Origin of the sequence: Arthrobacter sp. MYb224, from assembly GCF_002975455.1 — a bacterium.
GTDB lineage: Bacteria > Actinomycetota > Actinomycetes > Actinomycetales > Micrococcaceae > Glutamicibacter.
The window spans coordinates 54,286-111,956 of sequence record NZ_PCPU01000002.1; the positions used below are offsets into that span (position 1 = coordinate 54,286).

The 57,671-nt window shown below is 62.2% G+C and carries 50 protein-coding genes and 1 pseudogene (1 of these 51 running past the window's edge); 24 read left to right on the top strand and 27 right to left on the bottom strand.

All coding sequences use genetic code 11. The features are described 5' to 3' along the window. Positions 1–368, bottom strand: a pseudogene (locus CQ017_RS18220) (hypothetical protein); the annotation flags it as partial. A gap of 760 nt (positions 369–1,128) precedes the next feature. On the opposite strand from CQ017_RS18220, the gene CQ017_RS03530 reads away from it, so the two are divergent. Beyond that, positions 1,129–1,752: a cyclodeaminase/cyclohydrolase family protein gene (locus CQ017_RS03530; RefSeq protein WP_105552556.1), complete on the top strand. Its 624-nt coding sequence runs from the start codon at positions 1,129–1,131 to the stop codon at positions 1,750–1,752. Further along, on the top strand, positions 1,749–2,636 hold the full coding sequence (locus tag CQ017_RS03535) for a bifunctional 5,10-methylenetetrahydrofolate dehydrogenase/5,10-methenyltetrahydrofolate cyclohydrolase (protein ID WP_105552557.1): 888 nt from the start codon (positions 1,749–1,751) through the stop codon (positions 2,634–2,636). Before CQ017_RS03530 ends, CQ017_RS03535 begins: the two co-directional genes overlap by 4 nt. 437 nt (positions 2,637–3,073) lie before the next feature. Here CQ017_RS03535 and CQ017_RS03540 read toward each other — a convergent pair whose 3' ends face one another. The 5 genes from CQ017_RS03540 to CQ017_RS03560 all read right to left on the bottom strand — a co-directional run bounded on the left by CQ017_RS03540 (position 3,074) and on the right by CQ017_RS03560 (position 10,183). Beyond that, positions 3,074–3,946 (bottom strand): nucleotidyl transferase AbiEii/AbiGii toxin family protein, encoded by an 873-nt coding sequence (locus CQ017_RS03540; RefSeq protein WP_105552558.1) that lies wholly within the window; start codon positions 3,944–3,946, stop codon positions 3,074–3,076. Continuing rightward, the gene (locus tag CQ017_RS03545; protein ID WP_105552559.1) at positions 3,943–4,479 is read right to left on the bottom strand and encodes a hypothetical protein; all 537 of its coding nucleotides are present in this window, start codon (positions 4,477–4,479) and stop codon (positions 3,943–3,945) included. Before CQ017_RS03545 ends, CQ017_RS03540 begins: the two co-directional genes overlap by 4 nt. Positions 4,480–4,899: 420 nt before the next feature. After that, complete coding sequence (locus tag CQ017_RS03550; protein ID WP_105552560.1) at positions 4,900–7,419, bottom strand: FAD-dependent oxidoreductase; 2,520 nt, start codon at positions 7,417–7,419, stop codon at positions 4,900–4,902. Between the two features lie 71 nt (positions 7,420–7,490). After that, positions 7,491–8,882, bottom strand: coding sequence for a flavin reductase family protein (locus CQ017_RS03555; RefSeq protein ID WP_105552561.1), 1,392 nt, complete (start codon positions 8,880–8,882; stop codon positions 7,491–7,493). After that, complete coding sequence (locus tag CQ017_RS03560) at positions 8,879–10,183, bottom strand: SRPBCC family protein (protein WP_105552562.1); 1,305 nt, start codon at positions 10,181–10,183, stop codon at positions 8,879–8,881. Before CQ017_RS03560 ends, CQ017_RS03555 begins: the two co-directional genes overlap by 4 nt. Before the next feature lie 155 nt (positions 10,184–10,338). On the opposite strand from CQ017_RS03560, the gene CQ017_RS03565 reads away from it, so the two are divergent. The 3 genes from CQ017_RS03565 (at position 10,339) to CQ017_RS03575 (ending at position 14,753) form a co-directional block, all read left to right on the top strand. Further along, positions 10,339–11,277 (top strand): LysR family transcriptional regulator, encoded by a 939-nt coding sequence (locus CQ017_RS03565; RefSeq protein WP_105552959.1) that lies wholly within the window; start codon positions 10,339–10,341, stop codon positions 11,275–11,277. A gap of 129 nt (positions 11,278–11,406) precedes the next feature. Next, a complete protein-coding gene (fdhA, locus tag CQ017_RS03570; RefSeq protein WP_105552563.1) occupies positions 11,407–12,621 on the top strand; it encodes a formaldehyde dehydrogenase, glutathione-independent in 1,215 nt (404 codons plus the stop codon). Positions 12,622–12,854: 233 nt separating this feature from the next. Next, positions 12,855–14,753 carry a BCCT family transporter gene (locus CQ017_RS03575; protein WP_105552564.1) on the top strand — a complete coding sequence of 633 codons (1,899 nt, stop codon included), beginning with the start codon at positions 12,855–12,857 and terminating at the stop codon, positions 14,751–14,753. Positions 14,754–14,812: 59 nt separating this feature from the next. Here CQ017_RS03575 and CQ017_RS03580 read toward each other — a convergent pair whose 3' ends face one another. Continuing rightward, positions 14,813–15,475, bottom strand: a complete 663-nt coding sequence (locus CQ017_RS03580; RefSeq protein ID WP_105552960.1) for a GntR family transcriptional regulator — start codon at positions 15,473–15,475, stop codon at positions 14,813–14,815. 656 nt (positions 15,476–16,131) lie between these two features. Here CQ017_RS03580 and purU point away from each other — a divergent pair. After that, positions 16,132–17,004 (top strand): formyltetrahydrofolate deformylase, encoded by an 873-nt coding sequence (purU, locus tag CQ017_RS03585; protein ID WP_105552565.1) that lies wholly within the window; start codon positions 16,132–16,134, stop codon positions 17,002–17,004. A gap of 132 nt (positions 17,005–17,136) precedes the next feature. Here purU and CQ017_RS03590 read toward each other — a convergent pair whose 3' ends face one another. Then, a complete protein-coding gene (locus tag CQ017_RS03590; RefSeq protein WP_146112420.1) occupies positions 17,137–18,738 on the bottom strand; it encodes a PucR family transcriptional regulator in 1,602 nt (533 codons plus the stop codon). A 227-nt stretch (positions 18,739–18,965) separates the two neighbouring features. Here CQ017_RS03590 and CQ017_RS03595 point away from each other — a divergent pair, with 227 nt between their 5' ends. The 5 genes from CQ017_RS03595 (at position 18,966) to CQ017_RS03620 (ending at position 25,855) form a co-directional block, all read left to right on the top strand. Beyond that, positions 18,966–20,513 (top strand): sodium/proline symporter, encoded by a 1,548-nt coding sequence (locus CQ017_RS03595; protein WP_105552567.1) that lies wholly within the window; start codon positions 18,966–18,968, stop codon positions 20,511–20,513. Continuing rightward, positions 20,506–21,000: a hypothetical protein gene (locus CQ017_RS03600; protein WP_105552568.1), complete on the top strand. Its 495-nt coding sequence runs from the start codon at positions 20,506–20,508 to the stop codon at positions 20,998–21,000. Before CQ017_RS03595 ends, CQ017_RS03600 begins: the two co-directional genes overlap by 8 nt. A gap of 902 nt (positions 21,001–21,902) precedes the next feature. Continuing rightward, positions 21,903–22,970: a sugar phosphate isomerase/epimerase gene (locus CQ017_RS03610; RefSeq protein ID WP_219843904.1), complete on the top strand. Its 1,068-nt coding sequence runs from the start codon at positions 21,903–21,905 to the stop codon at positions 22,968–22,970. Then, positions 22,970–24,247: an MFS transporter gene (locus CQ017_RS03615; RefSeq protein ID WP_105552570.1), complete on the top strand. Its 1,278-nt coding sequence runs from the start codon at positions 22,970–22,972 to the stop codon at positions 24,245–24,247. The genes CQ017_RS03610 and CQ017_RS03615 overlap by 1 nt, the downstream gene beginning before the upstream one ends. A gap of 114 nt (positions 24,248–24,361) precedes the next feature. After that, positions 24,362–25,855 (top strand): PLP-dependent aminotransferase family protein, encoded by a 1,494-nt coding sequence (locus CQ017_RS03620; protein ID WP_096254346.1) that lies wholly within the window; start codon positions 24,362–24,364, stop codon positions 25,853–25,855. 75 nt (positions 25,856–25,930) lie between these two features. Here CQ017_RS03620 and speB read toward each other — a convergent pair whose 3' ends face one another. Genes speB through CQ017_RS17810 form a run of 5 tightly spaced genes read right to left on the bottom strand, consistent with a single transcriptional unit; the run spans position 25,931 to position 31,191 of the window. Next, positions 25,931–26,881, bottom strand: a complete 951-nt coding sequence (gene speB, locus CQ017_RS03625; protein ID WP_096254347.1) for an agmatinase — start codon at positions 26,879–26,881, stop codon at positions 25,931–25,933. A 30-nt stretch (positions 26,882–26,911) separates the two neighbouring features. Then, entirely contained in the window at positions 26,912–28,456 is a 1,545-nt protein-coding gene (locus CQ017_RS03630; RefSeq protein ID WP_219843905.1) for an aldehyde dehydrogenase, read from the bottom strand. Positions 28,457–28,489: 33 nt separating this feature from the next. Next, a complete protein-coding gene (locus tag CQ017_RS03635; RefSeq protein ID WP_096254348.1) occupies positions 28,490–29,503 on the bottom strand; it encodes an alcohol dehydrogenase catalytic domain-containing protein in 1,014 nt (337 codons plus the stop codon). A gap of 13 nt (positions 29,504–29,516) precedes the next feature. Beyond that, a complete protein-coding gene (locus tag CQ017_RS03640; protein ID WP_096254349.1) occupies positions 29,517–30,950 on the bottom strand; it encodes a cytosine permease in 1,434 nt (477 codons plus the stop codon). 52 nt (positions 30,951–31,002) lie between these two features. Next, on the bottom strand, positions 31,003–31,191 hold the full coding sequence (locus CQ017_RS17810; protein WP_146112421.1) for a hypothetical protein: 189 nt from the start codon (positions 31,189–31,191) through the stop codon (positions 31,003–31,005). A 244-nt stretch (positions 31,192–31,435) separates the two neighbouring features. On the opposite strand from CQ017_RS17810, the gene CQ017_RS03645 reads away from it, so the two are divergent. After that, on the top strand, positions 31,436–33,010 hold the full coding sequence (locus CQ017_RS03645) for a PucR family transcriptional regulator (RefSeq protein ID WP_096254351.1): 1,575 nt from the start codon (positions 31,436–31,438) through the stop codon (positions 33,008–33,010). A 197-nt stretch (positions 33,011–33,207) separates the two neighbouring features. Here the strand turns inward: CQ017_RS03645 and CQ017_RS18025 are convergent, their stop codons facing one another. Continuing rightward, entirely contained in the window at positions 33,208–33,690 is a 483-nt protein-coding gene (locus CQ017_RS18025) for a hypothetical protein (protein ID WP_170947719.1), read from the bottom strand. On the opposite strand from CQ017_RS18025, the gene CQ017_RS18030 reads away from it, so the two are divergent. The 7 genes from CQ017_RS18030 to CQ017_RS03680 all read left to right on the top strand — a co-directional run bounded on the left by CQ017_RS18030 (position 33,649) and on the right by CQ017_RS03680 (position 39,756). After that, the gene (locus tag CQ017_RS18030) at positions 33,649–34,158 is read left to right on the top strand and encodes a transposase (protein ID WP_181150486.1); all 510 of its coding nucleotides are present in this window, start codon (positions 33,649–33,651) and stop codon (positions 34,156–34,158) included. The two genes, CQ017_RS18025 and CQ017_RS18030, sit on opposite strands and share 42 nt — an antisense overlap. Next, positions 34,155–34,586 carry a hypothetical protein gene (locus CQ017_RS18315; protein ID WP_240520446.1) on the top strand — a complete coding sequence of 144 codons (432 nt, stop codon included), beginning with the start codon at positions 34,155–34,157 and terminating at the stop codon, positions 34,584–34,586. Before CQ017_RS18030 ends, CQ017_RS18315 begins: the two co-directional genes overlap by 4 nt. After that, positions 34,526–35,284: an amidohydrolase family protein gene (locus CQ017_RS03660; RefSeq protein WP_105552572.1), complete on the top strand. Its 759-nt coding sequence runs from the start codon at positions 34,526–34,528 to the stop codon at positions 35,282–35,284. Before CQ017_RS18315 ends, CQ017_RS03660 begins: the two co-directional genes overlap by 61 nt. 187 nt (positions 35,285–35,471) lie before the next feature. Next, on the top strand, positions 35,472–36,095 hold the full coding sequence (locus tag CQ017_RS03665) for a hypothetical protein (protein ID WP_096254355.1): 624 nt from the start codon (positions 35,472–35,474) through the stop codon (positions 36,093–36,095). 398 nt (positions 36,096–36,493) lie between these two features. After that, entirely contained in the window at positions 36,494–37,066 is a 573-nt protein-coding gene (locus CQ017_RS03670) for a copper chaperone PCu(A)C (RefSeq protein ID WP_096254356.1), read from the top strand. Further along, complete coding sequence (locus CQ017_RS03675; protein ID WP_096254357.1) at positions 37,066–38,268, top strand: Dyp-type peroxidase; 1,203 nt, start codon at positions 37,066–37,068, stop codon at positions 38,266–38,268. Before CQ017_RS03670 ends, CQ017_RS03675 begins: the two co-directional genes overlap by 1 nt. 39 nt (positions 38,269–38,307) lie before the next feature. Further along, positions 38,308–39,756: a PepSY domain-containing protein gene (locus tag CQ017_RS03680; protein ID WP_170947721.1), complete on the top strand. Its 1,449-nt coding sequence runs from the start codon at positions 38,308–38,310 to the stop codon at positions 39,754–39,756. A 10-nt stretch (positions 39,757–39,766) separates the two neighbouring features. Here CQ017_RS03680 and CQ017_RS18535 read toward each other — a convergent pair whose 3' ends face one another. The 7 genes from CQ017_RS18535 to CQ017_RS03715 all read right to left on the bottom strand — a co-directional run bounded on the left by CQ017_RS18535 (position 39,767) and on the right by CQ017_RS03715 (position 47,528). After that, positions 39,767–40,336: an Lrp/AsnC family transcriptional regulator gene (locus CQ017_RS18535; protein WP_219843906.1), complete on the bottom strand. Its 570-nt coding sequence runs from the start codon at positions 40,334–40,336 to the stop codon at positions 39,767–39,769. 304 nt (positions 40,337–40,640) lie between these two features. After that, on the bottom strand, positions 40,641–41,657 hold the full coding sequence (locus CQ017_RS03690; protein ID WP_105552573.1) for an FUSC family protein: 1,017 nt from the start codon (positions 41,655–41,657) through the stop codon (positions 40,641–40,643). A gap of 131 nt (positions 41,658–41,788) precedes the next feature. Beyond that, complete coding sequence (locus tag CQ017_RS03695; RefSeq protein WP_096254359.1) at positions 41,789–42,703, bottom strand: LysR family transcriptional regulator; 915 nt, start codon at positions 42,701–42,703, stop codon at positions 41,789–41,791. 175 nt (positions 42,704–42,878) lie between these two features. Continuing rightward, positions 42,879–43,718: a class II fructose-bisphosphate aldolase gene (locus CQ017_RS03700; protein WP_105552574.1), complete on the bottom strand. Its 840-nt coding sequence runs from the start codon at positions 43,716–43,718 to the stop codon at positions 42,879–42,881. A gap of 3 nt (positions 43,719–43,721) precedes the next feature. Next, positions 43,722–45,104, bottom strand: a complete 1,383-nt coding sequence (locus tag CQ017_RS03705; protein ID WP_105552575.1) for a GntP family transporter — start codon at positions 45,102–45,104, stop codon at positions 43,722–43,724. Between the two features lie 55 nt (positions 45,105–45,159). Then, entirely contained in the window at positions 45,160–46,053 is an 894-nt protein-coding gene (locus tag CQ017_RS03710; protein WP_105552576.1) for an NAD(P)-dependent oxidoreductase, read from the bottom strand. A gap of 26 nt (positions 46,054–46,079) precedes the next feature. After that, positions 46,080–47,528: a four-carbon acid sugar kinase family protein gene (locus CQ017_RS03715; RefSeq protein ID WP_096254363.1), complete on the bottom strand. Its 1,449-nt coding sequence runs from the start codon at positions 47,526–47,528 to the stop codon at positions 46,080–46,082. A 168-nt stretch (positions 47,529–47,696) separates the two neighbouring features. Between CQ017_RS03715 and CQ017_RS03720 the strand changes: the two genes are divergently transcribed. Continuing rightward, a complete protein-coding gene (locus CQ017_RS03720) occupies positions 47,697–48,413 on the top strand; it encodes a FadR/GntR family transcriptional regulator (protein WP_096254364.1) in 717 nt (238 codons plus the stop codon). 125 nt (positions 48,414–48,538) lie between these two features. Here the strand turns inward: CQ017_RS03720 and arfB are convergent, their stop codons facing one another. Then, positions 48,539–48,961: an alternative ribosome rescue aminoacyl-tRNA hydrolase ArfB gene (arfB, locus tag CQ017_RS03725; protein WP_105552577.1), complete on the bottom strand. Its 423-nt coding sequence runs from the start codon at positions 48,959–48,961 to the stop codon at positions 48,539–48,541. A 117-nt stretch (positions 48,962–49,078) separates the two neighbouring features. On the opposite strand from arfB, the gene CQ017_RS03730 reads away from it, so the two are divergent. Together CQ017_RS03730 and CQ017_RS03735 are read left to right on the top strand one after the other, a co-directional pair. Continuing rightward, the gene (locus tag CQ017_RS03730) at positions 49,079–49,534 is read left to right on the top strand and encodes a DUF6069 family protein (RefSeq protein ID WP_096254366.1); all 456 of its coding nucleotides are present in this window, start codon (positions 49,079–49,081) and stop codon (positions 49,532–49,534) included. Positions 49,535–49,603: 69 nt separating this feature from the next. Then, entirely contained in the window at positions 49,604–49,897 is a 294-nt protein-coding gene (locus CQ017_RS03735) for an antibiotic biosynthesis monooxygenase (RefSeq protein ID WP_096254367.1), read from the top strand. 60 nt (positions 49,898–49,957) lie between these two features. On the opposite strand, the gene CQ017_RS03740 is transcribed toward CQ017_RS03735, so the two are convergent. The 5 genes from CQ017_RS03740 to CQ017_RS03760 all read right to left on the bottom strand — a co-directional run bounded on the left by CQ017_RS03740 (position 49,958) and on the right by CQ017_RS03760 (position 55,311). Further along, on the bottom strand, positions 49,958–51,523 hold the full coding sequence (locus CQ017_RS03740; protein WP_105552578.1) for a molybdopterin-dependent oxidoreductase: 1,566 nt from the start codon (positions 51,521–51,523) through the stop codon (positions 49,958–49,960). Positions 51,524–51,637: 114 nt separating this feature from the next. Further along, positions 51,638–53,026: a deoxyribodipyrimidine photo-lyase gene (locus CQ017_RS03745; RefSeq protein WP_105552579.1), complete on the bottom strand. Its 1,389-nt coding sequence runs from the start codon at positions 53,024–53,026 to the stop codon at positions 51,638–51,640. A gap of 85 nt (positions 53,027–53,111) precedes the next feature. Next, positions 53,112–53,855 (bottom strand): anti-sigma factor domain-containing protein, encoded by a 744-nt coding sequence (locus CQ017_RS03750; RefSeq protein WP_096288379.1) that lies wholly within the window; start codon positions 53,853–53,855, stop codon positions 53,112–53,114. Further along, the gene (locus CQ017_RS03755) at positions 53,856–54,446 is read right to left on the bottom strand and encodes a sigma-70 family RNA polymerase sigma factor (RefSeq protein ID WP_096288381.1); all 591 of its coding nucleotides are present in this window, start codon (positions 54,444–54,446) and stop codon (positions 53,856–53,858) included. It lies immediately after the preceding gene. A 181-nt stretch (positions 54,447–54,627) separates the two neighbouring features. Further along, entirely contained in the window at positions 54,628–55,311 is a 684-nt protein-coding gene (locus CQ017_RS03760) for a fasciclin domain-containing protein (RefSeq protein ID WP_096288383.1), read from the bottom strand. A gap of 425 nt (positions 55,312–55,736) precedes the next feature. Here CQ017_RS03760 and CQ017_RS03765 point away from each other — a divergent pair, with 425 nt between their 5' ends. Both CQ017_RS03765 and CQ017_RS03770 read left to right on the top strand, forming a co-directional pair. Then, positions 55,737–56,213, top strand: coding sequence for a hypothetical protein (locus CQ017_RS03765; protein ID WP_105552580.1), 477 nt, complete (start codon positions 55,737–55,739; stop codon positions 56,211–56,213). 174 nt (positions 56,214–56,387) lie between these two features. Continuing rightward, positions 56,388–57,671, top strand: partial view of a glycerophosphoryl diester phosphodiesterase membrane domain-containing protein gene (locus CQ017_RS03770; protein ID WP_105552581.1) — the 5' portion only. 618 nt of this gene lie beyond the right edge of the window; the window shows 1,284 of its 1,902 coding nt (coding positions 1–1,284); its start codon is at positions 56,388–56,390; the stop codon falls past the right edge of the window.

The window sequence follows — 57,671 nt, forward strand, 5'->3', positions numbered from 1 at the left end:
CCTTCGGTCGAGCCTTCGCTGGAACCTACATCGGAGCCAACGCCAGTGCCTACGGTTGAGCCGACGGTGGAGCCTTCGGTCGAGCCTTCGCTTGTACCAACGCTTGATCCGACTGTGGGGCCTTCGCTGGAACCTACATCGGAACCAACGCTTGATCCGACTGTGGAGCCTTCGCTGGAACCTACATCGGAACCAACGCCAGTGCCGACGGTTGAGCCTTCGCTGGAACCTACGGCGGACCCAACGGTCGAGCCGACACCGGATCCATCCGAAGAACCGGTTGATCCAGAAGAGCCCGAATCGACATCGAGTTTTGACGTGTCGGTGGAACGAGTTAGCGACCGCTTCTTACCGCAGTATGTTTTCACAGTCGTCCCCGGAGCTGTAGCGCCCGGAGGGACCTTTGAGTTCAGCATGAAGATGGACCGCCGCTACTGGGGTTGGGCTAGCTTCGGACAGAACTGCTCGTCGAGTTCACGGTACTCGCAGCAGATGAACGTTGAATGCGTGGTCTCCGAGGACAGCCCTGTAAAACTGACGATCACGGTTCTACATGGACGCGGCAAGCTGGGTGTCCTTTTCGCGCAACCCGGAGCACCTGGATCAGGGGTCGAATTCGCTGTCCCTCGGCAGTAGCACCGGGCGGACGGGTAGGAAGCGCGCATCCGCCGTAAGCGGGTGCGCGCTAACGAAATCCCCGACGAGCAGATATCGCTTTGCGCCCGGCTATTGATTGGCTGATGGGCTCACCGATTACCGGTACGACATCATAAATATCGACCAGACAGTTCACTGCTGCTCTCATATGTTCAGGGTTTGCGGATGGCTCAACGTATCCTTGCTAACTTTTCTTTTCCAGAGAGGATCAAAAACTCTTGACCTGCATTCGGAATGTGTTTTAGGCTTCAAGGTAACCTGATATACCAATTGGATACTAAATGAAGATTTTGTGCTGGGCCCCAAGGAGGCACTTGATTCGCGCGAAATCCAACGGTCTTGAGGCCATACGAATAACCGTCACAAATGGCCGGCGCTGCACTTGCTTGCGGCTCCGACCCAGACGCAAAATCTTCTCTCCGGTTGGCCTAGGGATCCACAGCCAAGCATTCTGAGCGAGGGTAAAACCCAATGATCTCCAATGAAACAATCACCAGCTACCTTGAACGGCTCGCTTCTAAGGCGCCTACTCCGGGGGGAGGTGCTGCCGCGGCCTTGCACGCCGCCCAGGGCGCCGCGCTGGTGTCCATGGTTGCCGAGTTTACCTCCGGACCGCGATTCCGAGAGGTCGAGGACAAAGCTCAGCCGATCGCCAAACACGCACGCGTACTGATGCGTTCGGCGCTGTTCGAGGCGCAGGAAGACGAACGATTGTTCGGGGCCTTAGGCGATGCATACAGGATGCCCAAGGAGGATGAAGAGCAGCAGGCAGCGCGCACCGCGGCCATACAAAGCGCCACCATTGCCGCGGCCGCACCGTTGGTCTCAACCGTTGAATCCTCCGCGGTGGTCATTGAGCTCGCCCAGCGTTTGGTCGAGATCGGAAACCGATCGGTGATCAGCGATGTGGCTGCAGCCGCCGAAGCGGCGCGAGCCGCCCTGGGTACCGCGCTGGTGACGCTGGAAATGAATATTGCGGCAATACAGGAAGCCGAACAGCGCGAACGCTTGAGCCTCGTGGCCAGCCAAGCCGCCGACGCGATCGTGGCGGCAGAAGCACTCAGCGCGCAGGTCCGCTTGGTGGTGGCTGCATGACCGCGCAACGCCTCGCCGGACAGCCGGTGGCCGCAGCCATCCGTGAACGCACCGGCCAACTCGTTTCGCGGCTGGCGAGCGAAGGGATCACCGCCCGGGTGGCGGTGGTGCTCGCAACCGACAACGAGGCAACGTCCTGGTATGTGCGCTCCATTGAACGCGCCGCCGAACGGCTCGGAGTTCACTGCCAGGTGCTCGACTTGGCCACCGGCACCCAGTCGGAGATTGCCCAAGCGATCCGGGCCTTGAACGCAGACGAGACGGTGCACGGCATCATTCTGCAGACGCCGCTGCCCGAATCGGTTGACCCGGCCTCCCTGGTGCAGCTGATTGACCCGGCCAAGGATATTGATGGAGCCAACCCGCTGAGCCTGGGCAGGCTCAGCGTGGGCCAGCCGGCCTTTGCGCCGGCTACGGCACGTTCGGTCATCGAAATCCTTGAACACTATCAAGTCCCACTCGCCGGAGAGCACGTTGCGGTGGTGGGCCGTTCCGCGGTGGTGGGCAAACCGCTCGCCCAGCTCTTGCTGCAGCGCGACGCAACGGTGAGCATCTGCCATTCTCGAACCACCAATCTCGCCGAGATTACCAGGGGCGCGGCGGTGACCGTTGTGGCGGTTGGCCGGGCGAACCTGCTTACCGGCAACGAGGTCAGCGATTCGTCGGTAGTCATCGATGTGGGCACCAATGTCACCGAGGATGGCCAGCTGGTAGGCGATGTTCACGCGGAGTCGGTGCAGCCACTGGTCCGGGCGATGAGCCCGGTGCCCGGGGGAGTAGGCACGGTAACCACCGCCCTGTTGATCCTGCACGCAACGCAGGCGGCGCTAGCCGCCCTTGAAAATGCCGCATCGAAAGGAGCTCCCATGGCCGGACGCCGGTAGCTGTTCGCCAGCGTTTAGGGCACAAGTGCAAGGCAAGCCAGCCCGCATGGTTGCTTAGGACGTTGAACCGGCAGGTACAAGGCAACAATAGTATCTTCACGGTGCGCGTTGGCCTGGATCCGGAGTGGGATCTGGCGCCGGCGCCGCGCTGGAAAAAATAGCCGCTGCATCATCGCTTGGAAGGCCGATGATGCAGCGGCTTTCTTTGTGTTCCAGAGATATTTGCCGTTCGAGCGTTGGCGTGGCCTGCCCACCGCAAACGGCCCATGCCGTGTTGCGGGTGGTTCAGATCAACGGGCAGTGCAATTCGAAGTGCCGCCACCTTGTAAATGAGCCAGGTGTATGCGGTTGAATGAGCTCCACGTAGAACTGGGACAAATTGGACACCAAGTCTCGAAGTCTACTGCGGTAGTGAGAGAGCTTCGCATCATCACGGCTCAATGGTTGGGCCCAGTTGATGAAGAATGGGGGTTAGAAGTGGTAGATGGGGCGTGATCGATCTGGGCGATGAATTCGTTGACCCATTGAACGGCGGAGATGACATCAGCGGCTACGTTGAGTCCATTTGCTGCTTCGGCATAGAGGGATTCCCAGTCGGTTTCTTCAACCGCTACAGGTGGCCAAGGGTGCGCTTTGCGGTAAGTGAAGAGTCGGACGCAGGTTGATCGTACTTGCGTGAGATCTAGTTGCTCTTGGGTGCCCAGCAGCTGAAGGTCTACGAGGTCCCGGGCTCGGTCACTTCCAGGAGCGGTAGATGCATGGATTTTCTGGGCGATTTGATGATCTGCTGGCATTACCGGCACAGGAGCTGGGGATGGTAAGCCGAGAGAAGTGAACATGTCGATAAGGTTCTCAGCAAGAACCAGTACGGGGTGTTCCGCGTCGCCGATTTCATTGTGGCCCAGTTCAAAGGGGGCGGTGCACCATGCTTTACCCTTGTAGTCGAGCTTGACGTCGAAGGGTTTCATTACATAGGAAGCCGGGACTCCTGCGGGTTTCAGTTGTTTCTTTTCAACAAGACGTCCGGTGAAGCCCTCCCATCCTTCTAGGAGGCGATCTGCGAAATCATCGCGGAACTTTGCCAGTCCACTGGCCCGTGCGGCGTCGAGGTCACGCGTGAATCGTGTTCCAGTGCCATATCGCAATGCCATAGCACTTCCACCTTTTACGGATCCTCCGGGGAGCATTTGCCCGACAATGACCAGTGCCATGGAGGTGCGTCGCCGGGTGACTAAGCTTTCCTCACCTTCTAAGTTTCTAATGCGCTGGTTGAGCGCTGTGAGATTTGCGGGTGGGGTTGGATACTTCATACGGAAAGTTCCTTACGTACCTGGCGCCATTCTGCAGAGGTGAGAAGTCCTTCGGCGCGGGCCCTGGTCGCGGCGTCTCGTAGTCGTGATGCGGGTACTTGTCCGCGGCATTCAATGAGGGCTTCGGCAACCCGTTGCGCCGGAATCCCCTGATAGTGAGTCACTTTTGTGTCTACGGAAGCTCGAACGAGATTTATATAGCTAGGCATGGCTCGACGTACGCGATGGGTTGTACCAACTGTAATCTTTCGAGGGTTCACATCCGCCAGGCCCAGGAGGGCAAGGACAGTTTCTCCTCGCAGGTGGGAATCGGCGCCCGCCCGCAAGGTGGCTTCCGCGAACTGATCGTGGTCAGTTGGTGGAATGTCGGTGACCCGGTAAAGGCGGTACCCGGTGTGTTCCAAACCGCCTCGGGCGGCAAGTTTTGGCAGCTCCACCGCCGGCACACCAGCGTCGGTGGCGCCGGTGACAGTGACGTAGCCATAGTTGTCGTAGGCGATCTCTCGCAAGATGTCTCTATAGCTTTGCTTCATGTCAATATTATACCGTTAACAGTATAAAATTGACACCACTATCAGCGGGCAAAATCCCTGTGCTGTATTGCCGAAGGCCGTGACGACAGGACTCCTCAACCCAGCGAATCCTGCAGTATGCGCTCAATGATGCTCGCCCTAGGTCTATTCGCGAATGGCATGTTCAGGTAATGCCGCTGTTTCGTCGCCGGCGGAGTGAAGTTATTTGCTGAACGCCCTAACGTGCTCGGTAGCCCAACCCGCAGGATGCCAACGACGAAGCCCGGTCTTGAGGAACCCCGGGTAGTTCCACTGCTGATCAAACGACGCGGAAACCAGAACGCAGCGCGCGTCTCGTACCTATATATGCGTATATACGGCAAAAGGCCGGGCAGCTGTTCGTTATGAACGGCTACCCGGCCCCTCGGAGGCCGGATGTGGCTAGCTGGCCGAGGTGGCCAGCGAAACTCCGCGCAGCCGGTCCATCTGCGGATCGTACAGCGGATCATCGACCACGGTGGCGGCGATCGGCTTGCCGAAGTACTCGATCGCCACCGCGTCTCCGGTCTGCACCGTCTTGGGCAGCCAGGCGTAGGCGATGGGCTTGCGCACCGTGTAGCCAAAGGTGGCGCTGGTGACATAGCCTGCCGGTTCCCCGTCCACGTAGACCGGTTCCTTGCCCAGGACCACGGACACGCCATCATCGATGGTCAGGCAGCGAAGCCGCTTGGTGGCCGCGGCGGCGCGGTCCGCCAGGGCGGCCTTGCCCACGAAGTCCACGGTCTTGGTGGCCTTGACCGCGAAGCCCAGCCCGGCCTGTTCCGGCTCGTGCTCGCTGGTCATATCGGTGCCGAAGGAGCGGAAGCCCTTCTCCAGTCGCATGGAGTTGAACGCTTCGCGTCCACCGGCGATGATGCCGTGCTCCTGGCCGGCTTCGAAAAGCACATCCCAGAGCTTGGCGCTGACATCCGCCGAGGCGTAGAGCTCCCAGCCGAATTCGCCCACATAGGACAGGCGCATCGCGGTCACCGGAATGCCGGCGATGGAGATCTGCTTGGTGCGGAAGTACTTGAGCCCCTCATTGCTCATATCGTCTTCGCTGACCTTGGCCATCACCTCTGGGGCCAGCGGACCCCAGAGCCCGATGCAGGAAGTTCCGGCGGTAATATCGCGGACGGACACCCACTGGCCCGGGTTCGCCTCGTTGAACTTGCGGGCCTCGCGGTCCAGATAGGCGACATCCACATTCGAGTTGATGCCGGCCTGGTAGAGCTCTTCGGAGATGCGGGCCACGGTGATATCGCTGGTGATGCCGCCGGCGACGTCCAGCAACAGGGTGTAGCTGACCATGCCAGGTGCACGCAGCATATTCGCTGTGGTCAGGCCCTGGAGCATCTGCCCGGCGCCCGGGCCGGTGACCTCCACGCGCTTGAGCGGGGTCATGTCGAACATCGCGACGGCGGTGCGCGTCTTCCAGGCTTCCACCGCGGCAATCGGCGAGTGGAACATGTCCGACCAGTCATCGCGCGCCGGGGCGGCCCATTCGGCGGGCAGCTGCTCGAGCAGGGAGGCATTGGCCTCGTACCAATGCGGGCGCTCCCAGCCGGTGCCTTCCAGGAAGAAGGCTCCCAGTTCCTGCTGCCGGGAGAAGAACGGGCTGGTGCGCACATTGCGCGGCTTCAGCCGCGGCTCCAGCGGGTGGCGGATATCGTAGATCTCCACGAAGTTCTGCTGCGAGGTTTCGCTGACGTACTCCTTGGTGGTTTGCATGTCCTCGAAGCGGTTCAGGTCGCAGTCGCTCAGATCGGTCTTCGAGGTGCCGGTGGTGATCAGTTCGGCCACGGCCTTGGCGATGCCCGGCGCGTGGGTGACCCACACGGCCTCGGCCACGAAGAAGCCGTCGACCTCCTTGGACTGGCCCACCAGCGAACCGCCGTCCGGGGTGAAGGAGAAGATCCCGTTGAAGCCGCGCTGGATCTGGGTATTGCGCAGATCCGGCAGCAGTTCCTTGGTCGCTTCCCATTCGGCGGCGAAGTCCTCGGGGGTGAAGTCCAGCGAGGAGGGCATCCGCTCGGAGGTGATTTCCTCGGGCTTGTAGGTCCGCAGGGTGTCCAGGTCCACGGGCATCGGGCGGTGCGCGTAGGAGCCGATGCCGATGCTCTCTCCCCACTCGCGGTAGTAGAGGTCGCGATCCTGGTAGCGCAGGATCGGCCGGCTGGCGCCGGCCGGCAGTTCGTTGATGCCCGCGAGGGATGGCGCAGGGGTGGTCCAGGCGAACTGGTGTCCCAAAGGCAGCAGCGGGATCTCGGTGCCCACCATCTTTCCGATATTCGGGCCCCAGAAACCCGCGCAGGAGACCACGATATCTGCCTCGAAGCGGTCCTCGCCGCAGATGACCGCGGTGACCTTGCCGCCGGATTGCTCGATATCGGTGACCACGGTGCGGTCGCGGAATTCCACGCCCGCGGCCTTGGCGCGTTCCATCACCAATTGGGTTCCCTTGGCGGCCAGAGCCAATCCGTCGTTCGGCGTGTAGAGGCCGCCGAGGACCAGCTCGGGGTTGAGCATCGGGAACTTCTTCAGGCAATCCTCCGCGTCGACCACGTGGGCCTCCACCTCATAGGAGCGGTTCCACCCGGCGCGGCGATGCAGATCTGCCAAGCGCGCTTCGGTGGTGGCGATCTCCAGCCCGCCCACGCGCAGGTAGGAGCCGCGACCGTCGGCGCCCACCAGAGAGTCGAGCTTCTCGATGGTGTACTGCGCGAATTCGGTCATGGATTTCGAGCCGTTGGACGAGAAGACCAGGCCCGGGGCGTGCGAGGTGGAGCCGCCGGGGATATCCAGCGGGCCCTGTTCGATAACCAAGGTATTGGTGTGGCCCAGTTGGACAAGTTCGTCCGCCAGGTTAGCGCCGACGATTCCGGCTCCGATGATGACGACCCGAGGTGAAGTTTGAGACATGGGGGACTCCTTATGTACTGATGGTGTGGTGGAGCAACTGCTGGCGGTACTGGGGGATCGGGCCGCGACGGCTAGGCATCGATGACCAGATCGGTTTGCGCGGTGGAGCAGCAGGGCAAGAACTTGCCGGCGGTGATCTCCCGGGCGCGAATTCCGCCCTGGTGGTTCATCTCCACGTCCCCTTCGAGCTTGACGACCTTGCAGGAGCCGCACATGCCTTCCTGGCAGTTGGCCCCGATGCGCACTCCGGCGCGTTGGGCTACCCCGAGGATGCGCTCATCCGAGTTGATCTTGACGTTGATCGCGGTCCGCAGGAAGGTCATGGTCAGCTCGCCTTCGCCCACGGTGGGGAAGGAGGAGGCGGCAGGCGGCTCTTCTTCGCTGACCAGCGGTTCGGCCGGCGGCAGCGGAACGTCGGAGTCGACCACGACCAGCTTTTGGCCGACGGCCTCGAGGGTGCCCGTTTCGTCATAGTCCGGCTCGTACATGCTCAGTTCCGGGGGCTGGCTCTCGTAGAACTCCTCCACCGATTCGGCGACTTCTTCCGCGATGCCCTCTGCCAGTGCGATTTCTGCCTGGTATTCGAGCAGCGTCTTGCGGTCGCCGGAGAAGAATTCCATGAACACCGAGGTGTCATCCACGCCGACTTCGCGTAGCAGCTTGGTGGCCGAGTTCAGATATCCTTCCGGACCGCAGGCGAACACCTTGCGGCCGTTGGCATCCGGGGCTACCGCCTCGATCATTTCAGCGGTGAGCCGTCCGGAGTATCCGTCCCAGTCTGCGGGTTTTTCGCGGTTGCCCAGCGAGTAGGAGACCCTGATGCGCGGATCGACCTGCTTGATGTATTCCAGCTCGCGCCAGAACGGGAAGTCTCCGGGCACGGTGCCATGGCAGAGCACCACCACATCGGCCTGGCCGGGCAGTGAGTGGATGGTGCGCACCATCGACATGATCGGGGTGACCCCGGCCCCGGCCCCCAGGAACAGGAAGCGGGCGCGGCGGTCGGAATCGCCTAGGTGGAAGGCCCCGACCGGGCCGAGCATGTCCAGCACCATGCCCGGACGCAGGTTCTCGTGCGCCCAGGTGGAGACCAGTCCCTTGGGGTCGCGCTTGATGCTGACATTGAAGGTCCAGGGCACGGTGGGCGCGCTGGAAATCGAATAGCTGCGATCCACCGTCTCCTGGTCTTCGCCATGTACGGGAAAGGCGATGTTCAGGTACTGGCCTGCGCGGAATGCCAGCGGGGCGCCATCGAGGCGGCGGAAGACGAAAGTCATCAGCCCGCCGGCTTCCTCGATGGTCTGCACGCATTCGGCCAGGAATTCCTGGGGGTGCCAGGGGCCCAGTGCGCGGGCTGCGCTCGCCGGGCCTTCTTGGCTGCTGAGTACGCGGTTCCAGGGCATTTCCAGCCCGCGCAGGCGCTGGGCGCTGGCGGTGCTCAGGAGCTTGGCGGTACCGGTCATGCCAGGTGCTCCAAAACGCGCTGCGTGTACCAGTTGATGAATGCTTCGACCTGGTATTCGCTCTTCATGTACGGGCCGGGTTCGTAGGCGGGGCTGTTGGCTCCGGACTGGCAGAGCTCGACAAAGGCCTTGTCCTGCAGATTCGTCTGCTTCCAGGTGTGGGTGAGCGTCTCCAGATCGTAGTCGTCGCCCTCCACGGCGTCGTCGGCCACGAGCCAGGTGGTGCGGACCAGGGTCTGGTGCTCGTTAATAGGGAAGGCCGCGAAGGTGATCACGTGGTCGGACTGGAAATGGAACCAGCTATTGGGCTGCAGGTGCATGGAGCAGCGGCCCAAGCGGAAGTCGCGCAGCTCACCCAGCAGCTTCTTCGAGAGCCGGTGCCCGTCGGCGGAGAAGGACTCTCCGTCGCCATCCAGGGATTCGCGGGAAATGCGGATCCCCGCGACGCGGGTGTCCAGCTCCTCGACGACTTCGTAGGGGATCCCGTAGCGGCGGCAGCGCTCTTCCAGCCCGGCTTGGGCTTTCTGATTGCGTTCCCAGACTTCTTCGAGATGCGTGGGCACGGTCTCGTCGGTCAGGCCCCAGGTGGGGAACAGCGAACAGGCTAGTTCCGGGTGGCCATCGCAGTGGTAGCACTCGCGGTTGTTCTCCATCACCAGCTTCCAGTTGCCCTCTTCGATGATGTTCTGCTGGTAGGCGACCTTGGCGCGGGAAATATCATGCGGCGCCAGGTAGGGTTCGAAAATTTCGGCGACCTGGTCAAAATCGGCAGGTGGTTCCTTGGCCAGGGACACGAAGATCAGCCCGGCGTGGATCCGGCCGTGGGCGCGTTTGAGCGCAAAGCAATTCTTGTCAAAGGTTCCCTCGCCCGGAGCCGAGGCGTGGATCAAGTTGCCCTCCGGGGAATAGGTCCACGAGTGATAGCCGCACACCAGGTTGCCGGTGCTGCCCGAAGCTTCGGTCAGCACGCGGGCTCCGCGGTGCCGGCACACGTTGTGCAGCACATTGACGCCACCGTCATCGGTGCGCAAAACGATCAGCGAATGCGGACCGTAGTCGAGGGTGACGTAGTCTCCGCCCTCCGGGATTTCGGCAACGCTGGCGGCAAAGAGCCAGTGGGTTCCGAAGATTGCCTGCATTTCGACCTTGAATACCGCAGGATCCGTGTACAACGGAGCCTCAAGCGAGTAGCCCTTGCGCCGATTCTGAAAGAGTTCGGTAATCTCGGCGAGTTGTTCATCGCTCACCGTTGAGGCGAGCTTGCCACGCGTCGAGTGCGGAGTGCTTACCGAAGCGGTCATGTTTTACTCCTAGAAGCCGGACGCCAGCGGGCGTCCACGAAGGGGGAAATTGGGGAAGATCCTTGTGAGTCGAATCACCATATGAGTCGAGACTAGAAACAATTTGCCAACAAGAAAAGCGCAAGAAAGTGAACGAAATCGTGCAGAATGGGTGCATGATCGATCCTCGCCTCATCACCCTTCGAGTCTTCTCCTCGGCGGGCACCATTGCACGCACCGCCGAACTCACCGGATACTCGCCTTCGGCGGTCTCCGCGCAGCTTCGTGAGCTGCAGCGTTCCCTGGGAATCAAGCTGATGATCAAGGACGGGCGCGGGGTGCGGTTGACCGTCGCCGGCCGGCACTTTGTGGCGGGACTCGACGACATTGTGACGCAATGGGAGCTGCTCAGGTCCTCGGCGCTGTCGACTGAAGGGCAGGTTCAGGGCGATTTCGGGTTGGGCGGTTTTTCGACGGCGGCCGCGCAGCTGCTGGCTCCGCTGGCTTCGACCCTGCGCAGAACGCGGCCGCATGTCGAGGTGCGGCTCATGGAGGCCCAGCCGCAGCGCTGCCTGGATCTATTGCTCGCCGAGCGGATCGACCTCGCCGTCATTGTGGCGTCGCAAACGCCTGGGTCAAGTGGCGGCAGCACAAAGTTTGAGCAGACCGTGTTGCTCGATGACCCGCTCGATGTGGTGCTGCCCGCGGAGCATCGGCTGGCGATGAATAAATCGGTGTCGCTCTCAGAGCTCGCCGAGGATCCGTGGATCTCGGACTCGGAGCAATCGGTCTATCGAGCCCTGTTCGTTGCCGCCTTCACCTCGCTGGGGGTCACCCCGCATATTGCCCACGAGGCGGTCGAGTGGGAAACGATGATCGCCTTCATCGGGGCGGGACTGGGAGTGGGGTTGATGCCGCGCTTGGCGACCTTGGGCAGTGCGGAGAATGTGGTGCGCCGCCGAATCTCCGGAGCAATCAAGCCATCGCGGCGAATCGTCGCGGTGACGCGCAAGGGCAGCAAGGGGGCGCCGCTCATCGAGGAATCTTTGACGGTTCTGCAGAGCACCGCAAAGAGCATTATTTCCCAGCGATTGACCGAGGAATTGGACGGGTAGCCCCTCCCTCTGGCATCGGCGGGAGCGCGAGTCAAGTTTCGGTTTCCTATTGACATAGATCACACTCATGAGGAGACTTGGCCTAATTCCAATTAGTATCCAACTGATATTTCAAGGGAAAGGTCCACCATGGGCAACTTGGCAGTAAGCTACGCCGGCGCAGGCAAGGTCGAACTCATCGATTCGCCGTATCCGGAATTCGAATTGAAGGACGGCCCGGGAGTCCACCCGGCAAACATTGGCCGCCAGGTCCACCACGGCGTCATCCTGCGCACCATCGCCACCAACATCTGCGGCTCCGACCAGCATATGGTCCGTGGCCGCACCACTGCCCCGGAGGGCCTTGTGCTGGGCCACGAGATCACCGGAGAAGTGATCGAAGTCGGCCGCGACGTGGAATTCCTCAAGGTGGGGGACATCGTTTCGGTGCCCTTCAACATCTCCTGCGGCCGCTGCCGCAACTGCAAGGTCGGACAGACCGGCATCTGCTTGAACGTCAACCCGGACCGTCCGGGTTCCGCCTACGGCTACGTGGACATGGGCGGATGGGTCGGCGGGCAAGCCGAATACGTGCTGGTTCCATACGCAGACTGGAACGCGCTGAAATTCCCGGACCGAGACCAGGCCATGGAGAAGATCCTTGACCTGACAATGCTTTCGGACATCTTCCCCACCGGCTACCACGGAGCCATTGGCGCCGGGGTAACCGTCGGATCGACCGTATATGTCGCCGGCGCCGGTCCCGTGGGCCTGGCGGCGGCCACCTCGGCACAATTGCTCGGCGCGGCAACCGTCATCGTCGCGGATCTCAACGCAGACCGGCTAGCGCAAGCGCGCAGCTTCGGATGCGAGACGGTGGACGTCTCGCTCGGTGATCCGGGCGAGCAGATCGCACAGATCCTGGGCACGCCCGAGGTCGACTGCGGCATCGACGCCGTCGGCTTCGAGGCGCGCGGACACGGGCACGACGCCGGCAAGGAGCAGCCGGCCACCGTGCTGAACTCGCTCATGGAGATCACCCGGGCCGGCGGCAGCCTCGGCATCCCCGGGTTGTATGTCACGGGAGATCCCGGAGCCAGCGACGAAGCGGCCAAGCGGGGCTCGCTTTCCATGCGCTTTGGGCTAGGTTTTGCCAAGTCCCATACCTTCGTCACCGGCCAGTGCCCGGCGATGAAGTACAACCGAGGGTTGATGCAGGCGATTCTCTCGGACAAGGTTTCGATCGCCAAAAACGTCAATGCGACCGCCATCCCGTTGACCGACGCGCCCAAGGGATACGCGGCCTTCGACGAGGGCGCGGCGCAGAAGTTCGTGCTCGACCCGCACGGCCTGATCGGCGCTTAGCCGGCGGAGCGCAGCGCGGGGAGGCAAGGTTTTTGCCTTCGGCCCCGCGTTTCCGGCGCAGCCGGTGCATCATTCGGCGACCGCCGTGCCCCTGCCAGTACATTGAGCACGGCGGTCGCCGCCTTTAATATAACCGAGCAACGACTTTGTTGCGCCCGTTTTCCGGTTGCGGGCAGGCCAAGCCGAGGAACCATCGCGGTAGGCCGTCATGTTCCACCATCAAAGGAAAATCTATGAATCGCAATGATCAACCAGTTCAAGATCTAGTCAGCGAGCTGCATTCGGCTCGCCGGCGCAGGCCGCGGAAATATCCGTCGGGCGGGACCGACTATTGGGTTTTTGGAATTGCCGGCGCCCTGGCGCTGGCGTTCATCGCTTGGGGATTTGCCTCGCCGACCGGTCTGGGAAACACCGCGGGTAAGGCCTTGGACTGGGTGATCACGAATACCGGATGGATGTTCGTGATTGCGGCTACCGTCTTCACCATATTCGTGCTGGTTGTGGCGGCCAAGAACTTTGGGCGCATCCCGCTGGGCAAAGATGGCGAAAAGCCGCAATTCAGCACCATTTCCTGGATTTCCATGATGTTTGCCACCGGCATGGGCATCGGCCTGGTGTTCTACGGTGTAGGCGAACCATTGTTCTTCTACATGTCTCCTCCGCCGGGAACGGTGGAGGGCCAAAGCGCCGCGGCCGTCGGCACCGCCATGGGCACCACGCTGTTCCACTGGACGCTCTTCCCCTGGGCCATGTATGCGATTGTCGGCTTGGGCATGGCCTATGGAAGCTTCCGCTTGGGGCGGCCGCAGCTGTTCTCTGCGATGTTCAGCTCAATCTTTGGCGAGCGGGTGGTCAACGGCTGGGGTGGCAAGACGATTAACATCTTGGCCATCCTGGCGACGCTTTTCGGGTCGGCTTGCTCGTTGGGACTCGGTGCGCTGCAAATCGGCGGCGGAATACAGTCGGCCGGACTCCTGCCGACCGTGGGCTCCGGAGTTCTGGTTCTGATCATCGCGGTTCTCACCGCCTTGTTCGTCGGTTCGGCGGTTTCCGGCATTGAGCGCGGAATTCAATGGCTTTCGAATATCAACATGATTCTTGCGGTCATCCTCGCGCTTATCGTATTCATCGGTGGGCCAACGTTGTTCATCTTGAACGTGATTCCAAACGCGGTGGGATCCTTTATCAGCGATCTGCCTGAAATGGCTTCGCGCACGGCCTCTTCCGGCGACGGAACCATGGCCACCTGGCTGTCGTCCTGGACCATCTTCTACTGGGCCTGGTGGGTTTCATGGACCCCGTTCGTCGGTCTCTTCATTGCCCGCATCTCGCGCGGCCGCAGCATCCGGCAATTTGTCACCGGCGTGCTGCTGGTGCCGTCCACGGTGACGTTGATCTGGTTCGCCATCTTCGGCGGCGGAGCGATCGGCCTGCAGGAGCGGGCGGAACGTTCCGGAGACATGGGCCAAGCCATGGCGCAGATGGTGGATGGGGTGCCGAATATCAACTTCAATTCGGTACTTTTCGATCTGCTTGGAAGCTTGCCCTTCCCCGCATGGTTTGGCACGGCGCTCATAGCGTTGACCGTGGTGCTGATCGCGATCTTCTTCGTCACCGGAGCCGACTCGGCCTCCATCGTCATGGGTGCGCTGAGCGAACGCGGTGCCGAGGAGCCGTCCAAGAAGTCGGTGATTTTCTGGGGTGTTTCGGTTGGTGCGGTGGCCGCGGTCATGCTGCTTGCCGGCGGGGACCACCCGGCTGCGGCCTTGAACGGGTTGAAGAACATCACCATCGTCTCGGCGCTGCCGTTCGTGCTGGTGATGCTGCTACTCTGCGTGGCGATTTGGAAGGATCTGAGCAAGGATCCCCTGGTGCTGCGGGGCAGGGTTGCGCTCGAAGTCCTCGAACAGGCCGTAGACGATGGGATTGATCGGCACGATGGAGAGCAGTTCTGCCTGATGACCACCGAGCAGGCAATCGTGACGGTGCAGAATGCGCCCTTGAACGGTGAAGCGAAGGACGCTTTTGTAGATTTGGACGAGGAGTACGTTGCGGAGTTGGGCTCCCCGAATGGCATGCCCGATTCCCTTGGCTCCGACGGGGATCTGGAAACCGAAAAGGCAACCAAATAAGCCAAGTGCCTCCGCACTAGGCCTGACGGGCCGAGCGACCCATCTGGTAGCTCGGTCTGTCAGGGTGCGCGGCGCAAGGCCTGTTCAAAGTGCGTGACGTGTGCCGACACCAACTGCGCCGCCAGCTCATCTTCGCCTTCGAGGATTGCGCGGAGCAAAGCCGTATGTTCGGTGATGTGCTCGGCGATCGGTGGCATTTGGTCAATCACCAGGCACCAGATCCGCGTCACCAGATTATCCAAGCGGACGAGGGTTTCCTCAAGGTGCTTATTGGCGCTGGCTTTGTAGATGAGCCGGTGGATTTGCACGTCTAGCAGCAGCAGCGAACGCTGATCGACGCTCCCATCCAGGGCATCGATCGTGTCCAGGTAGTTGGTGATCTCGGCTCTGATTCCGGCATCTTTGTTAGCCGCCGCATTTCGGGCAGCCAGGGGTTCGAGGGTCTGGCGAATTTCGGAAATATGGTTCAGCTCGTGGAAGTCAACGGCCGTGGCAAAGGTGCCGCGGCGCGGGTAGGAGACCACCAAGTGATCCGTTTCCAGCCGTTTCAACGCTTCCCGAATCGGAGTGCGTCCCACGCCGAGTTCTTCGGCTAGCTGCGGCTCATGAATTGGGTGGGTGGGAGCAATTTCGAGCAACACCAGACGATCGCGAAGTACGCCGTAGGCATGATCGGCCATCGATTGGGTACCCATATCGGTGCCTGCGGTCTTAGGGGGCATCAAGTTTTCGCTCTCTTCACTGGTCATATATCAGTTGCCAATAATCAAAGGGTATCGCTCGAGTGCCAATCGGTCACTTCCTCAGAGCTGCGGAAGAGTCGTTGTGGGCTAGGTGCGAGCAGCTCGCTCACCGAAGCGGCGCCAGTTGGAAGGTGAGGCCGATCCGCGCTTCCGCCACAGGCGGCCCTGCAAGCCAAGCAGATACGCTCGTTTGCCTAGGGGTTCTAGGATTCTCGGGGTTTCAGAATCGGTTGATTCAGCGGTTTTCGGGACAATAAAAAATCCCCTTAGATTCTTATTGACGCTGTGATGCAGCGAACATAGACTTGTGATCAGCTATTGATATATCAGGGATGGGGGTCCGGGATTGAGCTGTCGATTGCCGAAGTTGAAACGCAGAATACAACCTCCGCATTCGGAACGGGTCTTGGGCCCGTGCGGGATGCAGGCATTGGCTAAACCCCTAATCTAAATCTTTGCCCACAGCAGCGATACCCTGTTTGGGAGGGGTGCGGAACTTCTGGCATTGGTGAGCTAATGCTAGAAGAGGGGCGTGGTTGATCAACACAGCGCAGGCGTAGACCACATCGATTCCCCACGAAATGTACGAGGCATGACGGGACACTGTCATCTCGGTGAACCAAAGGAGCGGCAAAATGACCGAACTGAACAATAAATATGTCTTGACCCTCACCTGCGCAGAGCGCCCGGGGATTGTCCATGCCGTGACCGGTCTGCTGTTGAAGCACCACGGGGACATCCGGGAACTGAAGCAGCATGATGACCAGCGTTCTGGAACGTTGTTCATGCGCATTGAGTTCGAAGTGTCCCAAACTTCCAACGTTTCTGCCGAAATTGCCGAATTGGAGTCAAGTCTGACCGATCTGGCGACAGAGCACGACGCTACTTGGGGCCTGCGGGCCTCGGGCAAGAAGAAGCGCGTGGTGATCATGGTGTCAAAGTTCGGTCACTGCCTGCATGACCTGTTGTTCCGCGCACGCATGGGGGAACTGCCGGTCGAGATCGCAGCGGTCGTCTCCAACCACCCGGATCACCGGCAGCAGGTGGAATGGAACGGAATACCGTTCTTCCACGTACCGGTCACCGCCGAGACCAAGCCGGAGGCAGAGGCCCGGCTCATGGAGCTCGTTGACCGTTTCGACGTGGATTTGGTGGTGCTCGCCAGGTACATGCAGGTCCTCTCCGATGATCTCACCCGGCAGCTCACCGGGCGCGCGATCAACATCCACCATTCATTCCTCCCGTCCTTCAAGGGGGCCAAGCCGTATCACCAGGCCTTTGAGCGTGGCGTAAAGACCGTGGGCGCGACGGCGCACTACGTGAACAGCGAATTGGATGAGGGGCCGATCATTGCCCAGCAGGTCCAAAACGTTGATCACAGCTACGGGCCCGAGGATCTTGTTGCTGCAGGTCGGGATACCGAATGCAAGGCGCTATCGGACGCGGTGCGATGGCACTGTGAAGACCGGATTTTCCTCAACGGTTCACGGACCGTGGTGCTGCGCTAGGTTTTCCCGTACGCTAGCCTCTCGATGCCGAGAGCTCCGCGTGAAGGACCGTGCACTGTATGGCATTGAAGAATGCTCGTGGACCGTTAGTGGTAATTGGTCCACGAGCATTCTGCTGTCTATCGGGTCCCGTCAGTGGCGTTGGCTCTGCCGGTAAACGCTCAGGCTCAGCGTCAGAACCGTCAGCGTGCGCGCATCATTCAGATCCGCTTCAAGCAGTGATTCCAGCAGCGCGAGGCGCTGGTAGAACACCGAACGCGACAGCCGGCAGCGGGTTGCTGCCTGGGAGCGGTTGGTTGGCGAGGCCAGATAGGCTTCGAGCACGCGAAGGCACTCATCGCGCCGGTTGGCTTCCAAGGCCAAAATCGGCGCCAGCACTTGCTGTGGCAGGCGTTGCACGGCTGGTTCGTGGCGCAATTCATGGGTGAGTAGAGCCAGCGGGTAGTCGGCGGCCAAGACTACCGAAGTGCTTGGTTCCAAGCGCAGTTCACAGCCCTCGGTAGCCTGCTCGATCGAGGTCCGGATCTGCCCGAGCCCCGCAACTATTTCGCCCAGATAGAGGGGTCCTTCGAGGGCATGGGATTCCACTGCTAGACGCATCGCTTGCTGGAAGGCGTCTTGCAGCTGGATGCTCGCGGTCGAAACGATGCCAAAGAGTTTGGGCGTTGGTGAATGAAGTGCACCAATAACTAGATTCATCCCATTTCCGGCATGCTGCTCAAATTCTTTCACTGCGGCTTTCGGGTCTTGCCCCGAAGCAAGCCGCACAGCGAAGCCACGCAGGGCCCGTTGCCTGACCGGGAATCCGGCAGCCTCAAATTTTCCGGTCAGCAGCTTCAAACTGGTTTCCCGGCTATTGAGCAGATCGTCGAGCAGCTCGCAGGCCGTATCGAACTTCCACAGTGCCGGACCTCTTGTGCGCAATAGCTCGGTACCCAAGGCGATGGCAGCCATGGTCAGCACATGCAGCGAGCCGGCCGGGTGGGCGGCGGAGCCCGGTGCGATCAAGGAGCCAAAATTCTTGCCATGGATTTGCACCGGAATCACCTGGCGCTCGGTATTTCCCATGAGGTGCAAGGCTCGTGATCGATCCTGCCAGTGGTCAAAGAAATCCGTTGGCAGTTCCACCGTGCTGGCGTAGCGCCGCAGGTTGTATCCGGAATCTTCGAAGACCACCGGACAGCCAAGAAGCCTGGCGCAGTCGTTCAAGACCGTTGCGGCCGGGGCGCCTAATTGCATCAGGCCGGTGAAATGCTCGGTCACTTCACCGCCTGCTTCGATTCTCCGCGTTTGCGCGGAGAACAGCAGCTGATGCAAGGTCTCGGTGATCTCGACGAATGCCACCGGCTCGTGCAGCAGAATCAATGGCAGGCGCTGCTCTTTGCAGGCGCGGACAAGACCCGCGGGGGCTTCGGGGCAATGGGCCCCGAGCTCCACTACCAAGGCCGCTGCTCGAAGCTCAACTAATTCGGCAACAAACGGTTCAAACTCCGCCTGTGCACTCCAACCGATGCCGGTGGTCAAGACCAGCTCCTGGCCGCGCAGGTAGGCGGCGGGGTTGAGGTTCTCCAAGACATGCGCCCAGCCAATGTGACGCTTCAATGACGGGGCATCGGCGATTACCTGCGGACTGCCGATCAGCATGCAGGGCAGTTGCAGCAGCTGTTCGACGGTGAGAATCGCATTGCCCGGACAGTCTGTCCGATTGGCCGGCATTTTTCCGACAAGTGTCACTGTTGGTAAGCCTCTCGCTGTGTAAAACTGTCAACGACATGGATCTTTGGTGATTCAGTTCACACGATACAGAATGTTTGGCTTTGGAAGGGGAATGCGTCGATGTTTGGTCTACCAACGTTCACGACCGTTGTCATCCTTGGGGTCCCGGCCCTCTGGGTAATCTATACGGCGGTATTTATGTGGCTCAGCCGCGGATGGAAGCGTGAAGACGTGGAGGACAACCGGTGAGCCTCGAAATCATCTTTCTCATCATCTACTTCATTGCCATGGCAGGTATTGGCTTCTGGGCGATGAAAAAGGGCCAGCAGGACTCCGAGGGATTCCTGCTCGGAGGGCGCAGCATCGGCCCGGGCGTGACGGCCCTGCGGCTGCAAAGTTCCTCGATGTCCGGCTACATGTTCATGGGCGCCGGATCCCTGGGCTACACACAGGGCTACTTTGGCATGTGGTACGCATTGGGCGATCTCGGCGGCGGCATCCTGAACCTTTCGGTCCTGGGCCGTCGCATGCGCAAGCTGTCCCAAATTCTGGGTTCCATTACCTCCATTGAATATCTGGAACACCGCTACCCGTCGAAATGGATCCGGCTGATCGCCGCCCCGGTGGCGCTGTTCTGCATGTTCTTCTATGTCCTGGCGCAGTTCATTGCCGGGGGACGCGGGCTGGAGATGGTCACCGGGGTGTCCTTCCCCGTGGCGCTGGCTATCGCCATCGGGGTGATCGTGCTGTACACCTTCCTCGGCGGCTACCTCGCGGTGGCCTACACCGACTTCGTCCAGGCCATCATCATGGTGGTGGGCATGGTCTGGATCCTCATTGCCACCCTGATCGCCATTGGCGGCTTCACCAAGGGCAACGAAGCCATTGGCGCCATCAACCCGAATATGCTGACCATGTGGGGCGCCGACCTCGGGTTCCAAGGACAGTGGGGCGTCATCATCGGTGCGCTGCTGGTCTTCTCGATTGGCTATATGGGGTGGCCGCATGTGGTGGTCAGCCACATGGCCATGAAGAAGCCGTCGGTAGCCCGCACCGCCGGTGCCTACTCGCTGATCTTCAACCTGCTATTCATTCCCGGCCCGTACCTTGTCGGCATGTTCGCGTTGATTCTGCTGCCTAACCTGGCCAATCCGGAAACCGCGATCTTCGAGGTCGCCGACGCGGTCTTGCCGACCTTTGCCGTGGGCATCGTGATGGCTGCGATCATGGCGGCCATCATGTCTACCGCCGACGCGTTGCTGCTGCAGGCCGGAACCATTGCCAGCCAGGATATCTACGCGCGCTTCATCAACAAGAAAATGAGCGACGGGCAGATGGTGTGGGTCTCGCGCATCACCGTGCTGGCTCTGGCGCTCATTGGTTTCGCCATTGCGGCCTTTGAACCGCCTGCGGTGGCGGCCATCGTGATCTTCTCCACCACGGTACTTGGCAGCGCCTTTGTCCCGGCGTATGTCTGCGCGGTTTGGTGGAAGAAGGCCAATACCGTCGGGGCTATCTCCTCGATGATCGCCGGCACGGCAGTTTCCGTCCTCTGGCAGGTATCGGGTGCCCCGGAGGCCACCGGCATCGATCCGATGGTCACCGGAATCTTGGCCTCCACCGCGGCCATGATCATCGGCAGCTTGGCTTCCCAGGCGAACCACCCCGTTCCAGAGCGCATCGTCCGGGCCTTGGACGAGACGGCGAAGATCGGGCCGATCCCGACGAAGATGCTCATCGGCCAGGACGCGTTGCTGGCGGGGCAAGCCGAAATGGCCGGCCGCAATGAGTGAGCTGGTGCTGCGCACCTTGGTCGATGAGGACTATGCCCAGTCGATATTGCAAGCGAAAGCTCCGGGCCTGGAGGTGACCTCCGCTCGACTGCGGCACCACCCGTTTGCCGGTTTCATCTTCGACGTCTCGCACCTGGCCGGTCGCGTCGGAAGGACCCACGCGCTGGTGGACTACTACACCGGCAAGGCTTTTATCAGCGGCCCGTGGCAGGCGGCCGATCCGGACCGGGCCACGCAGCTCAGCCCGGTGCAAGACCCGCAATGGAACACCATTGATTTCGACACCGCACGGCAGAAAGCCAAGTCGCTGCTGGCAACCGCCGCGCTGCGCCGCGCCCGATTGGCGTGGAAAGGCGGAGTGCGGGAACACCGCAGCGTCAACAAGGTGTGGAAGCCGAACTGGGTGCTCGACGCGAAACTCGACGGAAAGTCCTACCGCATCATGGTGGATGGGCTGAATGGAGGCTATTTCTTCATCGACTGCTGAAGTCGGGCACCGCGATGTAACTGGCAGTGCGCCTGGGCGACGTCTCTCCGCGGGAATCCAGTCGGGAACAAGCAGAGCGCAAGCCTATGGAAAACTGGGACGCAATACGCACTTGCCAAGTTCGTGAAGGGTCGCGAATGCAGTGAACTGCTCGCCAGAAGTCGGACTGGGAATGCAGGAACCAACATCTGTGGGCAATTCACACGTTGCGCCGGCCCAAGGGAAAAGGCGAATCAAAACGGTCGGCTGCTACAAGCTGGCTCCTGTTGCCGATCGATATGGAGTCGCTCGGGCAGGCGGCCCGCTACAGTTCCAAGCTCGTCGGTGCTGGTGCGTTGGAGTTCTCGGACCAAGCCGGTGCAGGCATACCAGCTAAGGTTCGAGTTCTTGAAGGTGGGTTGCAATTGCGCTGCGAGCTGTTCATGATCAGGCCGCGGGTAAGCGCACGGATCCCGTCGACATGCCCGGGGCAGGAAACGGTCAGCTGACGCGATGCGGTAGCCCGCGGTGTTGCTGGCCGACCGGCATCCTTCGCTTTTCAGAGGGTAATTGGAAGCTTGGAAGTCTTGCTCTTGGAGGCTCGTGCTTTGGTAAGGACATGGATTCGTCTTTGAATCACATGATTCCGGCTCATGGTCCCACGTCACGTTGGCCTAACCCTCTGCCCGTTTGGCTGCCAAGATCATCGGAAGAGATGCAATATGGCTCCCATGCCCACAAGGCACCGTGCGTTGCGCCTCCTGGACTAGGCCATTGGTATTAACCCTGGCCTCGATAATGGACATACCTCGATGACTAATATCTTGCTAAAAATGAGAGTCAGCACACCGGGTGATGCGCAGCACGCCGAAGCCGAGGAGGAAATCTTGAACGTACAGTCTCGATTCGCAAAGATTCTGTCAATGAATCTAGATGCCGCCGAACAGAAGCAGATTCCAGAGCTAACGCCGCAATTGGCACAGAAGCTAATCGATCGAATCGACACGATTCCTCTGTTCGCGCATGCCTACTCGCTACTGGGAAATTTCACTTATGGCACCTACCGCCCCAGCGACCTGCTGACCTACGCTTTTGAGCATGAACTGGACGGTGTCTGCATCCACCTGCTTGATGGCGAAGAGCGCAGCCTGGGGCAGGCCAGCGACGCGGAGCTTCGGGAGTTCGGAGCCACCGCGCACCAGCTGGGGCTCAAAGTACATCTGGAAATCAGCAGCACCCACAAGACGGACCTCGACGACGTGGTGCGCATTGCGCGGATCCTGAACGTCGAGCACATCCGAGTGTATTCACGCTACGAAGGCCTGCTGTCCGAGGTTCTCACCATGGTCGACAGCGACTTGCAATACCTGATCGTGCTGGCCGAGAAATACGACCTTCAATTCTACTTCGAACAGCACGAGGAATTCAAGAGCTTCGAAATCGCAGCAATCCTGGAACGTGCAAACCATCCCCGGCTGCATGCACTGTTCGACTTCGGGAACATGATCAACGCCTACGAGCGCCCCTTGGACGCGCTGAATCACCTGGCTCCGCACATCGGCCAAGTTCATCTCAAGGGCATCAAGATCATGCCGGAAGATGGAGGCTTCGGCCACCGTGGGGTATTGCAAGGCAGCGATGACGACGACATGCCAAGCCCGCGCATGCTGATGGACCTCTTGCTCTTGGGAGAGGACGAACCGCAGTTGGTCGCCTTCGCCCTAGAGCAGGAAAACCATTACCGTGCTCCGGCTTTCCGCCGCGCAGATGACCCGGAAGATCCGTTCATCGCCTACCGCGATCTGAGCACTACCGACCTTCCGGCCTCACTGACCTTGGACGAAATGCTGGTTGAAGAGCCGCAGTGGGCGGTCAACCAGCTGACCTATGTTCGAACAGTCCTTGCCCAACTGCGTGAACTTGCCATGTGCCGACTGGAATCGGCGTCCGAGGACACGGCCCGCAACGAAACTCTTCAGGAGACCTGCTAATGAAAACGATCAACAAGGCCAAGTGGGGCAAATTCGTCCTGCTGATCATGGGCGGCGGCACCATTTACAAGTTGGCCAATCTCAAGGACGTTTTCTATGTCCCCATGCAGGAGCACCTCGGGCTGAGCAACACCGAAATCGGACTGCTGTTAAGCATCAACTCGATCGTGGCCACCGCCCTGTTTGTCGTCGGCGGATACCTGGCTGACCGCTTCCAGACCCGCACCGTAATCAGTGCAGGCCTGATCGGCGCCGGTGCCATCGGCTTCTACATGGCCTCGTTCCCGGACTTCAACATGATGATGGTTGTGTTCGCGCTGCTCGCGGTGTGCTCGGACTGTCTGTTCTGGCCAGCGCTGCTTAAGAGCGTCAGACAGTTGGGCGACGGCGACGAGCAGGGACGCATGTTCGGTTTCCTCGAGGGTGGCCGCGGTGTCATCGATACCATCGTGGCGTTCTCGGCCCTCGGAATCTTCATCGCCATGGGCTCGGGCCTCGCTGGATTCCGTGCCGCGATCATCGCCTACTCTTCGATCAATATCGTGATCGGCATCCTGCTTTTCTTCCTGTTGCGCGGCAATTCTGCGCCGGACATCCAGGATGCCGCGGCAACTGAGACTAAGGCGCACAAGCCGACCGTAGGGGATTCCTTGAAGCTGATTGCGCGCATGCCGCAGCTGTGGTTGGTCAGCTTCACCGTGTTCATGGTTTACATCGTCTATGTGGGGCTGACCTACTTCATTCCGTACCTGTCCACCGTGTACGGACTGCCGGTGGCTCTGGTAGGCATCTTCGGCATCATCAACCAGTACGGACTGAAGATCATCGGCGGTCCGCTGGGCGGCTACCTGGCCGACAAGAAAGTCAAGAGCTCCAGCAAGTACCTGAGCTATTCTTTTCTGGCCCTGCTTCCCGTAATGGCGCTTATTGTCTTCCTGCCACAGGACGAGAAATTCACCGTACCGGTCATGGTTGCCTGTCTGGTCTTCTCATTGATCGTGTTCTCGATGCGCGGTGTTTTCTGGGCGCCGATGGATGAGGTCGGCATCCCTGATCAGATCAGCGGCACCGCCTTTGGCGTTGCCTGTCTCATCGGATATGCGCCGGGCATGTTCGGATTCCTGATCTACGGAGCGATCCTTGACGCATACCCGGGAGCCACCGGATTCCATCTGGTCTTCGCGATCATGTGCGGGCTGGCAGTAATCGGCAGCGTGATCGCCATGCTGGTGGCCAAGACCGCTAAGAAGGCGAAAAAGGTCACCACTGGCGCCTAGCGACCTCGGCAGCGCATTTCACGGCGGGTCGGCCCATAGAATACGAAGGTATACTGGGCTGGCCCGTCGTCGGCCGTGTCCTGCGGTCCGAAGCTGCTGGGGGGAGAAGGATCCATGGTGAAGGGAAGCGGAGGAAAGTTGCTGGGCGACCTGCGGCTGGACCGAGCTGGAGACAGCCCGTTGCATCGACAGATCTACACGCAGATCCGCACCATGATCCTCAGCGGACAGCTTCCCGGCGGCACGAGGCTCCCCTCTACCCGAACCCTGTGCACCGAGCTCAATGTTTCCCGGATTACCTTGGTTAACGCGTTCCAGGCTCTGGCCAGCGAAGGATTCCTGCGTTCCAGAGCTGGCGATGGCACCTACGTGGGCGACGAATGGCACAACGACTTCAGCTTCTCACCGGTGTCTCGACGCCCCGAACTATCGGTGCGCGCAGGGCTGAGCACCTCAACCCGCGGCAGCGAGCTGCACAAGCAGGCGCTGACCTCCTGGAACCCGGAAGACTCCGAAACTTTCGTGGCCAGCCAAGTCGGGACCGACCTGTTCCCCGCCCGCACCTGGAAAACCCTGGTGGCTCGCCACAGCGAACGCCGCTCCATCGACATGCTCGGTTACGGCGAGCCGCTGGGTTACCTGCCCCTGCGCGAAGCGGTGGCCGAATACCTGCGCGATTCTCGGGGCATCACACCGGCGGCCGAACAGATCGTCATCACCACCGGCGCGCAGCAGGCGTTCAATGCGCTCATGCTGCTGATGACCGATCCAGGGGACCACGTCTGGATGGAGGACCCGGGACACATCGCCGCGGCCAAGGCGATGCTGGCAAACGGCTGCACCGTGCACGGCGTCCCTATTGATGAGCAGGGTGCGAACCTGGCCGCAACGGAAGACTTTCCGGCCGGTCGTCTCATGTTCCTGACTCCCGCCCGACAGCACCCCTTAGGTGTGCGCATGTCCCTGGCCCGTCGCATGGAGTGGATCTCCTGGGCCAATGAGCGCAACAGTTGGATCATTGAGGATGACAGTGATAGCGAACTGCGCTATCGCGGGGCGCACTTGCCGCCGCTGTTCGGTCTGGATCGCGGTGCGCACGTGGTGCATGTGGGATCGTTCAGCAAAGTCATGTTCCCTTCTATCAGGGTCGGCTACGCGGTGCTGCCAGAGGACCTGGTCCAGCCCTTCGGCGCCGCGATCTCCGTGACCGGTCGGAGTCCATCCACACTGATCCAGGCGGCCGCGGCCGACTTCCTGCGCGAGGGGCACCTGAACTCGCATATCCGACGCACCCGGAAAATCTACGAAACCCGGCAGGCGGCGTTGTTGGAAGAACTGCACCGGCAGGTGGATCCGTTCATCCATGCCAGCCCGGTGGACGCGGGGATGCATTTGATCGCCAAACTGCCGCCGGGAATCGACGATCAGCTTTTGGCAGCGCAGCTGGCCGACCGCGGGGTCTACACCTATGCACTGGGGGACTACGTGCTGCAGCAGCCGGCTCCGCCGGCCCTGCTCATCGGCTTCGCGGCTACCGAGGCGCGGCATATGCCCGACGCCGTGGGCTACATGGTCCGCGCACTGCATCATATTGGCCATCGCTGGTAGTGCTGCCTCGCAGAGGCAGCCGCCTGCTCACCGGATTATCCGGTGAGCAGGCGGCTGCCAGCATATTACTGCCCGTTACTTGTTCGCGGTCAGCAGCGACATCATTTCGAAGACCAGCGTGGCCGCGGCCAGCGAGGTGATGTCCGCGTGGTCATAGGCCGGAGCGACCTCCACCACATCGGCGCCGACGATGTTCAGGGTTCCCAATCCGCGCAGGGTCTGCAGGATCTCGCGTGAGTGCATGCCTCCCATCTCGGGGGTGCCGGTGCCCGGCGCATAGGCGGGATCGAGCACATCGATGTCGATTGACAGGTACACCGGGGTGTTGCCAATGCGGTCCTTGATGCGCTGCACGACCGCGGGGATGCCCATCGTGTCGATGTCCGAGCAACGGATGATCTGGAACCCGAACTCGTGGTCGCGGATGAAGTCGTCCTTGTCGTACACCGGACCGCGGATGCCCACATGCATGGAGCGCTCCTCGACCAGCAGCCCCTCTTCGAAGGCCCTCCGGAACATTGTGCCGTGGGTGATCTCCTCGCCGAAGTACGTGTCCCAGGTGTCCAGATGTGCATCGAAGTGCAGCAGGGCCACCGGCCCGTGCACCGCCGCGGTCGCGCGGATCATCGGCAGGGCAATGGTGTGGTCGCCGCCGATGGCGATCACGGTCTTGTCCTTGGCAACCAGGCGGGTGGCCTGCTCCTGGATCTGCTGCACGGCCAGCGCGTTGTCATAGGGGGTGCAGGACAAATCCCCGGCATCCACGAACTGCGCGGACTGGACCGCGGTGGTCTGCAGTTCGGGGTGGAATCCCGGGCGCAGCAGGCGCGAGGCCTCGCGGACGTTGGAGGGGCCGAAGCGGGCTCCCGGGCGGAACGAGGTTCCGCCGTCGAAGGGTACGCCGACGATTGCGACGTCGTAGTCCGGCACTGATCCAAGCTGTGGCAGGCGGGCGAAGGTGCCCAGGCCTGCGTAGCGTGGCACCTCGGTGGCGGGCACGGGGCCGACGGGGACGAAATCAACCATGATGGTTCTCCTTGGAATTCTTTGCGCAGCCTATGGAAGGGTGATCCACACGGTTTTGGTTTCGGTGACGTAGTCCAGCTGTTCCGCGCCCAGATCGCGGCCGAAGCCGGATTTCTTGTAGCCGCCGAACGGCATGGCCGCGTCGATGGAGCTCTGCGCGTTGACGTAGACGGAACCGGCCTTCAGATCCTTGGATAACTGGTGCACGCGGTTCAGGGACTGTGAGTAAATGGTGGCGGCCAGGCCGTAATCGCTGTCGTTGGCCAGGGCCAGCGCCTCCTGTTCGGTGGAGAATCGCTGGGCCACCAGAACCGGGCCGAAGATCTCCTCGCGCACCACGACCATTTGGTTGGTGCAGTCTCCGAAGATCACCGGCGCCACGTAGTTGGTGGCGCCGTCGTCGATTGGGCCGCCGCACAATAGCTTGGCGCCTTCCTCCACACCGGCTCTGATCAGGTCGGTCACCGAACGGTACTGGGCCTCGGAGACCAGTGGGCCGATGGTGGCTTCCGGATCCAGGCCCGGGCCCAGTTTCCATGATTTGGCGTTGACAACCAGCTTGTCCATGAACTCGTCGTAGATCGAGCTCTGCACGTACAAGCGCGAACCGGCGTCGCAGATCTGCCCGGCGTTGAAGAAAATGCCAAAGGCGACTTCTTCCACGGCCTTGTCCAGATCGCAGTCCTCGAAGACCAGGACCGCGGACTTGCCGCCCAGTTCCAGGGTCATACGGGTCATGTTCTCCAGGGCCGCATGGCCCACCGACATCCCGGTTTTGGTAGATCCGGTGAAGGTGATCTTGTCGATGCCCCGATGCGCGGCCAGCGCCGCGCCCACGGTGGAGCCCTTACCGGTGAGGATGTTGATGACCCCTGCCGGGATGCCGGCCTCCAGCGCCAATTCGGCGAAGCGCAGGGTGGTCAGCGAGGTGACCTCGGGCGGCTTGACGACTGTGGTGCAGCCGGCCGCCAGGGCCGCGCCCAGCTTCCAGGCCAAGGTCTGCAACGGGAAATTCCACGGCACGATGACGCCGATGACGCCGACCGGTTCCTTGCGGGTATAGGCAACGTAGTTGCCTTCGAGTCCTGCTGGCTCGCCGCTGCGGCCGGAGATCTTCGAGGCCCAGCCTGCGAAGTAGCGGTAGGTATCGATGGTGCCCTGGATGTCCATCTCGGCCTCGGCGAGAGGCTTGCCCACGTCGATGGATTCCAGGATGGCCAGCTCCTGGAAATGCGCTTCGATCAGGTCCGCCAAGCGGTGCAGCATGCGTTCGCGGGCCAACGGGGTCTGCGTAGCCCACCCACCGGATTCGAAGGCGCAGCGGGCCGCCGCGACGGCTTCCTCCAGGTCCTCGACGGTGGCGCTAGCAAGGGTGGAGACCTGCTGGCCGGTGGAGGGCTCGATGACCGCCACGGTGGCGCCGTCGGAGGCCGGCCGCCAGACGTTGTTGATGAACAGCTCGTGCTGGCGACCCAGGAATTCCTGGACGCCGGCGGGTACGTTGTAGGCGGCCAGGTAGGCCTGCGGGTTCTCGAAGGTCTTCATTGCTGCCTCGGTATTGATTGGCGAAGTCATGGTCTGCTCCAAAGGATTCGTGCTCGAAGAGCTCTAGTAGTTGACGACGAGGCGGCCTTCGGCCTGCCCCCGGTCCAGGGCCTGGAAGGCATCGTTGATCTCGGCGAAGGGGAGGGTCTTGATCGTGGACCTGATCTTGCCCTCCTTGGCGAGGGCGAGAACCTGGTCGCGCTCCAGCCGGGTGCCGTCGGCGCTGCCGATGATCGTGATGCCCAGATCGATGATTTCTGCCGCGGCGAAGCTGAACGGCTTATTGGGCAGTGCCACCTGGATGAAACGAGCGGTCGGTGCGGCCAGATCGAACATGCTGCGGAAGACCTGAGGGGAGGGGGCGAAGCTCAGGCAGGCGTCGGCGCCGCCCAGGGCCTGGATAGCCGCCACCGCGTCATCGCCCGGGATGTAGGCGGCGTAGGCGCCCAGTTCCTTGGCGGTTTCGAGCTTGGCGGGATCCAGGTCGATGCCGATCACCTTGGCGCCGTACAGGGCCGCGCACTGAATGGCGTACTGGCCCAGGCCGCCCAGACCGAAGACCACCGCGACGGACCCCGGCTCCAGCTGGGCCTTGCGGACCGCGCTGTAGGCGGTGACGCCTGCGCAGAGCAGCGGTGCGGCATCCGCGGAGGAGAGTTCTTCCGGGATCAGCGAGACCCAGGCGGCCGGGGCGATGACATACTCGGAAAAGCAGCCATCTACATGGACTCCGGTGGCCTTCGAATCGCGGCAGTAGGTTTCCAGGCCGCGGCGGCATTCGCGGCAGCTGCCGCAGGCCTCGTAGACGAACCCGACGCCCACCCGGGCACCGAGGGCAAGGTCTGCGCCTTCGCCCCGGACGGCCACGGTGCCCACGCCTTCGTGGCCCAGGATCGCCGGCTTCTCGCGAGGTAGTTCGTCTTCGCCCTTCCAGAAATGCACGTCGGTGTGGCAGACGCCGCAGCTTTCCATCTTGATCAGCACTTCGCCCTTGCCCGGGGTCGGGATCCGGGTCTGGCGAAGGTCGAGCGGGGCGTTGTCTTCGGTGTAGAAGGCGGCAAGCATGGTATTGGTCATTGCGGTTCAGCTCCTATTTAGTGGTAGTTGAAGTGGTCGAATCGGAGGTGTACGCACCCAGTCCGCGGGGCAGGATGAAGAGTCTTGAAGCGATCCAGTACACGCTGCCGGCCGCGGCGGCGGCCAGCAGCGAAGCGGTGGTGTAGCGGAACCATTCGCTGTGCTCGAAGGAATACGGGTTGAAGGTCACCGTGAAGACGGCGGCTCCGATGGCGAAGGCCGACATCGCTGCGATGTTGAACCCGCCGGTGAAGTAGTAGCGCGAGGCCTTGCCTTCGATGAACAGGTCCTTCAGCGCCACGTGCGTGCGGCGCAGAATGAAGTAGTCCACGATCATGATGCCGGTCAGGGCGCTATACAGCGCCGCGGTCCAGACTAGGAAGACCATGAATCCGTCGTAGAGTCCGGGAAGGACGAACAGGACGACGGCAGGGACCAGACAGAATCCTGCCACCAGCTGTTCCCAGCTGAATCTCCTGAGCAGCGTGTCGAACATCTGCCGTAATCCGACCACTGCGGTGTACAGGATATTGGCCATGCTCGTCACGTTGGCAAAAGCGACGAAGAGCAGGACGATCACGCTGAGCCACAAACCGCCGGACTCGGTCATCCACTGCGTGGGGTCCGCGCTGCCGAACTTGATGGCGCCGACCAGGCCCACCGCTTCGCCAAGCGAGGCCGCTGCGCCGATTCCGATCAGGTTTGGCCAGAACGCCACGCGCTCGTTTTTGGTGATGCGGGACAGGTTGCCCAGATACGGCCACCATGAGAAGCCTGCGGCGATGTTGATTTCCACGGCGATCATGAAGTTCACGGCGTTCGAATCGAACGGCTGACTCAGTGCCGGAAGGGACAGGAGCTCGGCGAGGCTGGAATCCTTCAGGAAGATGTAGATCATCACGCCCATCACCAGGAACAGGGCCGGGGCGACTATGGTGTTGAAGACCTTGATGGAGGTGGGGCCCTTGGCCACGACGAATGCGGTGATGGCAATGGCAACCAGGGTGATCGCGTAGATATGCCAGCCGGTTGGCTCCGGTTCGCGTTGCAGCACCACGGAGACGGCCGAGTCGATGGAACGGCCGAACATGATGCCCAGCACGACCAGCCAGCCGACGGTGAGCAGGATCATGGCAACGATGTAGATCAGCCGGCTGCCGTGGTGTCCGAAGACGCTGCGCATGAACGTGTATTGCTCGGTGCCGTACTTGCCTGCGCTGACCGAGACCGCCAGTCCGACGAGCAGCACTCCTAGAACGTTGCCAAGAACGATTGCCGACAAGCCTTGCTTAACATCGACCACCAGCGCCAGTGACCCACCGATCAGGAAACCCCAGGTGGCAATGGCAAGTGCAGCGTTGGCCCAGGTGTATTCCCAGAAGCCCCAGAGGCGCTTGCTCGGCGGGAGCGGTGCCCTGCCGCGTTCTGCTTCGATGGCGTAATCCATGTGAATTCGCTTTCAGGAGGGTCCGGAATTCTCAGAATTTCCGGGCGAGAGGCTATTGGAGTGCGAGGGTCAAGACGTAGGCAATGGCGAGAAGGAGTCCGACGACGAGGTATTCGCCGCGGGAGAGCTGCCCATTTTGATGCGTTGCTTCATGCGCTGCGAAGTCTTCGCACACGTGACTTCGTTCGGTGAGGAAGGCCTGCTCGTCGGGGGTGGCGTCGTGTGAGCTTGCAGTGTTCATGGCGACCACTTCTGTGTAGATTTTCGAGTTGCTGCTTGAAGGCCCGGTGTGGTGAATCGAGCCGGACGGCGGCTCATCCGTTGAGGGTTTCCTCTGGTGGCCGCGTACTTTGATATTCCATAAATCCGGGTATGACGTGATGTATTCGGTCGTTTCGGACTTGTATCCATCTTCCGGCCAGGATGTGATCCGGGCAACAGGTGAACTGTAATCACTTGGCGGAGCGCGGTGTTACACTCTGTAAATGCCCTTGACGATCCGCCAATTTCTTCAGAACCCGGCGTTCAACAGATCGCGTCCCCACATCCTCGGTGACGGGACACGATTGGACGATGACGTGCGCGGAATCCACATCGCCGAATCCGCGGATCTGGCAGGACTCATCGAGGGCGGGGAGCTGATCCTGTGCTCGGGATTGGGGTTGAGTCAATCCGTTGAACAGGCAGCCGCGTTCCTCGACGAGCTCCATCGCTCCGGGGCCAGCGGAGTGGTCTTCTCCTTCTTGGCCGACGAGGCCCCGGTCAAGGCGGCACTTCGCACGGCGGCTACTTCCATGAGCTTCCCCGTGGTCTTGCTCGATGACCGCGCGCGTTTCATCGAAATCATCGAAGCCTATAATGAGATTTCGCGATCCGCGATGGTGGTTTCCGGCCCCGACGCGGTGGCGGATTTTCTGAGTTCTCCGGTCGCCGAACAGCTTTCGGCTCTTGATCTGCTCCGCACCGCGGCGGACCTGCTTGATAGGCCGCTGATCCTGGAAGACGAGCTGTCGGTAGTCCTGTTCCAGCGCGGTTTAGGCATGGAGCAGATGTCCCTTTATGCGCAGTCTCGCCAGCGAGCATGGGGGTTGGAGCAAGGCCGTTTTGAGCTGGCCGGCGAGCAGTGGGTGCACAATCCAGTATTCGTCGATGGCCGGAGGGTCGGACGCATCGTCTGCCCGTTGTGGCGCGAGTCGGCAGGATTCGCGGTCATCCTGGATCGGCTTTCCCGAATTCTCGGGCAAAAGCTGAGCGGAGACCTTGACCGGCTGCACCTGCTGCGCCAGGAATTCTTGGCTGATGCCATTGCGGATCTGCGGACCAATCAAACCGTAACGGAACAAGGCGCATGGCTGCGCCTGCGCCTTTTCGGGGTCACAGATGTGCTGGAGCTGATTCCCGCGGTGTTGTGCATTGCTTCGGGCGCAGACGAAGAAAATGATCTCAGTTCGCTGATTCGCAGATTGCGGATCGCCTTCGAGGATTTCCCGGTCCCGGTGATTGTGCGCAATGGACTAGGCGACGAATCGGAAGCCGTTGGAATGATGTTCTGCTTGGCTTCTCATGAACACCCCGAGGTGCTGCTGCAAAGAGCTTACCGGCTCGTTGAATCAGAAATTGGCCATCGGCAATGGAGTATGGGAATTGCCGGAAGCTTCGAATCATTGAAGCGGGCCGCGACGGACGGACTGCTCGAAGCCTATCGAGTGGCGCGCGGGGCATTGAGCATGGTGGTGCGCAAGCCCAAGTACTACCTGGCGCACGATCTGGGGTTCCGCTGGATACTTCAGACGCTCGTGAGCACCCCCGAGGGCGCAGCTTTCGTTCGGGATCAGCTTGGTCCTTTGAAAGAGGAGCCGGAGCTGCTGGCGATTCTGGAGGCATATCTGGGCGCCACGGGAAATATCGCGGAACTGTCGAGGTCGGTGCACCTTAGCCGCCCCAGCGTCTACGCGCGGCTTCGGCGGTTGCACGAGGAGTTCGGCATCGACGTGGAGAATGCGGACACGCGCACTTCCTTGCATATGGCTTTGGCGTTGTATCGGCTGGAGGGCCTGTAATCCATGCGCGCATTGAATTCTCAGTCCCTCGAAGCCCCGGCGTTCCTGCCGCATTTGCCGAAAGGGAATCGAGCCTGACCAGGCTGGCACCGGGACCCGGGGCCTGCCTGCATGACCTGTTGTTTCGCGCTCGCACGGAGAACAGGCGGGCGAGATCGATGCGGTCTCGCAGTTCTCCCGGACCGTCGGTTTCCCGACTAGCCCGCGCCCCCGGCCAATGCGCGGCGGAAGATCTTCGCGACTACTTCCCGGTCGGGTATCTGATCGGACAGGACCAACTGCAGCTGCAGGCCGCACAATGCCACGCCCAGCATCTTGCCGGTGATCTCATCGGAGCGGTGGCACAGGACCCGGGTCAATCCGAGGTCCCAATCCGCGGCGGCCTTGCGCAGTGCCAGCCTGGTGTAGGCCAGGGCATAGAGGTGCGACTCGAAGACGGCGGCGGTGCTGTTCTCGCCCAAAAGGTCCATGACATATCCGGTGAGCGCTTCTGCCATATCCGCGTCGTCCGGCAATCGGCCTGCCCACTGCTGGAGCTCTTCCACGCCACGCTGCGCGGCCCGACCGCCACGGCCAGCCGGGAAGGATCGTTCTACGGACGGTACCGGCTCTGCGCGATCGATGGGACGATCCTGACCTTGGCGGACATCGAGCAGAACCGGTACAAATACTCGAAGCATGCCGGTCACCACGGCGGGACCGGGTACCCGCAAGCCCGCCTGCTGGCGTTGATCGCCTGCGGCACGCGCAGCATCATGGATGTCGTGTTCGGGCCGACGACCATCGGGGAAACCACCTACACCCCGCAGCTGCTGCGCTCCATGGATGAAGGGATGCTGATCATGGCCGACCGGAACTTCGCCTCCGCCGGGCTGCTGCACCAGCTCCGGAAGACCGGCACGCAGTTCCTGGTGCGGGTCAAGCTCGGACGGCAGCTGCCGGTGCGCCAGATACTGCCGGACGGATTCTATCTTTCAGTGCTGGCCGGACAACCGGTGCGGGGGCTCACCGCGAACATCACCGTGCATGCCGAGACAACCAGACGCACCGAAACCTACCGATTGGTGACCAGCATGTGCACCTGGACTCGACCCGCGTCGGCTTGCCCTTCCGCGAGCACACCAGCCGTCCCGGGGTCCGGGGCATGATGGGCAACGACCGGGAGAACTGGCGCGACGTGGAAATTGGATTGCCCGAGCGCGTGGCCGGAACCCTGGAACGGATGATCGCCCGCGGCACCACCAGTTGGCGTACCTTTGCCCAGGTGGACGTGGGCTGCATGCTCGTGAAATATGAAGCCGTGGTAGCCATCAAGGAGAAATTCGCCAACGAGGCCGACGTGCAGATCATGGTCTTCCCTGTGCCCGGCATCCTTCGGGAGCCGGGCACAGGGAAATACTTGGAAGACGCGCTCAAGGCAGGTGCCGACTTCATGGTCGGCATCGATCCCTGCGAGCTGGACCGCGACCCGGTCCGCCATTTGGATGTGGTGTTCGGCTTGGCCGCCTCGTGCAGGTGGACATCGGCATCCACCTGCACGAGGCGGGCACGCAGGGAGTCTTTTCCGCGGAACTGATTGCCGAGCGCACCCGGGCGCTGGGCATGGAAGGCAGGGTCAACCTGTCCCACGCCTATGGACTGGGCGCAGTCGGCGAAGCCACCAGTCGGAAGCTGAGCGACACCTTCGCCGAGCTGGACTTCTCGCTGACCTCGGTCGCACCGAGCACCTCCACCCTCCTGCCGCTGCTGGGCCTGGCCGAACCCGTGGTGCGCTTCGGGCTGGGAAAGGACGGGCAATGGGACTATTGGAGCCCTTATGTCAATTGCGAGATGCTGGACCGGACCTGGCAGCTGGCCTTCGTGTACGGCATGCCCAAAGACGAGCAGATCGAACATGCGCTCGCCGTGGCCGCCATGGGCGGCGCGTCGATCATGAAGCGCGAGATGCCGCGGCTGGCGTCCGTGGCCGACCGACCGGGCATAGCCGTGGGAGACCGTGCGGACCTAGTGCTGATGGATGGCCAGACGGTTGCCTCGGCCGTCATGGAGCGCGGCGCCGACCGCACCGTCATCCGTGACGGGCGAGTGGTGCCACGGGTTGAGGGTACTGTCGGTCAGCGAGCCATTCTGAGTTGGTGGATTCAAGGGATCGTGTGCAGCACGCCAAGTCCCAGACAGGCACAACGGACAGGCCCGCGACATTCGGAGCTGCACGGAACGCTTCACCCCGGCAATACCGCCGGTACCCCCGGTAGGCTATGCCCGAAATTTTGAAGACCGGCACCGCCTTGGCACCGGGATGACCGCCGCGCGAGCACGGTATCGATCCTTCAACGTGCCAGGGTTGGCTTGCGGGGTCCGCCCTCGTCTGCGGAAATGACTGCACCCCGGAGCAAGAGGGCCGTATTCTAGAGTTTTACAGGATGTCGAAATACGGTGCCCGGTCTGTAATACTGGTGGTGTGCAAAAATCCTCCCGTTCAACACGTGCTCTCAGAGGCACCGCCGCCGCGTTCTTCGCGACGTCCGTTTCTCTGGTTTCCCACGTACTTGCGGGCGGAGCCATACCGGACATCCTGAACATCGCGCTACCGCTGTCCCTGTCGCTCATGGTCTGCATCTTGCTCAGCGGCAAACGGTTCACGTTCTGGCGGTTGTCCATCATGGTGGGGTTCAGCCAGATGCTCTTCCACCTCCTGTTCTCCATGGGAGCAGGTCATTCCGCTCTTTCAACCGCGGGGCAAGGCATCCACGCACATCATGGAATATCCCTGGCGGTCGATGTGACCGGCTCGGCCAGTACCACCATGGCAAGCCACGGCGATGGCAGCATGCTGCTGGCGCACTTCCTTGCGGGGTTCGCTACCGTTCTGGTGCTTCACCGCAGCGAGCAGGTACTCATCGCGGCTTCGGAGATCATCGGCCTGTTCACCTGGAAACTCTTCTGGCGCCTGGTCAACTTCGCTTATCAGCCAGTGCGCCCGCAGACAGCGCCTGTGGAACCGCGCGAAATCCCTGCCTGCACGGTGGCCGTGTATGCCACGTCTGTCGTTCGCAGGGGCCCGCCCGTACTGGCAACGGTGTAAGACAACCTTGCAGTCCTTCTGGGCTGCGACTTTTCCGCTCCTGTTTGCAAAGGACCCGGAATCGGGCTCTGCCATGTCCCATCCCAGGACAAGCTACTGCGCTCGTGCACAATGATTTTTCCTGAAAGCATGCTGGCGAACGAATCTCACTGAGTTCGTTCTATCAGCGTTGCCTTTCCAGTCTCCAGTGCGTCCTCCGTCCTGAACCCCGGAGGCCAACCAGTCCTGCCTCGCACCGCACCTTCGCAAGCCCTATTCGACCAGGGCTTTTTTCTCCCCTGCTGTGCCCAGCACAATGTTCCCTGACCGCCGATAGCAACATCGGTGTTTTCAGGCTCCACAGCAGCACTGATTCGGAGCACCCTATTTGTGCTTCCCTCATTTTCCTAGGATGAACCGTGAAAACTTCTTTTGCCCTGCGCACCACTGCCCTATCCGCTGCCGCGTTGATCGCCTTGGCGGGTTGCGCCGCCACCCCTGCTGCTAACAGCAACCCGGCTCCAGCTGGCGCTTCTGTCACCATGAAAGATCCATGGGTGAAGGCTATCGACGAGGGGATGTCGGCGGGATTCGGCACAATTGAAAACACCGGAGACCAGGACATCACCGTCACCTCGGTCACGAGCCCGGCCTCCAGCGATCTGGAACTGCACGAAACGGTAGCCAACGAATCCGGGGCCATGGTGATGCGCGAAAAAACTGGCGGATTCACCATCCCCGCCCACGGCGAACTGCATCTTGAACCAGGGGGAAGCCACATCATGCTCATGGACCTCGCCGAACCGCTCAAGCCCGGCAGCGTCGTGAACATGAGCCTGGAATTCTCCGATGACACCAGCTTCGAGATCACCGCCCCGGTGAAGGACTTCGCCGGCGCGAATGAAAATTATGAGGGCTCCGAGCACGAGGGCATGGGTCATGACGAGTTGGACAAGGGCGACTCCGCATCCGAAAGCGCCCACGATCACTAATGCCACACGAAGACACACCCGCCAAATCAGGCCCTAGCAGGCGAGGAATTCTGTTCGGCGGCGCCGCAGCCGGACTGGGAGCGATCGCCGCTCTGGGGATCGACTCCCTGGCCGGCGCTGCTGCGCCAGCCGGCGCTTCGGAGCCGTTGCACGGCCAAACCGTGATTCCGTTCTACGGCGAACACCAGGCAGGAATCGCCACCGAGCCCCAAGCCCACGCCAACTACATCGCGTTGGATTTGCGCGATGACCTTGACCACGAGTCCCTGCAACGCCTGCTCCGGTTGCTCAGCGATGACGCGGCAAGGCTCACCCAAGGCCAAGCGGCCTTGGCAGACACCGAACCGGAACTGGGCACGGTTCCAGCACGGCTCACCGTGACCTTCGGATTCGGTCCGAAACTCATGGAACTCGCGGGGTCCTCGGCCAGCGAAGGCCAACCGTTGCCGGGGTTCAAGATCGACCGGCTCGAAGAACGCTGGAACGATGGGGATCTGCTGCTGCATATCGCTTCGGACGATCCATTGTCCGTTGCGCATGCCCAACGGATGATGCTCAAGGATGCCCGCCGGTTTGCCTCGGTGAAATGGGTGCAGTCCGGGTTCCGCCGATCACGGGGATCCGAGGCCAGCGGCACCACGATGCGGAATCTGTTCGGACAAGTCGACGGGACCGTGAATCCCATCCCCGGTTCGGAGGATTTCAACTCTGTGGTGTGGAACGCGGATGGGAGCACCACCATGGTCCTTCGGCGCATCCGAATGGATGTTGATACCTGGGATGAGCTTGACCGCTCCGGCCGGGAATTCAGTGTTGGGCGGACCCTGGGCAACGGAGCTCCGACCACGGGAACCCAAGAACACGATGAGCCTGACTTCGAAGCGACCAACGCCTTGGGGTTCACGGTCATCGCCGCGCAGGCGCACATCCGCAGAGCCCGGTCCGATAACACGAACGAGCGGATCTTCCGGCGTGGATACAACTACGACGAGCCGCCCAACGGGAATGACATCTCCAATTCGGGGCTGATCTTCGTGTCCTACCAAAAGAGCGTGGCCAAGCAATACACCCCGATGCAGCAACGCCTATCGGACCTTGACGCGCTGAACCAGTGGACGACTCCCATCGGCTCGGCCGTCTTCCTGATCCCCCCGGGCTGCGCCGAAGGAGGATTCATCGGTGAAACCCTTTTCGCAGCCTAGCCACCTGTACTCTTCCTACTTTTCCCTCAAGGACCGTTCATGACTTTTCTGGAAACCACGACCCCGGAATCCCAGCCACCGCCCGTGCCTTCGGGGCCCACCCGAAAGGGATGGCTCGGCCAGCTGCTGCTACGGCTGCACTTCTATGCGGGAATCTTCATCGGCCCGTTTATCCTTGTGGCCGCGGTGAGCGGCGCCTTGTATGCAATTACTCCGCAAATCGAACAGGCTGTCTATGCCGATCAGCTGCGCGCGCCGATAGCTGATTCCTATTTGCCGCTGGCCGATCAAGTTGAGGCGGCCAACACCTACCTGGGCAGTGATGATGCGCTGGTTGCGGTTCGCCCGGCACCGCACCCCGGTGATACCACCAGGGTGATGTATGCGGACGAGAACCTGGGAGCCAGCGAAACCAGGGCCATTTTCATCGACCCGGCCACCGCTGAAATCCGCGGAGACTTGACCGCCTACGGGACCAGCGGTGCGCTGCCCCTGCGGACCTGGATTGACCAGTTGCACCGCAACCTGCAGCTCGGTGAGCCGGGGCGCATGTATAGCGAACTGGCAGCCTCCTGGCTGGGAGTTATCGCCCTGGCAGGATTTGGCCTGTGGATTCTGCGCATCAGGAAAACCAAGCGAAAAAAAGACCTCATCCGCCCCGCTGTCAAGGCAAAAGGCTACCGGCGCCTGGCCAGCTGGCATGGATCGCTAGGGATCTGGGTCTTGCTCGGCGCATTCTTCCTCTCCGCCACCGGCATCACCTGGTCGACCTACGGTGGCGCGAATGTCAGTGAGCTGCGCGCCGCGCTGAACTGGGGAACCCCCTCGGTGGGCACGGAGCTGTCTGCCGCGGAGGGCAGTGCAGGTGATGAGCACGCCCATCACCACGGGGCCGCGCCCGCGCCAACCGGCGACTCGGTGAACCCGGCGGCATTCGATACCATGCTCTCGATCGCCAAGGAAGTCAACGTCAATACGGGACTGGTTGAGATCAAGCCGCCAGCCGCGAAAGGAAAGGCGTGGGTGGTCCAAGAGATCCAGCGGTCCTACCCGACCGAAGTCGACGCGGTCTCTATCAATGGGCAAACACTGGACGTCGTGGACCGTGTTGATTTCAGGGAGTTCAGCCTCGCCGCGAAACTCTCGCGATGGGGAATCGATATCCACATGGGCTCCATGTTCGGACTTCCCAACCAGATCCTGTTGTTCCTGGTCGCCTCGGCCATCGCCTCCATGGTGGTGCTGGGCTATGCGATGTGGTGGAAGCGCCGCCCCACGAAGAATCCCGCACTACGCATGGGCAAAGCTCCTGCACGTGGCGGCTTAACCCGCGCCCCATGGTGGGGCATCCCGTTGGTCTTGCTGGCTGCAGCTGCCGTCGGCGTCTTCCTGCCTCTTATGGGGATCAGCCTGGCCCTGTTCCTGCTCGCGGACCTGGTCGTTGGCTGGATTCATCGAGCCAAGAGCAAACGGCCGGCCACCAAGTAGCCAGCTGGCCTCAGTGGTGTTTGAACAGTGCCCTGCGTGCGATGCGCGGAGGGCACTTTTCTTCCCTGAAAGATCGATCTCGGTGCCTCGTAAAAGGCGCGCTCAGAGATGCAATTTGTGAAGCCGTATCAAGAAGCAGGATTCGTGCCAGCGGCCAATCCGGAAGGGTCGTTGAAGGGCCGGCCGTAATTCGGCAGGGCAAGCTCCTCATGGGCTTCGATTGGAGTGGCGTCATTGATCTTGTCACCGGGCCAGGCCTGCCAGGACCAGTGGAGATGTCCTGAGGAAGAGATAACAGCTCGCAGTGCGCGACCAGGGGCAGGGCGAGCAGCTCGTCAATGATCAGGTGCTGCAGCTCGCCGCTGTTGGCCACCGCGACATGGACCAGGTAGTCCTGGCTGCCGCTGACGTTGTACAGCGCGAGAGTTTCGGGCAAGGCCGGTGCCGTCTGCGCGAAGTCGTTGGCGGTGTCGCGGGCATGAGGACGGATCTGGATGCCCAAGAATGCCTGCTCGCCCTCGCCTTGCAGACTCGGCAGCGCATGGGCGCAAGCGGCCTCGACGGAGCCATTGCGGCGCATCCACCTGATCCGCTCCAAGCAGGTGTTGGGGCTACTTCGACCTTGGCGGCGATTTCCTTGTTCGGCATGGACTCATCCACCTGCAGTAATTCCGGTACCGCCCATTCAACCGAATCCAATTCAGGAGATTGGACCGAATTGCCCTTTGACCCAACCATGGACAAATCCTGACGAATCTGGCGCCTGGTCTGAGTCTGGAAACATGCTGGCGGACCGGAGGGCTGGCAGGGGAATCGAATCATGGGCGGCTTTCGCCCTGGCGCTTTTGGCGGCATTGGCGGTGCCCGGCGCGGAGCTGGAAGCCTCAGCGCTGTTTCGGGTCGAAAAAAAGCGCACCTAGAATTCCGGCCGACACGCCCAAGAGGTTCGCCAACGCCCGTTCAAGCATCACGCTGGCATCCACACTCGGGTCAGCCAACTCCAGCATGAGCATGATCTGCGGGGTGAAGAAGCTGAGTGCCAGTCCGTAATTCCGGGTCATGTAGCCTTCGGTGGGGAACATCAAGAAGATGACGGCCAGCCCGAGCCAAACCTCGGGAAGCTGAAGAGAATAGATGCCCAGCAGCACGAGCAGGCCGGCGACGGTGCCGGCGACGCGATGCGCCCCTCGGCTCAGTCTGCCGCGCGCGTTGCCTGCCGCCAGCGGCACGACGGCACTGGCCATGACCCACGCCAGATGATCCACGCCCAGCAGCATCGCGATGGATCCTGCCAGCAGGACGACGCAGCCATAGCAGCCCGCTCGGCGCAAGATCTCTTGCCAGGGCAGTCCGCGTCCGGTGTTCCGCCTTTCGGATCCCACGAACCGGGTCGTCTGGCCAAGCACGATGCTGAACATCGCGGTCAAAACGAACGCCGCGAGACCCGATGTTGCAAGCTGTTCTCCGACGGGCAGGCTTCCCAAGGCGCCGAACGCGAACAGGGGGAAGAAGGACCCTCCGGGTTTCAGGCCGAACCGATCCGAACACAGCGAGCTGCATAATGCCACCATGATTCCGGCGGCCAGGAAGGGCCACGGGGCCAGATGCCACGGGGCGATGAAAATTGCCGATATGCCCGCGGCAAGCATCATCGCCGCCGCGAGTGCCTGGTCCTTGAGTCGTTGCAGGCGATTCGGATTTCTTCCGTACATTCCAACGACCGAGCCGAAGACCGCATAGACCATCAGCTCGCCGTGGCCCAGGATCAGCAGGACGATTCCGGGAATGGCGAGGCCGAACCCCACCCGCAAGGCCGGCCGCAGCTCGGGTCGATGCGCCGCGCGCAGCAGCTGCCAGTTTGGTGTGCCCCACGCGGACGTCGTGCGAAGCCTGACGTCCATGCCCGTTGAACCTACTTTCCCTAGTCCGTTGAGCTTCGCGACGGCGCAAAATCACCCGGTGGTTCAAGTGTCCGTGAGCAGGCTTGATCATGTCCAAGAATTACTTCCAATGGATCAATAGATCGACCTTATTATGCTAGGTCAGTAGCGTAATCGGCGTTCGGGAAGATCTTGGTCACAGTTTGTAAGAAAGCTCGTGGCACCGGCGGCAGCGATTGCGCGCAGTGCATCACGAGCACCATCTGGGCTGTGACGTGCGGAGCGACCAAGGCCGTCTGCTCAAGTCCGGGCAGCAGCCCGAAGGGATCCAGCCATTGCTTGGGGACGATACTGGCCCATTGGCCGGTAGCCACGTAGGCAATGAGCGAAGCCACGGAATCGCACTCTATGCGTGGCTCGGCGCGCATTCCGCTAGCGGCAAGCGCGGCATCGAGTACTTGCCGGCCCCGCAAGCTGCCGTCCAAAAGGCATAGCGGAAGTTCCAGCGCTGCGCTCCAGCCTGCAAGGGTGCGATCTTCGGGCAACATCCCGACCGCGCTGAGCAGCACATGCTCTTCGGCGTACAGGGGGACTACCCGCAACCCCACGAGGTCCTCGGGCACGGCATAGATGAGCCCGGCGTCCAGTTCGTAGTTCTTGATGCGGCGCACGATGTCAGCCGAGCGAAGGCTCGATTCCAGGACGATGCCCACCTGGTCGTAGACGCGCGCGAATGGGTCCGTCAGCTGGACCACGGTGGTCGCCGCGGCCGGAACAACGCCCAAGCGCAGAGATCCCTTGATCCCTGATCGCAAAGCATGAGCCTCTTGGCGCAGGGAGTCCCTGTCGCTGAGCATGCGCCGCGCCCAACGCAGAACCGACTCGCCTTCCAAAGTTAGCCCTTGGAAAGAATGCCCGCGGCGGACCAGCGGCACGCCCAGTTCGTCTTCGAGCTTGCGAATGGATTCCGAGAGCGCCGGTTGGGAGATGCGGCAGAACTGCGCGGCCCTCGCGAAGTGCTGTTCGCGGGCCAGAGCCACAAAGTATTCCAACTGCTTCAACATCATGGATCCATTGCATCATGGATGCGGATGCAAGGCCGGACGCTGTTCAGGCCGGAGTGCGGATCGGCTGGACTGCGCGCAGGTTCGGCTGCGCGCGCACCGGCTAGCAGTGGCAAAGCCGGAGCGCCGCAGTGCGGGAACCGCGAAGTCCCCGCGCCACGGCCCTGAAGGCGGCAGGCTAGCTGGACACCAGCGCGGCGAACGTTGACGCGGCGACCTCGGTGACCGCGCGCTCCCAGTCACCGAGCAGGCCCAGGATATTCTGCCCGTCGGACCGGCGCGGCTCGAGCTGATCCGCCAGCATGGTGAGCGTCGAGCTGCGCAGCTCTGTATTCAGATTGACCTTGCCCACCCCATAGGCGATGGATCGCGACAGATCCGGCGCAGCGATTCCCGACGCACCGTGCAGGACCAGCGGAATCGTGGATTCGGCATGGATGGCCTTCAGCACATCCCAGTGGATCTTCGGCTCGCCCTTGTAGCGGCCGTGCACGTTGCCGATGGCCACCGCCAGCAGGTCGGCGCCGCTGGCATCAAGGAATTCGGCCACCTGTTCCGGATCGGTCAGCTGCGAGGCGCTCTGCTCAAAGGCCTTGTCCTCGTTGCCGGGCAGCGCGCCGAGCTCTGCTTCCAGCACGATGCCCGGGCCGATCAGCGAGCGCACCTGCTGCACGAAGGAGATATTCTCCTCCAACGTGCCGGCCGAACCATCGGCGAGCACCGCGGTGGCGCCGGCCTGCACCGCGCGGGCAATCAGCTGCGCGTCGCTGGCGTGATCCAGCTGCACCGCCACCGGCACCGCGGCCTGCTCGCCCAGGGTGCGCAGCGCGCAGATCAGCCGCAGCCCGGAGGCGCTGGACGCGGTCTTCGGCGCGACATTCAGGATGGCCGCGCGGTTCTGCGCTTCGGCTTCGGCCACCACCGCCAGTGCGGTGGTGAAGTCATAGCAGGTGAAGGCCGGGACGGCGTGGCCTGCGGCCATGGCCTCGGCGACCAGCTGGTTCATGGGGATGAGCATGGATTAGACTCCTGCGGCGGTGACGATGGCGTAGACAAGGGAGGTGAGCGCGAATCCGGCGACACCCAGAACGGTGGTCAGCACGGTCCAGGTGCGCAGCCCGTCGGCGACCGAGAGTCCCAGGAAGCGGGTGACGATCCAGAAGCCCGAGTCGTTCACGTGGCTCAGCCCGAAGGCGCCGAAACCGACGGCCGCCAGGATCAGCGCGGTCTGCACCGCGGAGAAGCCGCCGGCCTCGACGGCGGTGGCCAGCAGGCCGGTGGTGGTGATGATCGCGACCGTGGCCGAACCCTGCGAGGCACGCAGGATGGCCGCCAGCACGAAGGCCATGACGATGATCGGCAGGCCCGCGGAGGACAGCGATTCGGCCAGCACGGTGCCGATGCCCGACTCGGTGAGCACCTTGCCGAACACGCCGCCGGCGCCGGTCACCAGGATCACGATAGCCGCCGGGGCCAGCGCCGAGTCCATGACCTTTCCGGTCTGCTCGCTGGACCAGCCGCTGCGCACGCCAAGCAGGTAGTAGGCAACCAGCACGGTGGTCAGCAGCGCAATGGCCGGGGAGCCGACGAAGCCCAGGACATTCGCCTCGGTGGATTCCGCGGTGACCAGCGTGCCGCCTACGGTGCCGAGCATGATCATCACGATGGGCAGGAGAATCATGGAGATGACCATGGACGAGGTCGGGGCCTTGGTTTTGGTCAGGGTGTCGCCCTCATCGGTGCTCTTGCCGAAGGAGGCGAACTGTTCCGCGGTTTCCGGAAGCATTGGGACATCCCGGCGGTTGATCCGCTTGGCCACGAAGTAGCTCAGCACGCCCAGCGGGGCACAGAAGGCCAGACCCAGAATGGTGGCCCATCCGACGTCGGCGCCGAGGATCTCGGCGCCTCCCACGACACCCGGGTGCGGCGGGACCACCACGTGGATGGCCAGCATGATCGCGCCGACCGGCAGCCCGATCTTCACCGGGGAAACGTTCAGCGCCTTGGCGAAGCCGTAGATGATCGGCACCAGCACGATGAATCCGACGTCGAAGAAGACCGGGATGGCCAGCAGGAACGCCGCGGTGGTCAGCGCGGCGATGACGCGGCGCGGGCCGAAGAGCTTGGTGAACCGGGTGGACAGCACCTGGGCTCCGCCGGAGATCTCGATGACCTTGCCGAGCATCGCGCCGAGGCCCACCAGCACCGCCACGCTGCCTAGCGTGCCGCCCATGCCCTCGGTGATCAGCCCGGCCACATCCTGCAGCGGGATCCCCGCGGCCAGGGCCACCAGGATGCTGACCAGCAGCAGGGCGATGAATGCGGGCATCTTGAATTTGATGACACCGACCAGCAGCAGGGCAACGCCGGCTACCGCGATCAGTAAGAGCAGAAGTGGGCTCATGAAAATTTCGTCTCCTTTGACGGGAATGCTCAGGGGCAGCTGCGTGCAGCCGACTTTACTTGGCGGACTTCGGGGCGAGAACCTTGATCACGGCCGAATCATCTGCGGCCGCCAGCTCGTGGGCCTCGCCCAGTAGGTAGAGCTGTTCGGCGGCCGAAGCCACCGGGGTGGGCAGGTGCAGCGCGCGGGCCGCGGAGGTCACGATGCCCATGTCCTTGACGAAGATGTCCAGCCGGGAGAGCACCTCGGCGCCCTGATCGGCGTAGGCCTGGAGCATGCGCGGGCCGCGGTTGCCGAGCATGAAGGAGTTCGCCGCTCCGGCCTGCAGCGCCTGCAGGGTGGTTTCCTGGTCCAGGCCCAGCTTCTCGGCCAGCGCCAGCGCTTCGGCGGCCGCGGCGATGTGCACGCCGCAGAGCAGCTGGTTCACGGTTTTCAGTGCCTGGCCATCGCCGGGCTTGTCGCCCACGATGCTCAGGGTCGAGGCCAGCAGCTCGAGCACCGGGCGGACCTTGGCTAGCTCCGCCGGCTTAGCGCCGACCACGATCAGCAGATCTCCTTCGCCGGCACGCACCGGGCCGCCGGAGAGCGGCGCGTCCACCAGGCCGACGCCCAGCTCACCCAAGCGGGCCGCGGTGGCGGGGACCGCATCCAGCCCGACGGTGGAGGTCAGGATGACCACCGCTCCGGGCTTCAGCCACTGCGCCACGCCCGTTTCGCCGAACAGCACGGAGTCCAGCTGCTCGCCGTTGCGCACGGCCAGCAGCAGCGCATCGGCGCCGGTGACCGTTTCGCGGGCGTTTTCGAAGGTGCTGATTCCGGCCTTGCGGGCCAGTTCCATGCGCTCGGCCGAGATGTCGAAGCCGTGCACGGTCAGTTCGGTGGCCAGGCGGGTGGCCATCGGAAGGCCCATGGCGCCCAGGCCGAGGACTGCAACAGTGGTGGTGCTCATTGGTGTCTCCAAATCTTGGGGTGGTGCTAGAAGGTGGTGCTCAGGGTGCGGGTGACCTTGGTCAGCGAGCTGTCATCTCCGACATTTCCGGCGAAGACCACGTAGGGGATGCCCGCTGCCGGGCCGTCCACCGATTCCCAGAGCGAGACGATGCCCGGCAGCATCGGCCCGCGCACGATCGCGTGGCGGATCTCCAGGCCGTGGGCGGCGACATCCGAGGAGGTGATCCCGCCCTTGGCGATGACGAAGCGCGGGGGAGTGCTGTGCAGGATCCGGTTGACCACGCTGACCACCGCGGCGCTCACGGTGCGCGCGATCTCCAGGGATTCGGCCGCGTCGGCGGTCTTCACCAGTGTCCGCGAGGTGTGCACGATGACGTCTTGGGTGGCCAGGGCGGTGCCGATCTCGGCGGCCTTGGCCGCGAGGTAGCTTTCGCTCTGCTCCGAGAGGATGGTGGGCACCTCCAGCTCGATCACGGTGGCGTTCGCATGCTGCGCGGTCAGATCTGCCAGCTGCCGGGTGGTCACCCCCACGTGGGAGCCGACGACGATCAGCCCGCCTGCGGTGCGCATCCCGGCGTCATTCCCGGCAAAGATCTCTTCGGTGCTCAGCGGCTGGCGCATGTCCTGGCCGATGCGGGCACGGACGAAGGGCGGGCCGACGCGGTAGAGCACCCGGGTGCCGGCCGCCTCGGCCAGTTCCAGGCCTTCGGCCAGCGCGCGCATGTCATTTTCGGTGACGATATCGGCGGTGGCCACCTGCGCGTTTTTTGTCTGGGCCAGCTTGCCGGCGATGCCCTGGGCGCCGGAGCGGATGGTATCCAGATCCAGCACGAGGACATCGGAGGCCGCCACGCGGCCGCCGGTCTTTTCGGCCACGTAGTCGGGCAGGTAGCTGGTGCTGAAGCCGAAGGTGGCGTCCTTGGCGAATTCGGTGGCGCTGACCTTCGCCAGCTCTCCGCCACCGGTGCGCATATAGTGCTCGCCGCCAACGGTGAGCCGTCCGGCGTCGCCGAAGGCCGGGACCATGAGCACCGCGTCCACCGCATTCTGCGCATCGATGTCCCGCAGGGTTGCGGCTATGGTGTCGGTTTCCAGCGGGAAGTGGCCGCGCAGGGTTGAATCGCTGCGGCTGGCAAAGCCCAGGGTGATACCCGCCTCCGCCGCGGCCTGCGAGGCGGCGGCCACGATCTGCGCATTGCGTTCGGCGGCATCGGCCGCGTCGAGGGAACGGGTATTGGTCAGCACGTAGACGGCCAGCGCGCGCTCGCCGTCCAGCCGCAGGCCGAAGGCCCAACGGAAGTCCGCGACGTCCCAGCTGGTGAGCACCGGCAGGTTGCTGACCGATTGGGTGCCCGTCGGGTCATCGTCGAGCACCACCAGGACGCGGCCGGTGGCGCGTGCCGCGGCGGCGATCTCAGCGGGTTCGATTTCGCGTTCCGGGAGGTATCCGGCGAGCAATTCGGACTCAAGCATGAACAAGGACTCCTTCGTCTTTGGGCGACCAACTGACTTCATTGGTAAGATGTCAGACATCTGTCATGAGGAATAGTGTTCCACGGAATTCCGCGCACCGCAACAGCCGCGGGCACATAGACTGGATAAGTCTGCAAGGGGGCATCGGGCCTCAAGGATGGAGGAACCGTGTCTCGAAAGTCACTGGTCACGCAGGTCGCGGATGACGTGCTTGACCGGATCATCGGCGGGGAATTAGCAGTTGACGAGCTCATTCCCGGCGAGCTGGAGCTCTGCGCGGCGCTCGACGTCAGCCGGATGACCGTGCGCGAAGCGATCAAGATCCTCGCGGCGCAGGGCATCATCCGGGTTGAGCGCGGCCGCGGCACCTATGTGAATCCCGTGGGCATGTGGAGTTCGCTGGAAGCGGTGCTCCGGGCAACCACCGAGGGCGTCGGGGCCGCTGCGGCCGCCGTGCAGCTCATCGAACTGCGCAGAATGCTGGAGACCGGAGCCTGCGAGCTGGCGGCGAGCAAGATCAGCGACGCGCAGCTGGCCCGGCTCGATGAACTGGTTTCCGAGATGAAGGCCGCCCACCAAGAAGCCGACCTGGATCGTTTCGTGGATGCAGACCTCGAATTCCATGATCAGATCCTGCGCGCCTCGGGCAACGTCTTCCTCGCGGCCCTCTTCGAGCCGCTGGGCCGGGTGCTGGCCTCCCGCCGGCGGGAAACCAGCGCCTTTCCGCAAATCCAGGCCCATGCCATCGCGGAACACGAAAAAATCCGCCAGGCGCTGGGGCAGCGCGACAGTTCCCGCGCCCGCGAAGCCATGGATGGCCATATGCGCCAGACCCTCGAAGATCTCAATACCTTCATACTCCGCCAGCAGGCGGGAAAAGGCTAGCTCCCGGGCCCTAGGCGCTCCAATAGGCGGAACCGGAAATGCCGCAGGCATTCACTGCTCTGCTTCGGGGAAGAGCCAACGCGCGTTTTTTGCCGGTGATTTAGTCCATGATTCACCCAAGTGGCCTACTCGGCGGAGGGCTTTTTGCGTTGCTGCTTGGTTTCCGAGCGGCGCGACTTCGTAGCCAGGCGGCGCCGCTGCGATCCCTTGGTCGGCTTCGTTGCACGTCGGCGGGGGCCGTCGGGAGCCAGCGCCGTGCCGACCAGATCGGCAATTTTCTGCATGGCGATCTCGCGGTTGCGCAGCTGGGAGCGCTGCTCGGAGGCACTGACGGTGAGGACCCCTGCGATGAGCCGAGAATCCAAGCGATCGAGCAGGCGCTGACGCTGGTAATCGCTGAGCATCCGCGAACCCGCTACGGACCAGGACAGTTCGACGCGGCTATCGGAGGTATTGACATGTTGCCCGCCGGGACCGGAGGAACGTGAGAAGCGCCAGTTGAGCTCCGACTCCGGAATGCTCAGTGCGCGCGTGATCTCTATATCCATATATCAAGCTTCCCATGGGAAGCGAAAGCGGAATCTCCTGGGTTCAAGTCATCCAAACGGGCGTACATTTAAATTGGAGGGTTATCCGTTTTCGATTGGTCGAGGAGATGTTCAGCCATGAGTGCTGAAATGAAGTACAAGATGCCTTTCAACTACGTTCAAGTTGTCATCGCCGCGTTTAGCGCGGTGGTCACGAGCGTTTTTGTGTTCTTTATCAGCGGGGTTGCCGGCGGTTCGATGAGATTCACCGGAGGCATCTTCCAGAACGTTGATTTCTTCGGTATTGTCCGCTTCATCGCGCTGCCATTTCTCATTCTGGGATTCCTGACCTTCCTGATTGGGCGTGCCCGTCCGGGGTTCTGCAAATTCGCCCAGTGGGCCGGTGCCGCGGTGATGGTTGTTTCCGTCATCAACCCGATCCTGTTCGCGGCCGATCTGGCCAGCGGTATCGGGCTTTCGCTGATTCTGCTGGTTGTTGGTGCCTCCTGGTACATGGCGGTGGACAATTCGAACAAGCTGGCCAGGAAGTCCAAGCTAGAGCGGTTGCAGGCGAAGCAGCTTCGCGTGGCCTGAGGGGACGGAGGTAGGCTGAGATATGAATCATCGGTAGCCCAACGCCAGTTGGGCAATGAAGGGAAATTCATGTCGATCGTCGTCATCAATGCGTTGAAGGTGCCAAACGAAGCCGGTCCGGAGCTGGAAAAGCGTTTCGCGGCTCGCAAGCACTCGGTGGATGGCTCGCCGGGCTTCGAGGGGTTCAAGCTTCTGCGCCCGGTGTCCGGCGAGGACCGCTACTTTGTGTTCACCCAGTGGGCTACGCGCGAGGATTTTGAGAACTGGCGCGAGACGCGTGCGGATGCCGCGCACTCAGGCGCGGAGAAGAAGCCTGTCGCTTCCGGCGCGGATCTGATGGAATTCGAGATTGTCGAACTCTAGCGCTCAACGATAGCTGCCGAGGCCGCTGCGCCGTCAACGAGGGGTGGATCCACGCAGCGTTTATGAGTCGGTGACGGAGAACTGCACGCGTTGCCAGCCGCTGGCCCCGTTGGGCACCGGATCAGCCCGCTCGCTGGTTTGCATTTCACCCTCGGCATCGTAGGCGCGCACCGTGACCGAATGGTTGCCCGGGGATCCGCCCTTCCAGACGTAGCGCCATTGGCGCCAGGTATCCAGCGTGGCTTCTTCGGCCAGCTCGGCCTCCTGCCAGGGTTCGTCGTCGATCTTGACCTCGACCTTCGAGATGCCGGTTGTCTGCGCCCACGCGGTGCCTCCCATGACGACCTCTCCGGGCGGGAGCTGAGTGAAGGAGCGCGGCACGTCCACTCGCGAAGACATCTTGATTGGTCCGCGCTCCGACCAGCCGCGGGTGGTCCAGTAGGCTTCCTTGTCGGCAAAACGGGTGACCTCCAGATCCACTACCCACTTGGTCGCCGAGACGTAGCCGTAGAGGCCCGGGACAACCATGCGCACCGGGAAGCCATGCTCCAGCGGCAAGGGCTCATCGTTCATGCCGACGGCCAACAGGGCCATGCGGTCATCGGTGAGCACCTCAATTGGCGTCGAAGCGCTGAAGCCATCGCTGGATGTCGACAGCACCATATCCGCACCGTTTTGCGGAACCGCACGTTCAAGTAGATTGCGCAGCGGGTAGCCCAGCCATTTGGCATTGCCCACAAGATCTCCGCCGACCGGGTTCGAGACGCAGGTCAGCGTGAGGTAGCTTTCCACCAAATCTTGGCCCAAGAGCTCATCGAAGCTCATGGTGAATTCGTTCTCGACCATGCCGTGCACACGCAGCGACCACTCGGCGGGGTCGAGCCGCGGGACCGACAGCGCGGTGTCGATGCGGTAGAAATCCTCGTTGGGAGTGACGAACTTCGGCATTCCTGCAAGCTCTACCTGCGCTCCAGCCGGAACCTTGGCGGCTTTCACCTTGGCCGCAGGCAAACCGAGCGCCAGGCGGGCCGCCTCGGCGGCATTTCGTGTTGCGGAAATCGAGGCTCCGACACCTGCGACAACAAGCGCCCCCAGCAAGGAGAGCGAGGAAGCCAGCAGGAACTTCCGCCGGGAGGGGCCAGGGCTGGTTTCCTCCGCGGCCGCCGGTGAGTAGCTCGTGGTGGCCAGCCCGGTCAGCCATTTCAGCGTTCCAAGCCCCAGCAGCGTACCGACCACCACCGGGACCAGATCCATGGGGTCGGTCGCGGAACGCGTGATGACGGCAGCGCCGATCACCGCAGCCAGGACGAGGATGGCCGCCGCCGCTGCGGCAAAGCTTCGCCGAGCGAGCAGTCCCACCAGCGCCGCGAGTAGCGCGGCAACAATTCCGATGGAGATGAACAGGGCGAGCTTGTCGTTGGTCCCGAAGGTCGCAATGGCAAAATCCTTCAGCCACGGCGGGGTGAAGTCGATGAAGGTCGAGCCTAGCGCTACTCCCGGCGCAGAGGAGGTGGCGAAAAATACCGACACCAATTGGGCGACCGCAAAAAGCACCGCTGCGGATACCAAACCCGCAAATCCAAAGGCGAAAAGCCCGGACCTTTTCTGTCCTCTTGAATCGTCCATCTCAGACCACCTCAAACGTTGTCATGCCCATGCCCCCAATAGGCAAGGGGACCGCCTACTGGGTATTCGGAACTGTAGCGCATCTGGATTGGCGGATGCGGAAGTTTTTGGAAATTACTTGCCCTGCCGCAATTTCATCTCGCTGTAGGCTTCCAGCGCTTGTTCGCGTGATTCCTTGAGATCGACCAGTGGTTCCGCGGCCAACGGCGCGTACCGGGCCACATAGGATCCGCGCGGATCAAATTTCTTGGCCTGCAGTTCGGGATTGAAGACCCGGAAGTACGGGCTGGCATCGGCTCCGCTGCCGGCGACCCATTGCCAGTTTGCGCTATTGCAGGCCACATCCGCGTCGACGAGCGTATCCCAGAACCACTGCTCGCCGACTTTCCAATGGACCGCCAGATTCTTCACCAGCAGGCTTGCGGTGACCATCCGCACGCGATTGTGCATCCAGCCGGTGTGCCAGAGCTGCGCCATCCCGGCATCCACGAGCCCGAAGCCGGTACGGCCGCGCTGCCAGCAGGCAACTTTTTCTGCCACCTCTTTGCCGTCTGCGGGCCAGGCCCACGCGAAATCGTCGAATTCGGACCGCAGGTTTTCGGTGGGAAGCTGCGGGTGGTGGTAGTAGAGATGCCAGCAGAAGTCCCGCCAGGCCACTTGGCGGCGCATGGCAGCCGCTCCCTGGGCGGCACCGGGGGAGTGGGCGGCATATTTGCTGAGCTCATCCCAGACCTGGTGGGCGCTGAGATGGCCCCAGCGCAGCGCCGGGGAAAGGGCGGAAGTACCATCGAGGTCCGGGCGGTCGTGATGCTCGGCGTAGTCCTGCGCTATCGAGGAGAGGGTCTCGGCCAAGCGTTCCTGGGCCGCTGGCTCCCCTGGGGTCCAGGTCGCAGCAAGCCCCTCCGACCAATCCGGGGTTGTCGGCAGCAGTTTCCAATCATCGAGCGATTCGCTGGGCGGCAGCGGAAAGCCCTGGCGCTGCTGCGGCGCCGGCGCGGGCAACGGCGGGCGTAGTTCCTGCGCGCGCAGCGAATTGTAGAAGGGCGTGAAGACCTTGTAGCCGGTCCCGTTCTGGGTCAGCAGTTCCCATGGTTCATGCAGCAGTGCGGCGGAGTAGCTGTGCGCGGCGATCCCGTCGCCGCGCAACTGGAGCTTGAGTTCCGCGTCCACCGCGCGTTCGGCTTCGCCGTAGCGCCTGTTCCAGTGCACCTCGTCTAGGTTGCCGTCCTGGCTCAGCTCGGCGAGGATCCTGGCCGCGGGGCCGCGGCGCAAGATCAGCGGGATGCCGAGGTCATCCAGTGATTCGCGCAGGCTGAGCAGTGCCTGATGCAGCCACCAGCGCGCGGCGCCGCCGAGCGGACGGATGCCGGGGGATTGCTCATCGAGGATGTAGAGGGCAACAGTGTCTCCTGCGTCCCGCGCCGCGTGAAGCGCCGGATGGTCCACGGTGCGTAAATCATCGCGGAACAAGACCAGTTGAAGTGCCTGTTGCGGTTGGCTCATGGATTCTTCCTCATGAACAAAGCTTAGTGTATATCTAGCTAGGCTAACTAAATAACGCCGATGGAGGTCAACCGCACTGTCATCTCTAGCCGGCGAGTACCATCACCGGATCGGTGGTCGGGGCTTGTGAGCCACCTGCAGGTTCAACCGTCAAGGCTATGGCCGTGCCCTCGGGCATGACGGGGAATTGCGCGGTCCAATTGCCATGGGGCATCACGTCGGCGGGAACCGGGGACTCGCCAGCGGCTATGGTCCACAACTGGTAATCGTGCTGATCGTCGATTGCTGGCAGATCCTGTCCCAGGACAACCGACCCTGTCGAGGAGGCCAGCAGCATCATCTTGCCCTGCCCTTCTGCCATTTCCGAGCTGATGACCTTCACCTGCTGGCCGTCGAGGATGGAAAGCAATTCGTTGCGCTGGGTCTCGGCGGTGGTGGCCCGCTCGTGCTGGTTCACCGCAATGGTTGTCGGCACCGCGATCAGCACCACTGCCGCCGCCGCGGCGGCGAGCCAGCCGAAACGAGGGGCGCGGCGCTGCTTCTGCTCGCGCCGCTCGCTGAGCGAAATCGGTGCCTGGTCGGCTTGGGCCGGCAACGCGGCGAAGATCTTGTCGCGCAACTCCGCCGGCGGCTCGACCGAGGCCGCCTGGTCGATCTGCGCGATCGTTTCGCGGTAGCCGCGAAGCCAGTTGGCGGCTTCCTGGTTGGAACTGGCCAGTTCCTCGGCCTGTTGGCGTTCTTCGGGGGAGTCGAGGGCTTCCAGCGCCAACCCGGTCAGCAGCTCATGCTCGTGGGCGCTCAATGAGCCGTCAGTTTCCTTGTAATTCATTTAGGCCACCTCCAAACATGTTTTCAAGCGCTGCAGGGCGCTGCGGATTCTTGATTTCACCGTAGCCAGCGGCATCTCCCGGCTTTCGGCCACCTGGGCGTAGGTCCGCCCGCCGTAGTAGGTGTCCAAAACCGTCTGCTTTTCCTTAACGGTCAAGGTGTCCAAGCAATGGCGCACCCGCTGCGAATCGACCTGTTCCATGAGGAACTCATCGATTTCGGGGACTTCCCGCTCGACGGTGAAGCTGCGGTCCTCGCGCTGGGTTCGCGCTTCCTCGGAACGAATCCGGTCGATCGCCCGGCGGCGGGCGATCGTCGAAGCCCAGGCATAGATGGTGCCGGAACCTGCACGATAGCCTTGGGCGTTGTTCCAAATCTCGAGCATGACCTCTTGGGTCACCTCCGAGGCTTGGGCCGAATTGCGTATCAGCCGCACCGAGATTCCATAGACGATCGGAGACAGCTCTGCGTACAGCGAATCGAACGCCTGATGCTCGCCGTCGGCGACCCGCTGGCAAACATCGGTCCAATACTCGGCGGAACGGTCGCCAACCGGAGGCCTTGTGCCAGCCGCGCTCCGTGGTGATTCCATGGAGTCGAGCCTAGCACCGGGACTCGCATACAGGCGTACCAAATTACCTCTGTTCGTAGTTCATGCCCCGGACGGCCATCCCGAGTTCTGCCCATTAAACGTCTAGTGGCCGGTGTTTGAAGAGTGAACCACCAAACACCGACCAGCTAAACGCCTGGAGAATTGCTGCTACCGGCCGAGGTTACTTCTTTGCCGGTGGCATCAGCACTTCGTCGACCAGGTAGACGGTCGCATTGGCGGTCTGCACGCCACCACAGATGACCGAAGCACCATTGACTTCGAGCTCGTCGCCGCTGCCGGTGACCTCGAGATCCTGGCCTGCAACGGTGGTGTAGGAGCCCGAAAGATCCGAAGGAACAATCTGGCCGGGGACCACATGGTAGGTCAAGATGCCGCTGAGCGTATCTGCGTCCTCAACTACCGCGTTGAGGTCCTTTTCCGGGATTGCTGCGAAAGCGTCGTCAACCGGGGCGAAGACCGTGAACTCGTCACCATTGAGGGTGTCCACGAGATCTACATCAGGGTTCAACTCTCCCGACACGGCGGCGGTCAGGGTCTTCAGCAGCGGGTTGTTCGAGGCTGCCACCGCTACCGGGTCCTTGGCCATGCCTGCGACCGATCCGTCGCCGCTTGGAACTGCCTCGGCGTAGGCGGCGCAACCGGAACCAACGAGATTCGCTGCGGGATCCATTTCCGCGTCACCCATGGCAGATTCGCTGGCCATGGCCGAGCTGCTTGGTGCGGCCATGGAGCTGGAGGCCGAAGGCTCGGCGGTTTCTGATCCGGTCGAGCAGGCGGTGAGCCCCATCGCGGCCACTGCCATCAATCCGAGAGCGCCGGCGAAATTGCGATTCATGCGTTTCATGTCTATCTCCTTGCCTTACGACGACTACTCTCGCCGTACTTCCCCGACCCTGTCGGTGCGGGCTGTCATGAAGCATTCGGAGCCGGATGGGGAAAGGATTGAAAATTCTCGAAAAATATTAAAACTCGGGATTTCGGCCTGGATTAGCGCTCGCCATGAGTGCGCGAAAGCGGCTGGCACCACCCTTGGTCTTGGACCTAGTGCTTTGTCCGGGATGAGAGCTGCCGCTGGGTCATGGCTCTGCTGGCTTGCGTGGACCGTTCGCTGGCATCAATAGGCAGTTCAGCCCGTTGGCATCTAGTCCCGTGGGTGGAGCCACTAATGCCGAGATCTCCCTTTGCCGGGCGAGGCGAAGCCGACTATCTGGCTTGTACCGTAGATATGGTGGCGACACCTAGCAAAGTACGCATGAACGAAGGAAAAGAATGAAAATTTCCCAGAACACGAAGACGAAACGAATCTCGAAAATTCTCGGGGCATGTTCATTGCTTGTTGTCTTGGGTCTATCGGCCACCGCCTGCGGCATGGTTGAGTCCTTCGGCAGACAGACCGCGGATGCCTGGAGCGTCACCTACGAAGTGTCGGTGACCGGGGGAACCGTCAATGGCATTGATGACGTGAAGTACCTGGAGGCACCGACTCGAGGCGAAGTTTCCAGTGAGAACGCGGTTGGCGAGGTGGCGACAACAAATGATCCGGCAAAAAAGCGGAGCGCCACATGGCAGGAAACGGTCATGGTGACGGCCGAAGAAGAAGCCGGAGTCTCAGCCGCCCCACGTGCCGGAGCCACAGCCACCTGCCGAGTCCTGCTCGATGGCGTCAAGGAAATCGCGGCGGTCACCGGGGAGCCCGGAAAGCCGGTGGAATGTGCGGTTAGCACGCCGGCCTTCGCCAAAAAATAGCAGGACCGCACCAGCCATTGGCCGATCCGCCGAAGATGGCCTCCGCCCGAAGATCCCAGCCGCAGGGCGCGCAAGTCGTGCAGTTCTAGAATAGGAAGAGACCAAGGTCAACTACTTCCAAAACGTTGCACTGGCGCCATATTGCACACGAAACCTGAAAGTAGGACCCGGACGATGAAGGAACCCTCGGGAGCCGGTGAAACGGACCAAAGCGCCGGCCCCGCAACGCGTGGTTCGGACCGGTCCGGGCAAGGCCGCGGACGGTTGGCTGCGCCTTCGGCTCTTGGGCTCATCACCCATGGGCTGCGCCTGGGGCATGCGCACACTCTGCGGTATCTCGCCGTCATCATCACCCTGCAGTTGGTCAACGCACTGGCCGTGATCCCCGGGGTCAAGGCGCTGTTTTCCCTGGCGTTGGAATCCTGCGGGCTGACGAACCTCACCGATCGCAATTTGCCGGTGATGCTTGCGGACCCGAGCGCCGTCTTATTGCTCCTTTTGATCGCCGTCCTGGTGCTGCTTGCGATGGGCCTGCAGTTCTCTGCCCTCATCGTCATGGTCAATCGACAGCAAGCCGGCCTGCCGCCAACCATGCGCGGCATAGCCAGCGAGACCTGCAGCGCCTTGGGCCGCTTTGCCCGGTACCCCTCGCCGCTGCTCATGGCCTACCTATTCGTGGTGCTTCCGCTCGGTGGGCTCGGCCTGTCTTCCGTGCTCATCCAAGGCATCGATATCCCGCCGTTCATCACCCGGGAGTACCTGAAGACACCACTGAGCGGCAGCTTGTACGCCGCCATCATCGGCGCAGTGATCTACCTCAATCTGCGCCTGATGCTGACGCTGCCAATGTTCGTGGTGGGCCGGCGACGGCCCTATCGTGCGATCGTCGAGAGCCTGCGTGCCACCCGGCGGACTTTCTGGCGCTCCGCGGCGCTGCTGGGTGTTCCGGTGCTGGCTTCCGCCCTGTTGATGTCATTTATCGTCGAGTTCCTGGTGTGGGGCTCGGCCGCCGCTGGCGGATTCCTGGAGCCCGAAGGGGCGGCCTGGGCCGCTTCGCTCGGCATCGGTGTTGGCCAGGGCCTGGGATTCCTGGTCATTGGCGCGACGACCGTGGTGATCATCCAGGTGCTCGTGGCAGCTACCCGGTCCCGGCTCGGGCTGCCAGATAATTTGGCCAGCTTGCGGGAACCGGCGCCCGCCATTGGGTCAAGGCTGCTCCGTGCGATGGGAGCCGCGGCTGCCTGCGCACTGGTGCTGGCCGGAAGCGTGAATGCGGCCCCGGTTATGGCCGGCACCTTTTCGCGTGCCGCCGACACCGCCATTCTGGCGCACCGTGGATTCTCCGGCGGCGGAGTGGAAAACACCATCGGCGGGTTGGAAGCCGCCGCAAAGCTGCAGCCGGACTACGTCGAGGCCGATTTCCAGGAGACCAAAGACGGCCACTTCGTGGCCAGCCAC

Coding starts and splice junctions, on each gene's coding strand:
- CQ017_RS03530 (WP_105552556.1), top strand. CDS start 1,129: ATGATCTCCAATGAAACAATCACCAGCTACCTTGAACGGCTCGCTTCT.
- CQ017_RS03535 (WP_105552557.1), top strand. CDS start 1,749: ATGACCGCGCAACGCCTCGCCGGACAGCCGGTGGCCGCAGCCATCCGT.
- CQ017_RS03540 (WP_105552558.1), bottom strand. CDS start 3,946: ATGAAGTATCCAACCCCACCCGCAAATCTCACAGCGCTCAACCAGCGC.
- CQ017_RS03545 (WP_105552559.1), bottom strand. CDS start 4,479: ATGAAGCAAAGCTATAGAGACATCTTGCGAGAGATCGCCTACGACAAC.
- CQ017_RS03550 (WP_105552560.1), bottom strand. CDS start 7,419: ATGTCTCAAACTTCACCTCGGGTCGTCATCATCGGAGCCGGAATCGTC.
- CQ017_RS03555 (WP_105552561.1), bottom strand. CDS start 8,882: ATGACCGGTACCGCCAAGCTCCTGAGCACCGCCAGCGCCCAGCGCCTG.
- CQ017_RS03560 (WP_105552562.1), bottom strand. CDS start 10,183: ATGACCGCTTCGGTAAGCACTCCGCACTCGACGCGTGGCAAGCTCGCC.
- CQ017_RS03565 (WP_105552959.1), top strand. CDS start 10,339: ATGATCGATCCTCGCCTCATCACCCTTCGAGTCTTCTCCTCGGCGGGC.
- fdhA (WP_105552563.1), top strand. CDS start 11,407: ATGGGCAACTTGGCAGTAAGCTACGCCGGCGCAGGCAAGGTCGAACTC.
- CQ017_RS03575 (WP_105552564.1), top strand. CDS start 12,855: ATGAATCGCAATGATCAACCAGTTCAAGATCTAGTCAGCGAGCTGCAT.
- CQ017_RS03580 (WP_105552960.1), bottom strand. CDS start 15,475: ATGCCCCCTAAGACCGCAGGCACCGATATGGGTACCCAATCGATGGCC.
- purU (WP_105552565.1), top strand. CDS start 16,132: ATGACCGAACTGAACAATAAATATGTCTTGACCCTCACCTGCGCAGAG.
- CQ017_RS03600 (WP_105552568.1), top strand. CDS start 20,506: ATGAGTGAGCTGGTGCTGCGCACCTTGGTCGATGAGGACTATGCCCAG.
- CQ017_RS03610 (WP_219843904.1), top strand. CDS start 21,903: ATGAATCTAGATGCCGCCGAACAGAAGCAGATTCCAGAGCTAACGCCG.
- CQ017_RS03615 (WP_105552570.1), top strand. CDS start 22,970: ATGAAAACGATCAACAAGGCCAAGTGGGGCAAATTCGTCCTGCTGATC.
- CQ017_RS03620 (WP_096254346.1), top strand. CDS start 24,362: ATGGTGAAGGGAAGCGGAGGAAAGTTGCTGGGCGACCTGCGGCTGGAC.
- speB (WP_096254347.1), bottom strand. CDS start 26,881: ATGGTTGATTTCGTCCCCGTCGGCCCCGTGCCCGCCACCGAGGTGCCA.
- CQ017_RS03630 (WP_219843905.1), bottom strand. CDS start 28,456: ATGACTTCGCCAATCAATACCGAGGCAGCAATGAAGACCTTCGAGAAC.
- CQ017_RS03635 (WP_096254348.1), bottom strand. CDS start 29,503: ATGACCAATACCATGCTTGCCGCCTTCTACACCGAAGACAACGCCCCG.
- CQ017_RS03640 (WP_096254349.1), bottom strand. CDS start 30,950: ATGGATTACGCCATCGAAGCAGAACGCGGCAGGGCACCGCTCCCGCCG.
- CQ017_RS17810 (WP_146112421.1), bottom strand. CDS start 31,191: ATGAACACTGCAAGCTCACACGACGCCACCCCCGACGAGCAGGCCTTC.
- CQ017_RS03645 (WP_096254351.1), top strand. CDS start 31,436: ATGCCCTTGACGATCCGCCAATTTCTTCAGAACCCGGCGTTCAACAGA.
- CQ017_RS18025 (WP_170947719.1), bottom strand. CDS start 33,690: ATGCTTCGAGTATTTGTACCGGTTCTGCTCGATGTCCGCCAAGGTCAG.
- CQ017_RS18315 (WP_240520446.1), top strand. CDS start 34,155: ATGATGGGCAACGACCGGGAGAACTGGCGCGACGTGGAAATTGGATTG.
- CQ017_RS03675 (WP_096254357.1), top strand. CDS start 37,066: ATGCCACACGAAGACACACCCGCCAAATCAGGCCCTAGCAGGCGAGGA.
- CQ017_RS03680 (WP_170947721.1), top strand. CDS start 38,308: ATGACTTTTCTGGAAACCACGACCCCGGAATCCCAGCCACCGCCCGTG.
- CQ017_RS18535 (WP_219843906.1), bottom strand. CDS start 40,336: ATGCGCCGCAATGGCTCCGTCGAGGCCGCTTGCGCCCATGCGCTGCCG.
- CQ017_RS03690 (WP_105552573.1), bottom strand. CDS start 41,657: ATGGACGTCAGGCTTCGCACGACGTCCGCGTGGGGCACACCAAACTGG.
- CQ017_RS03695 (WP_096254359.1), bottom strand. CDS start 42,703: ATGATGTTGAAGCAGTTGGAATACTTTGTGGCTCTGGCCCGCGAACAG.
- CQ017_RS03700 (WP_105552574.1), bottom strand. CDS start 43,718: ATGCTCATCCCCATGAACCAGCTGGTCGCCGAGGCCATGGCCGCAGGC.
- CQ017_RS03705 (WP_105552575.1), bottom strand. CDS start 45,104: ATGAGCCCACTTCTGCTCTTACTGATCGCGGTAGCCGGCGTTGCCCTG.
- CQ017_RS03710 (WP_105552576.1), bottom strand. CDS start 46,053: ATGAGCACCACCACTGTTGCAGTCCTCGGCCTGGGCGCCATGGGCCTT.
- CQ017_RS03715 (WP_096254363.1), bottom strand. CDS start 47,528: ATGCTTGAGTCCGAATTGCTCGCCGGATACCTCCCGGAACGCGAAATC.
- arfB (WP_105552577.1), bottom strand. CDS start 48,961: ATGGATATAGAGATCACGCGCGCACTGAGCATTCCGGAGTCGGAGCTC.
- CQ017_RS03730 (WP_096254366.1), top strand. CDS start 49,079: ATGAGTGCTGAAATGAAGTACAAGATGCCTTTCAACTACGTTCAAGTT.
- CQ017_RS03735 (WP_096254367.1), top strand. CDS start 49,604: ATGTCGATCGTCGTCATCAATGCGTTGAAGGTGCCAAACGAAGCCGGT.
- CQ017_RS03740 (WP_105552578.1), bottom strand. CDS start 51,523: ATGGACGATTCAAGAGGACAGAAAAGGTCCGGGCTTTTCGCCTTTGGA.
- CQ017_RS03745 (WP_105552579.1), bottom strand. CDS start 53,026: ATGAGCCAACCGCAACAGGCACTTCAACTGGTCTTGTTCCGCGATGAT.
- CQ017_RS03750 (WP_096288379.1), bottom strand. CDS start 53,855: ATGAATTACAAGGAAACTGACGGCTCATTGAGCGCCCACGAGCATGAG.
- CQ017_RS03755 (WP_096288381.1), bottom strand. CDS start 54,446: ATGGAATCACCACGGAGCGCGGCTGGCACAAGGCCTCCGGTTGGCGAC.
- CQ017_RS03760 (WP_096288383.1), bottom strand. CDS start 55,311: ATGAAACGCATGAATCGCAATTTCGCCGGCGCTCTCGGATTGATGGCA.
- CQ017_RS03765 (WP_105552580.1), top strand. CDS start 55,737: ATGAAAATTTCCCAGAACACGAAGACGAAACGAATCTCGAAAATTCTC.